General features: G+C 30.1%; 57 protein-coding genes (2 of these 57 running past the window's edge). 41 read left to right on the forward strand and 16 right to left on the reverse strand.

Annotated features, from left to right (window positions below; all coding sequences use genetic code 11):
* Positions 1-638, forward strand: the end of a protein-coding gene (locus C661_RS0103260) for a phytoene desaturase family protein (protein ID WP_017413864.1). Its footprint begins 865 nt before the window's first position; 638 of the gene's 1,503 nt are visible here — the last part of the coding sequence; its start codon lies off the left edge, out of view; the stop codon is at positions 636-638.
* Between the two features lie 77 nt (positions 639-715).
* Positions 716-2,062 carry an NADP-specific glutamate dehydrogenase gene (gdhA, locus tag C661_RS0103265; protein ID WP_041876971.1) on the forward strand — a complete coding sequence of 449 codons (1,347 nt, stop codon included), beginning with the start codon at positions 716-718 and terminating at the stop codon, positions 2,060-2,062.
* A 239-nt stretch (positions 2,063-2,301) separates the two neighbouring features.
* Here the strand turns inward: gdhA and C661_RS0103270 are convergent, their stop codons facing one another.
* From C661_RS0103270 to C661_RS0103280, 3 genes are all read right to left on the reverse strand, one after another.
* Positions 2,302-2,823 (reverse strand): hypothetical protein, encoded by a 522-nt coding sequence (locus C661_RS0103270; protein ID WP_017413866.1) that lies wholly within the window; start codon positions 2,821-2,823, stop codon positions 2,302-2,304.
* A 547-nt stretch (positions 2,824-3,370) separates the two neighbouring features.
* Positions 3,371-3,574: a cold-shock protein gene (locus C661_RS0103275; protein WP_017413867.1), complete on the reverse strand. Its 204-nt coding sequence runs from the start codon at positions 3,572-3,574 to the stop codon at positions 3,371-3,373.
* 198 nt (positions 3,575-3,772) lie between these two features.
* Positions 3,773-4,342, reverse strand: a complete 570-nt coding sequence (locus tag C661_RS0103280) for a nitroreductase family protein (RefSeq protein ID WP_017413868.1) — start codon at positions 4,340-4,342, stop codon at positions 3,773-3,775.
* Positions 4,343-4,736: 394 nt separating this feature from the next.
* Between C661_RS0103280 and C661_RS0103285 the strand changes: the two genes are divergently transcribed.
* From C661_RS0103285 to C661_RS0103300, 4 genes are all read left to right on the forward strand, one after another.
* Positions 4,737-5,279, forward strand: a complete 543-nt coding sequence (locus C661_RS0103285; RefSeq protein WP_017413869.1) for a nitroreductase family protein — start codon at positions 4,737-4,739, stop codon at positions 5,277-5,279.
* 260 nt (positions 5,280-5,539) lie between these two features.
* The gene (locus C661_RS0103290) at positions 5,540-7,033 is read left to right on the forward strand and encodes a flotillin family protein (protein ID WP_017413870.1); all 1,494 of its coding nucleotides are present in this window, start codon (positions 5,540-5,542) and stop codon (positions 7,031-7,033) included.
* Between the two features lie 378 nt (positions 7,034-7,411).
* Positions 7,412-7,777 carry a DUF2500 domain-containing protein gene (locus C661_RS0103295; RefSeq protein ID WP_017413871.1) on the forward strand — a complete coding sequence of 122 codons (366 nt, stop codon included), beginning with the start codon at positions 7,412-7,414 and terminating at the stop codon, positions 7,775-7,777.
* 29 nt (positions 7,778-7,806) lie between these two features.
* A complete protein-coding gene (locus C661_RS0103300; RefSeq protein ID WP_017413872.1) occupies positions 7,807-8,703 on the forward strand; it encodes a class I SAM-dependent methyltransferase in 897 nt (298 codons plus the stop codon).
* Between the two features lie 110 nt (positions 8,704-8,813).
* Here the strand turns inward: C661_RS0103300 and C661_RS0103305 are convergent, their stop codons facing one another.
* Positions 8,814-9,272: a putative ABC transporter permease gene (locus C661_RS0103305; protein ID WP_341349152.1), complete on the reverse strand. Its 459-nt coding sequence runs from the start codon at positions 9,270-9,272 to the stop codon at positions 8,814-8,816.
* A gap of 584 nt (positions 9,273-9,856) precedes the next feature.
* Here C661_RS0103305 and C661_RS21215 point away from each other — a divergent pair.
* From C661_RS21215 to C661_RS0103325, 4 genes are all read left to right on the forward strand, one after another.
* Positions 9,857-10,432, forward strand: coding sequence for an RNA polymerase sigma factor (locus tag C661_RS21215; RefSeq protein WP_439328868.1), 576 nt, complete (start codon positions 9,857-9,859; stop codon positions 10,430-10,432).
* Positions 10,422-11,240, forward strand: coding sequence for a zf-HC2 domain-containing protein (locus C661_RS0103315; RefSeq protein ID WP_017413875.1), 819 nt, complete (start codon positions 10,422-10,424; stop codon positions 11,238-11,240). Before C661_RS21215 ends, C661_RS0103315 begins: the two co-directional genes overlap by 11 nt.
* A gap of 266 nt (positions 11,241-11,506) precedes the next feature.
* Positions 11,507-12,736, forward strand: a complete 1,230-nt coding sequence (locus tag C661_RS23055; RefSeq protein WP_017413876.1) for a S8 family serine peptidase — start codon at positions 11,507-11,509, stop codon at positions 12,734-12,736.
* Between the two features lie 307 nt (positions 12,737-13,043).
* Positions 13,044-13,820, forward strand: a complete 777-nt coding sequence (locus tag C661_RS0103325) for a DUF1287 domain-containing protein (RefSeq protein WP_017413877.1) — start codon at positions 13,044-13,046, stop codon at positions 13,818-13,820.
* A 93-nt stretch (positions 13,821-13,913) separates the two neighbouring features.
* Here the strand turns inward: C661_RS0103325 and C661_RS0103330 are convergent, their stop codons facing one another.
* The 3 genes from C661_RS0103330 to C661_RS0103340 form a co-directional block, all read right to left on the reverse strand.
* A complete protein-coding gene (locus tag C661_RS0103330) occupies positions 13,914-14,153 on the reverse strand; it encodes a hypothetical protein (protein ID WP_017413878.1) in 240 nt (79 codons plus the stop codon).
* Positions 14,154-14,245: 92 nt separating this feature from the next.
* Positions 14,246-14,779, reverse strand: coding sequence for a hypothetical protein (locus C661_RS0103335; protein WP_017413879.1), 534 nt, complete (start codon positions 14,777-14,779; stop codon positions 14,246-14,248).
* A gap of 74 nt (positions 14,780-14,853) precedes the next feature.
* Positions 14,854-15,453, reverse strand: a complete 600-nt coding sequence (locus C661_RS0103340) for a DUF4879 domain-containing protein (protein WP_017413880.1) — start codon at positions 15,451-15,453, stop codon at positions 14,854-14,856.
* 331 nt (positions 15,454-15,784) lie between these two features.
* Between C661_RS0103340 and C661_RS23880 the strand changes: the two genes are divergently transcribed.
* From C661_RS23880 to C661_RS21220, 3 genes are all read left to right on the forward strand, one after another.
* Positions 15,785-15,955, forward strand: a complete 171-nt coding sequence (locus C661_RS23880; RefSeq protein WP_017413881.1) for a hypothetical protein — start codon at positions 15,785-15,787, stop codon at positions 15,953-15,955.
* Between the two features lie 426 nt (positions 15,956-16,381).
* A complete protein-coding gene (locus C661_RS0103350; RefSeq protein WP_017413882.1) occupies positions 16,382-16,912 on the forward strand; it encodes a YcxB family protein in 531 nt (176 codons plus the stop codon).
* 253 nt (positions 16,913-17,165) lie between these two features.
* Positions 17,166-17,549 carry a DUF2500 domain-containing protein gene (locus C661_RS21220; protein WP_017413883.1) on the forward strand — a complete coding sequence of 128 codons (384 nt, stop codon included), beginning with the start codon at positions 17,166-17,168 and terminating at the stop codon, positions 17,547-17,549.
* Positions 17,550-17,682: 133 nt separating this feature from the next.
* Here C661_RS21220 and mscL read toward each other — a convergent pair whose 3' ends face one another.
* The 3 genes from mscL to C661_RS0103370 form a co-directional block, all read right to left on the reverse strand.
* Complete coding sequence (mscL, locus tag C661_RS21225) at positions 17,683-18,159, reverse strand: large-conductance mechanosensitive channel protein MscL (RefSeq protein WP_017413884.1); 477 nt, start codon at positions 18,157-18,159, stop codon at positions 17,683-17,685.
* Between the two features lie 216 nt (positions 18,160-18,375).
* Positions 18,376-19,812, reverse strand: a complete 1,437-nt coding sequence (gene proS / locus C661_RS0103365; protein WP_017413885.1) for a proline--tRNA ligase — start codon at positions 19,810-19,812, stop codon at positions 18,376-18,378.
* Between the two features lie 113 nt (positions 19,813-19,925).
* Positions 19,926-20,849: a DMT family transporter gene (locus C661_RS0103370; protein WP_017413886.1), complete on the reverse strand. Its 924-nt coding sequence runs from the start codon at positions 20,847-20,849 to the stop codon at positions 19,926-19,928.
* 705 nt (positions 20,850-21,554) lie between these two features.
* Here C661_RS0103370 and C661_RS21230 point away from each other — a divergent pair.
* The 3 genes from C661_RS21230 to C661_RS0103385 all read left to right on the forward strand — a co-directional run bounded on the left by C661_RS21230 (position 21,555) and on the right by C661_RS0103385 (position 24,854).
* Entirely contained in the window at positions 21,555-22,130 is a 576-nt protein-coding gene (locus C661_RS21230) for an RNA polymerase sigma factor (RefSeq protein ID WP_017413887.1), read from the forward strand.
* The gene (locus tag C661_RS0103380; RefSeq protein ID WP_017413888.1) at positions 22,114-23,307 is read left to right on the forward strand and encodes a zf-HC2 domain-containing protein; all 1,194 of its coding nucleotides are present in this window, start codon (positions 22,114-22,116) and stop codon (positions 23,305-23,307) included. Before C661_RS21230 ends, C661_RS0103380 begins: the two co-directional genes overlap by 17 nt.
* 557 nt (positions 23,308-23,864) lie before the next feature.
* Positions 23,865-24,854, forward strand: coding sequence for a M28 family metallopeptidase (locus C661_RS0103385; protein WP_017413889.1), 990 nt, complete (start codon positions 23,865-23,867; stop codon positions 24,852-24,854).
* A gap of 117 nt (positions 24,855-24,971) precedes the next feature.
* Here C661_RS0103385 and C661_RS0103390 read toward each other — a convergent pair whose 3' ends face one another.
* Together C661_RS0103390 and C661_RS0103395 are read right to left on the reverse strand one after the other, a co-directional pair.
* The gene (locus C661_RS0103390; RefSeq protein WP_017413890.1) at positions 24,972-26,684 is read right to left on the reverse strand and encodes an MFS transporter; all 1,713 of its coding nucleotides are present in this window, start codon (positions 26,682-26,684) and stop codon (positions 24,972-24,974) included.
* 193 nt (positions 26,685-26,877) lie between these two features.
* Positions 26,878-27,411, reverse strand: coding sequence for a TetR/AcrR family transcriptional regulator (locus C661_RS0103395; protein WP_017413891.1), 534 nt, complete (start codon positions 27,409-27,411; stop codon positions 26,878-26,880).
* Positions 27,412-27,698: 287 nt separating this feature from the next.
* On the opposite strand from C661_RS0103395, the gene C661_RS0103400 reads away from it, so the two are divergent.
* The 8 genes from C661_RS0103400 (at position 27,699) to C661_RS0103440 (ending at position 36,133) form a co-directional block, all read left to right on the forward strand.
* A complete protein-coding gene (locus C661_RS0103400) occupies positions 27,699-29,024 on the forward strand; it encodes a TraB/GumN family protein (protein ID WP_017413892.1) in 1,326 nt (441 codons plus the stop codon).
* Between the two features lie 278 nt (positions 29,025-29,302).
* Complete coding sequence (locus C661_RS0103410) at positions 29,303-30,085, forward strand: MBL fold metallo-hydrolase (RefSeq protein ID WP_017413894.1); 783 nt, start codon at positions 29,303-29,305, stop codon at positions 30,083-30,085.
* A gap of 450 nt (positions 30,086-30,535) precedes the next feature.
* Positions 30,536-31,426, forward strand: coding sequence for an AraC family transcriptional regulator (locus tag C661_RS0103415; RefSeq protein WP_017413895.1), 891 nt, complete (start codon positions 30,536-30,538; stop codon positions 31,424-31,426).
* 149 nt (positions 31,427-31,575) lie between these two features.
* Entirely contained in the window at positions 31,576-32,331 is a 756-nt protein-coding gene (locus tag C661_RS0103420; RefSeq protein ID WP_017413896.1) for an AIM24 family protein, read from the forward strand.
* Positions 32,332-32,537: 206 nt separating this feature from the next.
* Positions 32,538-33,113 (forward strand): GNAT family N-acetyltransferase, encoded by a 576-nt coding sequence (locus C661_RS0103425; RefSeq protein ID WP_017413897.1) that lies wholly within the window; start codon positions 32,538-32,540, stop codon positions 33,111-33,113.
* A gap of 167 nt (positions 33,114-33,280) precedes the next feature.
* Positions 33,281-34,750, forward strand: coding sequence for a cysteine--tRNA ligase (gene cysS, locus C661_RS0103430; RefSeq protein WP_017413898.1), 1,470 nt, complete (start codon positions 33,281-33,283; stop codon positions 34,748-34,750).
* Between the two features lie 72 nt (positions 34,751-34,822).
* A complete protein-coding gene (locus C661_RS0103435) occupies positions 34,823-35,374 on the forward strand; it encodes a flavodoxin family protein (RefSeq protein ID WP_017413899.1) in 552 nt (183 codons plus the stop codon).
* Positions 35,375-35,761: 387 nt separating this feature from the next.
* Positions 35,762-36,133, forward strand: coding sequence for a hypothetical protein (locus tag C661_RS0103440; RefSeq protein ID WP_017413900.1), 372 nt, complete (start codon positions 35,762-35,764; stop codon positions 36,131-36,133).
* Positions 36,134-36,235: 102 nt separating this feature from the next.
* Here C661_RS0103440 and C661_RS0103445 read toward each other — a convergent pair whose 3' ends face one another.
* Positions 36,236-36,976 carry an HAD-IA family hydrolase gene (locus C661_RS0103445; RefSeq protein WP_017413901.1) on the reverse strand — a complete coding sequence of 247 codons (741 nt, stop codon included), beginning with the start codon at positions 36,974-36,976 and terminating at the stop codon, positions 36,236-36,238.
* Positions 36,977-37,398: 422 nt separating this feature from the next.
* Here C661_RS0103445 and C661_RS0103450 point away from each other — a divergent pair, with 422 nt between their 5' ends.
* The 5 genes from C661_RS0103450 to C661_RS0103470 all read left to right on the forward strand — a co-directional run bounded on the left by C661_RS0103450 (position 37,399) and on the right by C661_RS0103470 (position 43,124).
* Positions 37,399-38,259 (forward strand): helix-turn-helix domain-containing protein, encoded by an 861-nt coding sequence (locus tag C661_RS0103450; protein ID WP_026050919.1) that lies wholly within the window; start codon positions 37,399-37,401, stop codon positions 38,257-38,259.
* Between the two features lie 362 nt (positions 38,260-38,621).
* The gene (locus C661_RS0103455; RefSeq protein ID WP_341349153.1) at positions 38,622-38,942 is read left to right on the forward strand and encodes a CD3324 family protein; all 321 of its coding nucleotides are present in this window, start codon (positions 38,622-38,624) and stop codon (positions 38,940-38,942) included.
* A gap of 496 nt (positions 38,943-39,438) precedes the next feature.
* On the forward strand, positions 39,439-40,983 hold the full coding sequence (abc-f, locus tag C661_RS0103460; RefSeq protein ID WP_017413904.1) for a ribosomal protection-like ABC-F family protein: 1,545 nt from the start codon (positions 39,439-39,441) through the stop codon (positions 40,981-40,983).
* A 140-nt stretch (positions 40,984-41,123) separates the two neighbouring features.
* Complete coding sequence (locus C661_RS0103465; protein ID WP_017413905.1) at positions 41,124-42,047, forward strand: AEC family transporter; 924 nt, start codon at positions 41,124-41,126, stop codon at positions 42,045-42,047.
* Positions 42,048-42,425: 378 nt separating this feature from the next.
* Complete coding sequence (locus C661_RS0103470) at positions 42,426-43,124, forward strand: GNAT family N-acetyltransferase (RefSeq protein ID WP_017413906.1); 699 nt, start codon at positions 42,426-42,428, stop codon at positions 43,122-43,124.
* A 317-nt stretch (positions 43,125-43,441) separates the two neighbouring features.
* Here C661_RS0103470 and C661_RS23335 read toward each other — a convergent pair whose 3' ends face one another.
* From C661_RS23335 to C661_RS0103490, 3 genes are read right to left on the reverse strand one after another with little or no spacing between them, the layout of a single operon-like run.
* Positions 43,442-44,215 (reverse strand): ABC transporter ATP-binding protein, encoded by a 774-nt coding sequence (locus tag C661_RS23335; RefSeq protein WP_017413907.1) that lies wholly within the window; start codon positions 44,213-44,215, stop codon positions 43,442-43,444.
* Positions 44,216-45,280, reverse strand: a complete 1,065-nt coding sequence (locus tag C661_RS23340) for a FecCD family ABC transporter permease (protein WP_017413908.1) — start codon at positions 45,278-45,280, stop codon at positions 44,216-44,218.
* Positions 45,280-46,302: a FecCD family ABC transporter permease gene (locus C661_RS0103490; RefSeq protein ID WP_017413909.1), complete on the reverse strand. Its 1,023-nt coding sequence runs from the start codon at positions 46,300-46,302 to the stop codon at positions 45,280-45,282. The genes C661_RS23340 and C661_RS0103490 overlap by 1 nt, the downstream gene beginning before the upstream one ends.
* A gap of 197 nt (positions 46,303-46,499) precedes the next feature.
* Between C661_RS0103490 and C661_RS0103495 the strand changes: the two genes are divergently transcribed.
* From C661_RS0103495 to C661_RS0103550, 12 genes are all read left to right on the forward strand, one after another.
* A complete protein-coding gene (locus C661_RS0103495) occupies positions 46,500-47,492 on the forward strand; it encodes an ABC transporter substrate-binding protein (RefSeq protein ID WP_017413910.1) in 993 nt (330 codons plus the stop codon).
* 354 nt (positions 47,493-47,846) lie between these two features.
* On the forward strand, positions 47,847-48,317 hold the full coding sequence (locus C661_RS0103500; protein ID WP_017413911.1) for a DUF4085 family protein: 471 nt from the start codon (positions 47,847-47,849) through the stop codon (positions 48,315-48,317).
* 180 nt (positions 48,318-48,497) lie between these two features.
* The gene (locus C661_RS0103505; protein WP_017413912.1) at positions 48,498-49,553 is read left to right on the forward strand and encodes a tetratricopeptide repeat protein; all 1,056 of its coding nucleotides are present in this window, start codon (positions 48,498-48,500) and stop codon (positions 49,551-49,553) included.
* Positions 49,554-49,744: 191 nt separating this feature from the next.
* Positions 49,745-50,188 carry a WapI family immunity protein gene (locus tag C661_RS0103510; protein WP_017413913.1) on the forward strand — a complete coding sequence of 148 codons (444 nt, stop codon included), beginning with the start codon at positions 49,745-49,747 and terminating at the stop codon, positions 50,186-50,188.
* Between the two features lie 205 nt (positions 50,189-50,393).
* The gene (locus tag C661_RS21235) at positions 50,394-50,732 is read left to right on the forward strand and encodes a CPCC family cysteine-rich protein (protein WP_242825969.1); all 339 of its coding nucleotides are present in this window, start codon (positions 50,394-50,396) and stop codon (positions 50,730-50,732) included.
* Positions 50,732-50,869, forward strand: a complete 138-nt coding sequence (locus C661_RS23545) for a hypothetical protein (protein ID WP_017413915.1) — start codon at positions 50,732-50,734, stop codon at positions 50,867-50,869. The genes C661_RS21235 and C661_RS23545 overlap by 1 nt, the downstream gene beginning before the upstream one ends.
* Before the next feature lie 43 nt (positions 50,870-50,912).
* Positions 50,913-51,650: a tetratricopeptide repeat protein gene (locus C661_RS0103525; protein ID WP_192812643.1), complete on the forward strand. Its 738-nt coding sequence runs from the start codon at positions 50,913-50,915 to the stop codon at positions 51,648-51,650.
* Between the two features lie 237 nt (positions 51,651-51,887).
* Complete coding sequence (locus C661_RS0103530; protein WP_017413917.1) at positions 51,888-52,385, forward strand: YcxB family protein; 498 nt, start codon at positions 51,888-51,890, stop codon at positions 52,383-52,385.
* A 331-nt stretch (positions 52,386-52,716) separates the two neighbouring features.
* A complete protein-coding gene (locus tag C661_RS0103535; protein WP_017413918.1) occupies positions 52,717-52,989 on the forward strand; it encodes an ABC transporter substrate-binding protein in 273 nt (90 codons plus the stop codon).
* Between the two features lie 279 nt (positions 52,990-53,268).
* Positions 53,269-54,546, forward strand: a complete 1,278-nt coding sequence (locus C661_RS0103540) for a ComEC/Rec2 family competence protein (protein ID WP_017413919.1) — start codon at positions 53,269-53,271, stop codon at positions 54,544-54,546.
* Between the two features lie 95 nt (positions 54,547-54,641).
* Positions 54,642-56,375, forward strand: a complete 1,734-nt coding sequence (locus C661_RS0103545) for an ATP-dependent nuclease (RefSeq protein WP_017413920.1) — start codon at positions 54,642-54,644, stop codon at positions 56,373-56,375.
* Position 56,376: 1 nt separating this feature from the next.
* On the forward strand, positions 56,377-57,671 hold the 5' portion of the coding sequence (locus tag C661_RS0103550; protein ID WP_017413921.1) for an ATP-dependent helicase. The gene runs 193 nt beyond the window's last position; 1,295 of the gene's 1,488 nt are visible here — the first part of the coding sequence; its start codon is at positions 56,377-56,379; its stop codon lies beyond the right edge, outside the window.

Here is a 57,671-nt window from a genome sequence, read left to right on the forward strand (position 1 = left end):
ATAAAGCAAAGGCAAAATATAAGAATAGAAGAATTGAAAATATGAAGTATTCTTGTGGTACTTTTATGATTTATCTAGGGCTTAAAAAGAAATATCCTACTCTAAATTTACATAATCTATATCTTGGAGAAGCTTTTGAAAAGAATATTCAAGCTGCATTTCAGGGGGAACTCCCTGATAAACCATCACTGTATATATATTGTCCAAGTACTATTGATGATAGTTTATGTTCTGGGGGAAAAGAAGTGGTTAATATAATGGTTAGAGTACCTAACCTATTATTCGAGAGGGTTAACTGGGATTCTCATGGAATTAGTGAACTTAGAAATATTGTAATAAATACAGTGAAAAAGATAAAAGGACTAGAAGATATAGAAGACAATATAGAAGTTGAAAAGTATTTCACCCCTTTGGATATGAGAAATTCTTATAATTCCTACGGTGGTGCATCCTTTGGCCTTAGTCATACACTTACTCAAACGAATTATTTTAGGCCAAGTATAAAATCACAAAAAATAAGGAATCTTTACTTTGTAGGGGATTCTGTTCACCCTGGTACAGGGGTTTCAATAGTTTTAAATTCTAGCAAAATCGTTACAGAAGAAATATTGAAAAATTCTCCAAGGAATAAGTTATAAATAATACTTAGTTACATATAATAGTAGTGCGGTAATTTTAGTCTAAAGGAGATATAAGTATGAATACAATAATGGCTATGAGTGCAAGGGAATATGTGAGCAAGGTACTAAGCAACCTGGAACGTGACAATCCCCTTGAAAAGGAATTTCATCAAGCAGCTAAGGAGATATTGGAATCCTTGGTGTGTATATTAGATAAGCATCCTGAGTACATGAAATTAGGTATTCTTGAAAGAATAGTTGAACCAGAAAGAGTATTTATGTTTAGAGTTCCATGGGTTGATGATAATGGTATTGTAAGAGTAAATAGAGGTTATAGAGTTCAATTTAATAGTGCCATAGGACCTTATAAGGGTGGCTTAAGATTCCATCCATCAGTAAATTTGAGCATAATTAAATTTTTAGGTTTTGAGCAAATATTTAAGAACTCCTTAACAGGGCTTCCTATTGGTGGTGGAAAAGGTGGAGCAAACTTTGATCCTAAAGGAAAATCAGATTGGGAGATAATGAGATTTTGTCAAGCCTTCATGGCAGAGCTTTATAAATATATTGGTGTAGATATGGACGTTCCAGCAGGAGATATTGGGGTTGGAGCAAGAGAAATTGGTTATCTCTATGGACAGTATAAAAAGCTAACAAGACAATATGAACCAGGAGTTTTAACTGGCAAGGGGCTAACCTTTGGTGGAAGCCTTGCAAGAAAGCAAGCTACAGGTTATGGATTAGTTTATTTTACAAAAGAGATGTTAAAGAGCAATAATATGTCCTTTGATGGACAAAGAGTTATTGTATCTGGCTCTGGAAATGTAGCTATTTATGCTATGGAAAAGGCCACAGAACTAGGTGGTAAGGTTATAGCATGTAGTGATTCTAATGGATATATCTATGACAAAAATGGAGTAAACCTTGAAACAGTAAAAAGGATTAAAGAAGTTGAAAGAAAGAGAATAAGTGAATATGTGAAGGAACATCCAGAAGCAGAATATCATGAAAACATGAGGGATATATGGAATATTCCTTGTGATATAGCTCTTCCATGTGCAACTCAAAATGAATTAGATATAAACTCAGCAAAAGCACTTATAAAAAATGGCGTAAAAGCTGTAGGGGAAGGAGCAAATATGCCTTCTACCTTAGAAGCTATTGATGCCTTCTTAGATAATAAAATTTTATTTGCTCCTGCAAAAGCAAGTAATGCTGGTGGAGTTGGAGTGTCTGCTCTTGAAATGTCTCAAAATAGCATGAGGATGGCATGGACCTTTGAGGAAGTAGACGATAAATTAAAGAATATAATGAAAAACATTTATGAAAAGAGCATGGTTTCTGCTGAAGAATGTGGATGTCCAGGAAATCTAGTAGTTGGAGCAAACATTGCAGGCTTTATAAAAGTTGCTGATGCAATGATAGGTCAAGGAGTAGTATAGAGAAAATAAATAAAGCTTTAGAAAGATTAAAATCATTAACAGAAAACCCTACAAGCAGAACGTGAAAACATTTGCCTGTAGGGTTTTTTAATTGTATAGAAAAGTTAAAGAAAGTAAAACAATTTATATTTATGGGATAACTTAATTAGATAACCAGCAAAGCTTCAAGCAGTATTTATTGGGTGCAAAAAGAAAGGTTATAGACACATAAAAAAACTAAATACTGATTATAAAGGAAGTTAATTATTAAAGGAAATACGATTAAGCTTAGTAGCAGCACACTTATCTATTTCAACAATAGTGTCTTTATAACTTTGAGATACATCTGGGCAGTTTGATAAAATCGTATCTATAACGTAATCTATATTATCATCATTAATTTGCTTTCCTTCAATTCCTTCAAAAACTATGGAATTTTCATCACTTAAATTGTTGTAAATTGTGTCAGCAATAGGAGCTTTAGTTACAGTTGGTCCTTGTAAGTAATTATTAGAGTAATATAAAGCATCCTCCACTGTAAAAAATTCCCCATAGGAATACTCTTTAGTGTTAGAATCTGAATTATCTTCACAAGAACATGGGTATTGAAGATGTTCAACATGTTTAATATCTAAAACATTTTTATAATCTCTTCTTGTAAGTACTGAACGAACCTCTAAATCAGACAGTCTATTTTTTATAGCGTCAGAAAAGGTTTCACCAGATTCTACAATGAATTTTTTTATTGATATTGTTTTTTTCATGTTATAATTTCTTTGCATTAGCGTAAGCCCCTTTATTATTTATTTTCTTAGTTATACCTTCATTAATAGGTGATAAAAACACATAAGCTTCAGTAGGCCTTTTACATTAATAATTATTTCAACACAACTTATGTTATAGGGAACTAAATTCAAGGCATAACTTATACATTGAACCTACCTTGGTTCCCTTAAGACTTTTTGAAGACGAATAAAATAAAATTCGACTTGGAAGCCTATAAAAAGTGCAAAATTTAAAAATGTGGTTAAGAAACTTCCTTATTGTATTTCCTATATAAGTTCTAATATGAACGGTGAAGTCTTTTAAGTAAAAAAGTTGATTATTAGAGGTTATATAAATGAAGATATTACAAAGAATAACTAGTTTTATATGACAGAAAACCACCCTTTTACGGGTGGTAAAACATTTGAAACAAGCAATATATAAGTTGTTATATTGTTTCCATATTAAATTTTCACATTAAAGCAACTTATATAAATGAAAATATAAACAGAATTAAAAATTCTGTAAGTATTACATACTATATATAAATGTTATTAATTACTATTATAGTTTAACTACGTTAGTAGCTTGCATTCCTCTAGGTCCTTTTTCAACTTCGAATTGAACTTGTTGACCTTCTTCTAAGTTCTTTCTAGCATCATTTCCTTGGATTGCTGTGAAGTGAACGAAAACATCGTCTTCTCCTTGAACTTCAATAAATCCAAATCCTTTTTCTGAGTTAAACCATTTTACTGTACCAATTTTCATTAAAAATCCTCCTAAGTGAAACATAACAATTATCTTTTAATTATGTTCCCTGTTAATCTGTTAAGTATAGCACAATAAGAAAAAAAAAGCAAATTTATTTTTAAAAATTTAATTAAATTATTGATAAAATTAAAAGCTACAAAAAAAGACAATTTAAAAAGGCTATGCACTTCATTCTAAGCATAGCCTTTTTAAATATTATTTTATGAAGTTTACTACATTTTCTCTTCTTGGAAATGGCTTAATTTCTTTTGTTATTGCAGAATATCCAAAGGTTACAGCAAACTGTGGTTTGTAGCCCTCAGGAATATTAAGTTTTTTAACTTCCTCTTGGTTTTCGAATAAAAAGGTAGTAAGGCCTACCCAACAAGAAGCAATTCCAAGACTTTGAGCCATAAGAAGCATGTTTTGAGCTGCTGCACTACAATCAGCCATAGGGCAATATGGAAGTTCTTTGTTATTAGTTTCTAAACCAGATACTATAATTGTAGTAGGTGCATTATGTAAAATATGGTACTTTTCATTCTCAGCCATTTTTACGATCCAATCAGTAGAAGCTTTCTTCATTAGTTCTTTTGATTTAACATTAATTTCATCTAACACTTCTTTATTTTGAATAACAGTAAAATGCCAAGGTTGATCGTTATGACCACTTGGTGCAAAGATACCAGCTTCAAGAATTAGATTTAATTCCTCATCTTTTATCTGTTCAGGTAGATACCTTCTTACACTTCTTCTGTCTTTAATTAATTCTAAAATATTATTCATTTGTTATTCCTCCTATGGTTCTCTAGTTTTAAAGTCTGGTGACCAAATTATAAAATTAGTTTTAAAATCACACCACAATATTTACTTTGAACTGATACATGCTTACTATAGGGAAGAGTGCCCAAAAATTCAACTTATATAAAATCTACAGTAGTGCCTTTAAGGCTCCTGGAGATGAATGAAATAAATTTTATTCTAGGAACTATAGTAATTTGTTTAAAGCTATTATTTAAGGAATTTATTAGGTGACTCTAAAAACATAAATATAGTTTATACTATTTTTATAAAAATTTAAACAGTAGATAAAGTTTCAAAATGAAAATTACCAAGGAAACTTTTGGTATAATATAAGTAAGTATATATTTTTTAATAAATTCTATATTGGAGGAATATTATGAGTTTTAAAGAGTTGGTGGATTTAAGAGAAAGTACTAGAGCATACATGGATAAAAAGGTTGAAAGAGAACAACTAGAAATTTGTATTGAAGCTGCAAGAATGGCACCCTCAGCTTGTAACTCTCAGCCTTGGAAGTTTGTCCTAGTAGATGATGAAAAAGCAGTTGAAGATGTTGCAAAAATGGTTTATGACCCAGTTATTCGTATGAATAAATTTGCTTTAGAAGCACCAGCTTTTATAGTGGCAGTACTTGAAAAGCCTAATATTACTTCGAAAATAGGGGGCATTATTAAGGGAAAGGATTACAGTATTACAGATATAGGTATTGCTACAGAACACATTTGCCTTGCAGCTGCAGAACAAGGGCTCGGAACTTGTATTATTGGTTGGTTCAAGGAAAAAGAAATTAAAGAGTATTTAAAGATACCAAAAGGAAAGGAAGTACCCCTAGTAATTACTATTGGCTATCCTAAAAATAAAGAAGTTAGAAAGAAAGTAAGAAAAGAGCTAAAAGATATAATGAGCTACAATCATTACTAGAAAGAGAAAACTTATGTACATTATATAAGTTGCAATAATATTTCTACATTATTTAATAAAATAAAAGCAACTTAATGAAAGAGAATGCAAAAGTAGGTTTATCATTTGTGTAGTGTCTTTGTTACATTCTATATATTTTACTTATGTAATAAGTTAAATGTTACTATTTAGAAAATTATCTAAATATTCATTGAAACAAAATTCAGAACAATATACAATTATAGTAGGGGAATAATTTAATATTAAAGGGGGCAATATATTTGGAAATTCTAACTAAAGTATTACCTTATGCAATTCCAGTGGTGGCGGTATTAATTATAATACTATTATTCTGGAAGCGTATGCCAGCAGATAAAGCTATGGTAATCACAGGTTTAAAAAAGAGAGTTCTTTCAGGAAGAGGGGGTATATTAATACCTATTTTAGAAACCTCTTGCACAATTTCCTTAGAAAACATTTCAATTAAAACAGATATTAATGAAGCACCTTCAAAGCAAGGAATCTTTGTTAATATAATAGGTACAGCAGTAGTTAAAATTAAAAATGATACAGAGTGCATTTTAAAGGCTGTAGAGCAGTTTTGCAGCGGTGGAGCACAAGATACTACAAAGGTTATAAGCAACATAGTAGAGCAAATTTTAGAAGGTAAGCTTAGAGGAATAGTTTCTACTTTAACAGTAGAGCAAATTAATGAAGATAGAGCTGCTTTTGAAGCAAGAATTGAAAATGATATAAATAAAGAGTTAGAATCTATGGGACTTTCACTTGTTTCTTATTCAATTCTTAAAATATCAACTCAAGGTGGATACCTTGAAAATAGAGCAAAACCTCAAATAGCACAATCTAAAGCTGATGCCGACATTGCTGAAGCTGAAAGAAAAAGAGATACAGAAATTAAAACAGCTAATGCTATAAGAGAAGGACAAAAGGCAAAATTAAGCGCTGAAACAGAAATTGCTGAAAGCGAAAGAGATAAATCATTAAAGGTTGAAAGCTACCGTGCTGAAAGAGATAAGGCAAAGGCGAATGCTGACGTAGCTTATAAACTTCAAGAAATTGAAAACCAATCCCTTTTAGCTCTTCAACAAGCAGAACTTGCTAAGAAAAATGCCTTAGTTATTGAAGAAAGACTTGTTGCAGAAGTTAAAAAACCTGCAGATGCTAAGAAGTATGAAACTGAGGTTAATGCAGAGGCGAGCAAAATTAGAGCTATAAAAGAAGCAGAAGCAGAGGCAGAAGCTATTAGAATTAAAGCTATAGCAGAGGCAGATGCTAGGAAAATTGAAGCTCAAGCAGAAGCTGAGGCAATTAAAGCCAAAGGACTTGCAGAGGCAGAATCAATTAAAGCTAAAGGTCTTGCAGAAGCTATGGCTAAGGATAAACTTGCAGAAGCTATGGCGAAATACGGCGAGGCAGCAGTAGTTGAACTTATAGTAAGTAGACTTCCAGAAATTATGGCTTCAGTTGCTAAACCTATGGAGCAAGTAGATAAGATTACAATCATTGATAATGGGGGTAGCCAAGGTGGCTCGAAGCTTTCAAAGATTGTAACTGATGTGGCAGCAAATGGCTTTGAAGTCCTAAAGGATTTAACTGGAGTAGATGTTAGCGATATACTAAATAATTTTGCAACTAAAAAATCTATTGAAAATAAAACTTCAGTTAAAGAAGTTATAGAAAATATTTCTCAAGATAAAAACTTAATTAGTGAAGTTGTAGAAAATATAGCTAAAGAAGAAAAGCTTGAGGATTAACCTATAAGGAATCTGAGTTAAAGATAATTTGCAAATGAATCAGTTGAAGATTCATAAGTGATTTTAAGCTTAATAAACAAAAATATGTTTGTGAACACCAATAATAATTTAGAGTAAGGATTGAAGTTTCCTTACTCTTTTTTTATAGACTTTCAACATGAAGTTATATTCCATTCATCTCCCAAAAGTTTTAAGAAACCAACTTAAACTAAATAGCAATTAATTCTTAATTTAGTTTCTAGCACAGGGGAGTTAGACTTCTTTTATGGTAATTAATATAAACTCTGTGTGAATTATAATAACAGGATTTTACTAATATTGGGGTACTAAGTACAAGTATACTGCGTATAATATAATAAAACTTTTTAGGAGGTTACAATGGATTTCATGTTTAATCTTTTCCCAATCTTTTTCATTATAGTATTTGTAGTTGTCATAGGATCTTTTATAGTAGCTGCAATCACTGGTGTAAAAGAGTGGAGTCATAATAATGGCCAACCAAAGCTTACTGTAAACGCAAAGATAGTTGGAAAAAGGGAAAATGTTACTCACCATAACCACAATAATGGGGACCAAGTACACCATACTACATCTACCACATATTATGTGACCTTTGAAGTAGAAAGTGGTGATAGAATGGAGCTTACTGTTAGTGGAAGTGAATATGGAATGCTAATTGAAGGAGACAAGGGTAAGCTTCATTTTCAAGGAACTCGTTACCTAGGATTTGAAAGAATTTTCTAAAGGTACTTAGAAAATAGGGAGGTACTAAAGTGAACAGTTTATGGTCAAATTGTGTGCAAGGACCTTTGACCTTAGATTTAAGTAGAGAGATAAGGTTTAAGGATTGCTATAAAGATAAACTTATGGAGGCACTAGGGTTAAAATCAGGAATCACAGTGATTGATATAGGCTGTGGACCTGGTACCCTTACAAGAAAGTTTTCAAAATGGCTTGGAGAACAGAGCAGAATAATTGGAATTGATATAGATACAAAGTTTATAGACTATGCAAAAAACAAAGCAAAGAATCTAGGAATAAATAATATTTTCTATATTGAAGGAGATGCTCTAAAGATACCCTTAAAAGATGATTCGGTGGATGCCTGCACTTCTCATACAGTAATAGAGCACGTACCTAACAAGGCATTTTTGTTAGAACAAAAAAGAATCTGCAAACTAGGGGGAACAGTATCTGTAATTAGTGTAATGCATAAACAAATTATAAAGGCACTATCTAAACATGGGCCACAAATTAGCCAAAGAGAAAGAGAACTATGGAGTGTTATAGATGAATATTGGGAAGAAGAAGATAAAAATAGAGAGGTAGATAAATATCAGATGAAACCAATTGAACTTCCTTTACTATTTGAGGAGCTAGGTTTTCACCATATTAAAATTAATGCCTTAGCTATTCCAACTTGTGTAGATGACTGTAGAAATAATCAGCAGGACAGAATTGCAATTATAGAGTCAGAACGAGCTATGGAATTAGAGGCTTTAGAAATAGGCATAAGGCAGGTTCCTTATAAACTTCCAAAGGAAGATATTGAAGAATTAAGAAGTTTAATTGAAAATAGATTTACAAAAAGAATTGATATGATAGAGAATGGAAAGGCTATTTGGGACTTTACTGTTGTAACTTTAATTATTGTTAGTGGCAGGAAATAAATAAATAAGTTAATTAACCCTAGATTTCTTTAAGGTTTCTATAAAATTAGAAAACCTAATAGAAATCTAGGGCTTTTTAGGAGGCAATAAGCTTTAGTTAAAGCTTGTTTTTATGCCTTTGATTCAGTGATGCTGCGCTGAACCATAAGAAGCATATCGTGAAATTTTTCAAATAACAAACCTGCAACGAACCACGCAGGGCCATAAGCTAGGGTGATTACGCCGTAAATTTGCAAAGGCTTAGTAGTATAATCCCAAGGACAGACACCTATTGTAAACTTAAGTAGCATACCAGTAACAAATTCTGCTGCAAGAATTAATAGCATATATAACCCTCCTCTAATAACAAGTGGAAGGTGCCTTATCCTGTTATGGACGGGTTCAAGAAAAACAGCAAGACCGTATATGGGGAACATCCATATGTAAGTATGTCCAGTGAGTTTCACATCACCACTTAACATAGAAAATAACCCAGTCCATAAAACCTCTACACAAAAACCAGCAAGTCCGTAGATAATAAATCTTTTTCCCATATCTATAGTTTTTTCATATATACTAAAACTATGCAATTAATGTTAAATAGTACAAGTATCTGAGAAAATTACATAAACTTTACAAATCCACGTTACTTTTTTTATATTTATTGCGTCTAAGAAGTGTAAAGAGCATTTGGAGAAAAAAATTACTGTAATCATTACAGAAAACTCACAGTAGTTGTTTTAATAAGATGCTATGGGCTTTAAATAGATCTACTTAATGAGTATCTAATAGCCAAAAAGGAAGCTAAGAATGCAGTTTATAGGATTTTAAGGTGAAAATGAATAAAATTCATCACCCAAAAGCTTTAAGAACACCAAGGTAGAACTAATGTACAAGTTGAATTTTAACTCTGGTTCCCTATAACATAAGTGAAGGTATAAATTGCCTCCTATATGTCCCAACAAAACAAATAGCAAAGGCTTTAAGATAAGAAAATGAAAATAGCCTTACACTTGGATAAACTAAACAACTTAGCTTCCTATCTATTTAACTTTTGAAGGATGTAATTTCCCTTAGAATTGAGATTATCTATTTTTAAGGACAAACAATTTTAAAAATAAATTTATATTTTTATTAAGTTATTTCATTTAGAATAACTAGATTATTTAGGACGGTGAGGAATTTGTTTACTGATGACATATTAATAGATAAGGTATTGGCAGGAGATTGCCAGGCTTTTGAAGTACTTATTAAAAAGCATCAAGGAGTAATTTATAATTATTTATATAAAATTACCTTAAATAAGGAAGATGCAGAGGATATGACTCAAGAGGTATTTATAAAAGCTTACAATAAATTATATACCTTTGAGAAAAAATCTAATTTCTCTACTTGGATATTTAAAATAGCTATAAATACTTTAAATGATAACTTTAAAAGGAAAAAACACTACGATTTAGATAAAGAAGAAGCAATGATGAATATAAAGTGTAGCGAAAGAGATATTCCTGAAGAGGCATTAAGCTTAAAAGAGAAAAAGTTAGAGGTTTTAAAACTTCTAGACGAGCTAACCTTAGAACAAAAAAATGCAATAATACTAAAATACGTTAGAGGTTTTTCTTATAAGGAGATAGGTAAGATTCTGGGAGTTAATGAAGAATCTGCGAAAATGAAGGTTTACAGAGCAAGGAAAAAGCTTTGCAGTACAAAAAGCAATCATATTGAAGGGAGTGTTTTAAGTGAAGTGTAATACAGATATATTGTTTAAATTTATAGATAACACCCTATCCGATGAGGAAGAATTAATATTTGAAGAACATATAAACCATTGTGAAACCTGCAGGGAAACTTACAACACTTTTAAGCTTTTAGAAGTCTTAGAGGAAGAAGATGATATAAGCATAGATGTTTCAAGTAAGGTAATGGAAAATATCGATAAAAACAAATATTCAAAGAAAAATTATTGGTATTTAAATAAATTTTTAATAAATAAGAAAAACATATACAAATTTGCAGCAGTAGCAATGATAGCTATTATGTTTACTGCTGGAATATTAAATAATAAATATATAGGGTTATTTATGAAGGGGATTAACACTGCAAATACAACCAAACAGGGGAACCTTTCTCCAGCAGCAAATAGTAATAGTAAAGAGGCAGAATTAGGCGAACGTTTTATATTAAGTAAAGATATGGTTAAAGCAGCAAACATAAATCTAATATTATACGATTATAAGTTTACTGAAAGTCATAGGATAAATTCACAAGAGATAAATAGAGAAATTGATAAAATAGAGGAAAGAACTATGTGGATAACGCTAAAGCCATATACACCTAACCTTGATTTAGATAGTCCTATATTCAAAATCAATATAGAATATGAAAAAGCAAAATACGAGTACTATGGTTATGAAACAAAGGGCTTCAAGGAAAAAACTATTATATTACAAAAGTACACTGGAAATATAAATAAAGATAAGGAATTTTACTTATTAGAAGAAGAACATAACATTGTACAAGACTTAATGAACAAATTTGCTGCTAATGAGAAGAAGTAACTTAAAATATGATTTTTCATAGTAGTAATTTGTGTGCAAAAGTATTTCTCGAGAAGTAAATTTTAGAAAACTATCTTAAACATTAAGAGGATGGGAAACACAACTAGATTTTACAACAAGAAATATTTCTATGCTCCAATGTAGCTAATTAATTCCTTTAATTATTGTTTTACGCTGATTGATCAGAATGAGCTTAGTTTATTTTTTATGGTTAACCATTACATTCTTTATTAGAAATATCAAGTGCTGTAAGGGGATAGAGGTTTATGAAAAAGTATGTATTGTTATCGATGGCTATAATTATTATATTGTTGGGTGGATATTTTTCAAGTAATAAGATTTCAAAGGATAAGGAAGTTTCAACCTACTTGAGCAAGACTTACGAGTTACCTGCTTTTGATGAGAACCTTCCAGATGAGATACATGTTAGGTTGAACCAAGTTGACTTAAAAGGGAAAGATCTATCAGAGTTAGATATAAATGATAGAAGCAAAGATCTATTTTATGCGTACTTTGATACTACAACTAAATGGCCCACTAAAGATAAAATGCCAAAGGATTATAATCCAAAAGAAATATTAAACTTGGGGAAAGACCCAGGACTTGATATTAAAAAGCTTCATAAGCAAGGGATTACTGGGAAAAATATAGGTATAGCAATATTAGATTCACCTTTAAAAAATAAGCATGAGGATTACCAGGATAGAATAAAACATTACGAAGAGTTATATAATCCAAGGACCGATAATCTCATGCATGGACCAGCTGTAACATCAATCGCTGCAGGTAAGACTGTAGGGGTAGCACCTAAAGCTGATATATATTATTTTGCAATTAATAATACTTATCTAGATAAAGCGGGTGATTCACACATGGATTTTGAAAAAGTGGCAAATGCAATAGATAAAGTGATAAGTTTAAATAGTGGATTGGCAAGTAATAAAAAAATAAAAGTTATTTCTATGTCTATGGGATGCTCTCAAGAAGATAAAGGATATAAGGAGTTTATAGAAGCTGTAGACAGAGCTAGTAAAGAAGGCATATTTGTTATTTCTACATCATTATCTAGAACACATGGATTCAAGTTTTCGGGATTAGGAAGATTCCCAGCAGATAACCCTAATGAAACCTCATCATATGTAGCAGGTAAGTTTTGGGAAGGATCAGTTTTTTCAAAAAATACTCCAGAGCAATTTTTAGAATGGGATACAGGATACGTACATTTCCCAATGGATTCTAGAACTGTTGCAGGACCAAACTACAATGATGAGTATGTTTTTCATAGATATGGTGCATTTAGTTGGGTAGTTCCATATATCTCTGGATTATATGTACTAGCTTATGATGCAAATGATAAGATTACACCTGAGGTTTTTTGGAAAACTGTAATAGAAACAAGCAAGCCAATTGAAGTTGAGTACAAGTCACAAAAATATGAATTTAAACATGTTATAAGTCCAGTAGATTTGATAGAAAAAATAAAAACACTTAGCTGACAAAAAATCATACTGTCTATATTAGTACTTTTTTATCAATAATAGTATTTAAAATATAGCAGGAAATCAAAGCTTATTCTATAGGCAAATCTATAAAAGGTTTGCTTGTAGAATATTTTATTATATTAAGAACTTAACCTTTAACTCATAAAAGCTCTATAATCCTTAATGTATTAACTTTAGGTTTTATTTAAAAGCTTTAGATTGCTACACTAGCTTAAAAAGCATGGGAATATACGAATTTGTTCCATGAACTTATCATAATATATAGACAAGCATATAAACTATAAATATAAGGGGGAGTACTATGAGAAGATATAATGGTAAATATTATGTTAAAAGAGGTAGCAGAGATAGTGCTATAAAGAGAGTACTTAAAAGAATTGGAATTCTATTTTTCATTGCAATATTTATTTTCACTTCTGTTTTTATATTAGTTAGGCCTTTTAGAAATTTTATCATTGGCAGGACAGGAAATACCATTTGGTGGCTTGAAAATCAACTTCATATTGGTAAAAAAGTTGAAGTTACTGAGGAGTATTCAAAGGAAGATAAAAATAAAAATGGAGTGCCAGATCCCTTGGATATTGTCCAGGCTGCAAGAAAGGAAGCCCAAAATAAAACTAAGTACAAAGACGCCTATTATGTAGGAGGATACCCACCAGAAGGAGAAGGGGTATGTACTGATGTCATATGGAGAGGTTTTGAAGGCATTAATGTGAACCTAAAGAAACTAATAGATGAAGATATCAAGAAGAATAAGGATAAGTACTGGCGAATAGAAGGTAAGGAAGATCCTAATATAGATTTCAGAAGAGTACCAAATCAATTGGTATTTTTTCAGGAACATGCCCTTTCTTTAACTACAGAAATGAAACCTAATGATCCAGAAAACCTTAAACAGTGGCAACCAGGGGATATTATTGTTATGTTAAAACCCTATGAGCATGTTGCTATTGTTTCAGACAGGAGAAATAGCAAGGGAGTACCCTATATAATTCATAACACAACACCTAATGCTGCAGAGTGTCCCTATATTTATCAAGGGGTAGAGATTGTTGGCCATTTTAGATGGAAATACTAAGATATGAAATACATTAAGCTTTGATTATTTTGCATAAAAGATGGCATAACTCAATACATGAAGTATGCCATCTTAATTTATAAAGCTATATTTTTATTCGTATACAACTTGCTCAACTTTTAAATGCAGAGTTGATGAGTCAGCAGGTGCAAATTCACTTCTTTTATACATATCCTCATCTGCCATTTGAACTATTTTAAAATAAGATACATTAGGAGCAGGTCCTTCATAAATAGCACCTATCGGTTTTGAGTATACTTGTCTTTTTGGTACACATAGAAATATACCTAATACTAATGTGAAAATACTTAAGACGGTAACTAAATTTTTCATTGTTCAAAAGTTACATTTTTGCTCTATAAATACTTAAAACATACTAAATAAATAGAAGATAGAGTCACTTAAATAACTCTATCTTTTTATTACTATATATTTTTTTTTAATTCTAATTCAAAGCTATCAGCTACATCTTTCATTCCTTCATATATTTTCTTGTCTACAGCAGAAATATTATATTTTTCTATGTATCTTTTCATATCTTGCATAAAACTCAAATATCCATTTAAATCATTAGGTATACTTTTGTTATAGCATTCATTTCTACTTAAACCATATTTATCACCATTCGTAAATATATCATAAGCCATACTAAAGCTTAATATATTATCTTTTTGTTCTGGTGTTGCTTTTTCTAACTTTTCTCTCCACGCTTTACGCACTATTCCAGGTGCTGTTGGTGGAGGAAAGCATTGTAAATTTTCTTTAAACCATTGAAAATCATGATTATTGATAGGAGCAAGACTATTTTTATATAGTTCATATAATTTCTTATCTTCTTCCTCACTTATCTTTTTATCATCAATATCTAGAGTGAAATTTTCTTTATACCCACTTTTATTACGCGAGGTTATTTGCTGTTGAAAGTTGATTTGCTGAACTTGATTAATAGTAAAATCCACTATATCCCCTCCTTTATCCACATATAATAAAATTCGTTATTTTCAAACCAAGATTTAGAACTATATGAAATATTTTATTTAGAATTTTTTGAGGCAATAACTATATCAAATATATCAATTATTCCATCTTTATTTAAATCGCATCTTTCATCATAATTAGGTTCGCCTTTCTTAGCATTATAATGTTTTGAAATTTCATCAACAGTTGGCATTGTGTTAGTATTATTTTTTTTATGTACAATGAGGGTATCTCTTATAACATTACCCATACCCATTGGTATACATCCAACCTCAATTTTTTGAGTGTCTTTGATTAAATTATCAATTTTATAAATACGCTCCCAACCAACTATAACACCACCATTTATTATTGCCTGACTCTTAACTTCTATTTTACGTTCATCAAGATTTACACCATCAACATTTATAAATCTATTTCCATATCCCATTTGCACGACTTTTAGGTATAGTGTTGGTGAGTCTATTGTAATTTCTGAAGTTCCAACATTTTGGAATTGACTATTTTTAAACATTTCTTCATTAGCAACTCCTACTATTTTAAAATAGGATACATTAGGAGCAGCTGGTGCTGCATTTGCATTTGTTGTAGGCATGGATAAAAGTATGCCTAATGTAAGTATTAACAAACTAAGTAATTTTACTAAATGTTTCATAATTATAACATCCTTTCTACAATTAGTAAGTTGCTAAAATTATACAAATGATTTAAAAAATGGACAAGTACCAGAATATCCTATTATTATACATTGTATAGCAATAAATCGTTATTAATTATAAATACTCCTATTATCTCTAAAATTTAAGAAACAAATAAAATTCCTAATTATGTTGGAATATTAGAAGACTTTTTCTAAATTTGTTAAAAGAATTTGTTATTTTCTATCTTCATATAATCTTAAAATCCTTTGGTTTTAAAGGGTTATAATAATTTAACTAAAAATAAAGTTTTCAACTTATTAACAGGGTTAATAAGTTGAAAACAATATGTTAATTGTTATTAATATAATTGTAACAAAAGAATTAAATAATTTTATATATCAGTGTAGAACTATTAAATTATCTTTAGATACAGAAGGAGTTGCAATTAAATTGAACATATGTGAAACTAGAGTTTCAAAATTGTTTACTAAATTTTTAGAAATTGCGGAACTCTAGGAAGTTATTATAGTCGGTTCAAAGTGAAAGAGTTAATTCGTTATAACTGGTGATGACTTAGCTATTGACTTTGTTAAAAGTAGCTCTTATGAAAAAGCTAAGCCTAATCTCAGTTATCTCATGGTTATAAATAAAGATATGTTGATATATTGTTATATTTAAATATTTATAACAATATATAGTGTCTATGCTGGTTTTAGGGCTTTGTACCTTTTTTACTAGTTAAAAATACTCTAAAAAACAGTGATAATTTTTTAAATAGCATCTAATTATATAATTTTAGAGGCAATCTTTTAGAGTAGTTAATTGATAATTAGGATTCAAACCTATAAAATAGTGATATAAGACATCTTCAAAATATAAGTAAGTCAATAATATTTTCCTTAAACATTAATAATTTTACTGAGATTAAGGGGGCAATTTGGAATGAAAATTAGCTATGATCTAACAAAAGAAGATTATATGGAGTTTAATATGCACCATATTTTTAAAACAAAATCTATAAGAACAACTTTATTTATTGAAAGGTTTGTGATTTCAATAATGTTTTTATTGGTTCCATTTTTAATGAAGCCTAAAGGGAACATACCTTTTGCTATTTTCTTTATGCCTTTTGCAATAATATATGTGGGTTGGCTTGTGTTTTTCCCAAAATATTTTAAAGGTAGCATCAAGAGAAGATTAGAAAGAATGTTAAATAAAGAAGAAAATAAAAGCTTATTTGGTCCACAGCAACTATCCATTACTGATGTGGGGATTTTTGAATTTGATAATCTAGAAAAAAGTAAGGTAACTATGAAGGATGTAGAAAGAGTAGAGGTAACGGAAAATTATACTTATATTTATATTAGTGATATGAATGCCTATATTATTCCTCATAGAGCCTTTGAAACTCTTAGTGAAAAAAATGAACTTATAGATTTATTAAAGAAGCATTGCAAAGTTTGTGTAGAATGAGCCATGTACTAAAGTACTTTGGTAAGGTATGTTAATTAATAAAGTAATCCTATTAAAAGAATAATAAGAAAAATAATGAAGGACTTCTATTAAAAATTAGAGAAGTTTTTTAATATATTAGTAAAAAGTCATATAGGTGAAAAAGTGAAGAATTAGTGAGAAAGATAATAATTTGAGAATAAACATGTTATATAGAAACATTAATGAGGGTAAATCGTATAATGTAGTATAAATAAGTATTGTGGAGGGTATTATGTTAAGTCATAATTTAGCTCTTTATATATTTACCCTTATGCTATTTTTCCTTTTTCTAATAGCTTCAATAGGATTTCTTACCATGATGTTCAATAACGGCACTGTGTTGACCTATAATAGCTCTAAGCCTGTGCTAACAGTGGAAGGGAGAATAATTAGTAAACGATTTAAAACTTTCCAAGATACTCAAAATTTTGGAGATATGATTCCAAGTTACAATTATTTAACTATGTATTATTTAACTTTTGAATTAGGAGATAAGGAACAATTGGAATTCTGTGTTACAGCAATGGAGTATGAGGAATTCAATGAAGGGGATACAGGAAAACTTAGTTATCAAGGTAATAAATATTTAGGTTTTGAAAGATCTATGGAAGAGTAACAAAATTAATTTCTTTAAAGAATCAAAATTATAAAATAAAAAATGGTGCTACGTCAAAATAGAATTTTGACACAGTACCATTTTTATTTTAGCTTATTGATTTTTTGAACTAATCTAAATCCTTGATTTTCAACTAGGCTTGGGTTTGATTTACAGCTCCATTTTCATTTTGACCTGAGGCAGTATTTTCATTATTTTCTACTGAAGAGTTATTTTGAGCTTTTAGCAAATCACGGATTTCAGTAAGAAGTAACTCTTCCTTGGATGGTTTTGATTCTTCCTTAACAGGTTGTGCACATGACTCTTTCCTTTTAAACTTATTAATAAATTTAATAAACAAAAAGATAGAAAATGCTACAATTACAAAATCGATGATGTTTTGTAAGAAGATTCCATACTTAAGGACGATAGGATCTCCACCTCCAAAAGTAGGTATAGGCTGAGCTAAACCTGCCACATTAACTTTACCTAGCAATAATCCAAGTAGAGGAGTTATAATGTCGTTAACAAGAGAACTAACAATTTTACCAAAAGCTCCCCCGATAATTACCCCTACAGCTAAGTCAATAACATTGCCTTTCATAGCAAACTCTTTAAATTCTTTTAACATATAATACACCCTTTACAAATTTATTTGTAGGAAATCAGTTTAACGTTCAATTTAAACATGAGTACATCTTAAGGTCATTAAGCCTTATAAAAAATATACTTATATTTATCTAAAGTTTGTGATTTTGCTTAAAATTAAACTAGCTAGAGACTAGTGATTTCCTAAAAAATTTTTTTATAATTAAATGGAAGTTTGCTTTTTACGTCTAAAGTAATTTTAGTAAGCTTTTCCCCAATAAACTAATTTACTTGCTTCTTTTCCGCAGCAAATACATTTATCACTTATATTTTCCTGTGCAAAAGGCATACATCTTGAAGTAACTCCAGCAACTTCTTTAAGTTTATCTTCGCAAGCCTTATCTCCGCACCACATAGCTTTAATAAATCCTGGCTTAGTATTTGCAATTTCAATAAAACTATCCAAGTCAGTTGCAGAGTAGGTTTTCTCCTCTGCACTGTTTCTTGCTTTTTCGAGAAGTTCTATCTGCATTAAGTCTAAGATTTCTATGATTTTATTTTCTATTTCCTCAAGAGAAACTATAAGCTTTTCTCTTGTATCTCTTCTAACTAAAACAGCTTGATTATTTTCTATATCCTTAGGGCCCATTTCAACTCTAATAGGAACACCTTTCATCTCGTACTCATTAAACTTCCAGCCAGGCATTTTATCAGAAGCATCTAGCTTAACTCTAGCTACTTTAGAGATTCTGTCTTTAAGCTCTGAAGCTTTATCTAAAACCCCTTCTTTATGCTGAGCAATTGGCACAATTATTACTTGGGTTGGAGCAATTCTTGGTGGAAGTACAAGACCACTATTATCACCATGAACCATGATTATAGCTCCGATTAAACGAGTAGTTACACCCCAAGAGGTTTCATGAACATATTGTAATTTTCCAGTTTTATCTGAGTATTGAATTCCAAAAGCCTTAGCAAAGTTATCTCCAAAGTTGTGAGAAGTTCCATTTTGAAGAGCCTTACCATCATGCATTAAGCTTTCTATAGTATAAGTTGCAACAGCACCAGCGAACTTTTCTTTATCAGTTTTTCTTCCTTTAACCACTGGAATTGCAAGAACTTTTTCACATAAATCTGCATAAAGATTTAAAATATCAACAGTTTCTTTTTCAGCTTCCTCTGGAGTAGCATGGATAGTGTGACCTTCTTGCCATAAAAATTCTGTAGTTCTTAAGAAAGGCCTTGTAGTTTTTTCCCATCTAACTACAGAACACCACTGATTGTATAGTTTAGGAAGATCATTGTAAGATTGAACAATTTTTGCATAATGCTCACAAAATAAAGTTTCAGAAGTTGGTCTAACGCATAATCTTTCTGCAAGAGGTTCAGAACCACCATGGGTTACCCAAGCAACCTCAGGGGCAAAACCTTCAACATGATCCTTTTCCTTTTGAAGTAAGCTTTCAGGTATAAACATTGGCATATAAACATTTTCATGACCAGTAGCCTTTAGCTTTTCATCTAAGTTTTTTTGAATGTTTTCCCAGATTGCATAACCATAAGGTCTTATAATCATACAACCCTTAACACTTGAATAATCAACAAGTTCAGCTTTCTTTACGATATCTGTATACCATTGAGCAAAATCTTCATCCATAGAAGTTATTGCTTCAACAAACTTTTTTCCTTTTGACATAATTTTTTACCTCTTTTTTCAATATTTTGATTTTTATATATAATTTAAGTTAATAAACACATTTTGTCAATATGCCAAGATGTAGTGAGAAGTCCAAACAAGAAAGTTTATAATTATTGACCTAAAACTTCTTCTTTACCTTCCTTTAGTATTTCAACTTGTAATTCCTCTTCTGGTTTTTCCTTTGCAAGAAGCACCACAGAAACCAAGATTAAAACAGTGCCTAGGAAAACACTAAAAGTGAAGGCTTCTTTAAATAATATTATACCCATAATTATGCTTACTATGGGTTCAAAAGTGCCTAGTATGGCAGAAGGAGAAGGACCAATAATTTTTATAGCCATCATAAGCAGTAATATGGATGCTATATTTGATATCAATGAAATTCCAATAAGAGAAGTAACTGTATAAGTATTTATTGGAAGAGCAATATTTCCTGTTAAGGCTGTTGCAGTGAAGATAGTTATTCCAGCAAAGATACTTATATAGAATACAGACACTAAATTATCTACGGTTTTTAGTGCTGAGTTATTCATACCAAAGATAGATATAGAATGAGTAAATCCTGAAGCTAAAGCAAGGACAACTCCAATTATATTTATATTTTCAAATTTGAAGCCTACTAAAAGATAAATACTAAGCATTGATAAAAATAAGGATATTAATTTATTTTTAGTAAGAGGGTCTTTGAAAAATATTCGGTTTGCAGCCACCACCACAGCAGGATAAATGAAATGCAAGGTTGTTGCAAGTCCTGTAGGAATATAGTTATAAGAAAAAAATAACAAAGATGCTGTGGGGACAAAGCCACAAAGAGCTACTACAGATAGAGCTTTAAGCTGATTTTTATCTATCTTATAATTCACCTTTTTAAAAAGAAAATATACAAAAAGAATAAGTGCAGAAAGCAAAAATCTAGTGCTTAAGATGGATAAAGTATTAGAACCGTTATTAGCTGCATATTTTGCGAAAATAGGCATAATCCCAAAGGCAGCAGAAGATAACAAGGCATATATTATGCCATTAATTTTTTTCATGTCATCACCTCAATAATATATTTATGTATTTTGTTTTCAACGATAAATCTTTCCAAGGATAATTCTATCATTTTATGAAGAATATAAACAGGTTTAATATACAAAAATTAGGTTCCATAGAGAACCCAAGTGAATAATTAACGTCTACATTGAGCATACCTTGGTATTTCAAGGCTTTTTCAAGATGAATTTCATTCATCAGAAATAGATTAAACTTTTACTAAGGGAACCTACAACTGGGGTGTATGAAAAGGTTACTACTAATTTCTATTCATATTAAGCTTAAGGTTTAGGAATATTATTACAGGAGTTTCATGGTAAAATAAAGTCATAACAATATGTTAGGAAGCTTATGGACAAACTAGCAAATTTAAATCATTTACATAGTTAGATATATTTATTAAGTATATTTATTGAATAAATATATCTTTAAAAGTTATGAATAAAACTTGTGGATAATTATAATGGACAAGGCTTGACTAATGCCAGTATTGTGATTTGTAGATAGACAAGCTCAAAATCTATATAGCTTTTCGGAATGAAAACTTGGTCAACTCAAGAATAACTTACATATTTACAATGAATTCAGCTTGAAAAGAGCTGAATAAAAAAAGTTTTTGCTAAAAATAAAATATGGGAACTTTTTAAGCATTAACATAGTCTTAGTTACAAAAGGGTATTGAGATAAAAAACGGAGGTGAAGTTTTGATTACTGATGAGTTATTAGTAGCAAAGGTACTAAAGGGTGAACGTGATGCTTTTGATATTCTTATTAGAAAGTATCAAGGAATTATTTATAATTACATTTTTAAGAATACCTTGAACAAGGAAGATTCAGAAGATATTACTCAGGAGGTTTTTATAAAAGCTTATAAAAATTTGTATAGACTTGAAAATAAAGAAAGGTTCTATAGTTGGTTATTTAAGATAGCTATAAACACTATGAATACTTCTTTCAAAGCAAAAAAGCAACACAATTTTATAGAGGAAAGTGAAATGCTTCATATTAAGTGTAATGTAAATGACACTCCAGAAGAGCGGCTTCAAATAAAGGAAGAAAACCTAGAATTATTAAAAAGATTAAGTGTTCTTAATGAAGAAGAAAAAAATGCAATGATTTTAAAATATGTACAGGGATTTTCTTATAAAGAAGTTGGAGAAATTCTAGGCATCAAAGAAGAAACAATTAAAACTAAGCTTCATAGAGCAAAAAAGAAACTACATGACCTTAATAGAAAGAGTATAAATAAGGAGAGGGTTTTAAATGAAGTGCAATACTAATAAGTTGTTCGCTTATATTGATGAGACTTTAAAGGATGAAGATATAATAAAGATAGAAGAGCATTTAGAAAACTGTGAAGTTTGCAGAGAAGCTGTAGATACTTTTAAATTAATGGAAACCGTTGGAGAGCAAAATTATCATGTAGACATAGATGTGGTGGACAGGGTAAGAAGTTTAACTGATGATGAGTTTTATAGCAACAAAAAACTATTTTTTATGAATAAGTTTTTACCAAAGAAGAAAAGTTTTATAAAGTATGCCTCTGTAGCAACAATTGCTATTGTTATGGCAACTGGGGCATTAAATGCCAGTAAATTTATCTTTGGTGAACATATAAAGGGAAGTAATGTGGCTCCTGCTAGTCCCACTCCACAGGTTGTGGAGGAGAACAAAAATTATAATAAGAACTATGAATTAAGAGAAAAAAATATTGAGGAATTAGAATTGTCAGATATGGAGAAAGAGCAGCTAGAGAGGCATCCACTAGGTGAAAAGGTAAAGAATAATTTTAAGTATCCAGATAAAGAAGAACTTCACTTTAAGCTATATAATGCTGTGGAAAATTTTAAAACTGCCAAAGGGGAGTTTATTGAGGAATGGCCAAATTTAACGGCTTCTATGAAAGGTAGTTTTATAGTTGATGTAGAAAATAAAGCTTCAGTATCTGTGGATGAAACAGAAGGGAAAAAGCCTATAACCTTAATTTATCATAATGATAAAAGAAAAACCTACGATGACAATAATAAAATTTATAGAGAATTTGATGAAGTTCAGCATAAGGGAAAAAATATGATAGTAAGACCAATTAGAATCTTTTTACACCCAGCCCTTACAAGATCAGACACAGGTTATTTAGGGGTAAGTAAATTTATTATTTCCAATGAGGCAATTCCAACCTATTTAGCTGCTTATGAGGATTGGGAGTACACAGAGTCAACCTTTTTAGGAAGAGCTACCTATAAGTTAGAAGGAGTAATTGATAGATCAATGACTGAGCGTTCTTATGGTAAATTCTCTTTAATTATGGATAAAGAAACTGGGATAATGCTTAAATTTTTATCCTTTGATGATAAAGGAAATGTAAAACACAAAGTAGAGTGTACTAAGTTAGAATTAAATACGCCTATAGATGAGGGTGTGTACAACAAAGATACTTCTGGATATGTAAAAAAATAAGAAAATAAAAAGTTAGCCTATAGGTTAAATTACTAAGCAAAGTAATTTAATCTATAGGCTTTTTTATTATATAGAGAACCAATATGTAACACTTATTAGAATAAACTCAGATGATACCTTAGCTAAGGTGACGATAGATATGAAGTCATCATTGAAGAAAAATACAATGAAAGAGTTAAAACAATGGCAAATTTTCAATAAGTATTAATATCAAAGTTAATACAAAAGTATGAGAAAGGGGGGGACATGAGATTGGTAATAGGAAATACTCAAGGAGGGCATAGCCAATAAGATAATTACACAATATAAATGTAGTTATTAATAAAGGGATAGCACATACTTTTACTCCTTTTTCATCAGATACCATATAAGATTACAAGGGTAATGTATTTAATGAGGTGAATGCTATAGGATTTTATAGACAAATGTGTATATTCTAAAATAAAAAAATATTAACTTCCTGTAAATACATTAATTACTGTATTCACATTATATTACATATAATGCAATATAATGTTATACACCATGTTAATATTATATCAAAGGGAGGTGAGCAATTGGTTTTTAAAAAAAAATTATTACTTCTAGCTGTATTAAGTGTTACTTTACTACTAGTATTAGGCTTATTTTATAGTAAGAATAATTCTAGTATTTCTATGAAAAATGAACCTATTGAAAATATGAAGTTAATAGTAAACAAACTATGTTCGGAAGAGTTTGAAGGAAGATTAATTGGAAGCAAGGGGAACATTCTAACTGAGAAATATATAAATAACATATATTCTGCTATTGAATTAGAACCTGTATTGGAAAAGGGTTTTTATCATACTTATTCATACGACCCTAGTTTAGTGACCAGAGAAGAAGGTAAAGATTCTGTAGAGACAACCGCCAACAATATAATTGGGAAAATAAGTGGGACAAACTCTAATAAAGCAATTATTTTATCTGCACACTTTGATCATTTAGGCAAAAGAAAAGGTGATATTTACAAAGGAGCAGTTGATAATGCTTCGGGAATTGCTACAATGATACAATTAGCACTTCTTTTGAAAAATGATTCATCAAGTAATGCGTTTAAATATGATATAGTGTTTGCTGCATTTAATGGTGAAGAGTTTGGACTAACTGGCAGTGAAAACTTTGCTAATAAAATTTCTGACTTGTATGATGATGTTATTAATATAAATATTGATTCAATAGGCTATAAAGACGGGGGAGATGTAGCACTTTTCAATACATTTAAAAAGCCCAATGAATACAAAAAAATAAATGCAAATGAAGAGTATATTAAATTAACTAATAATATTAAGTCATCGTTTAATAAGAATGGTGTAAGTGCAACTAAAAAAGATTTGGGTGTAGGAAGTGATGATTTTTATTTTCAGAAAAAAGATTACACAAGCATTTCTATTTCAGAAGATAATATTAGAAGAATTATTCATACACCAAATGATACTACAGAAGTTATCGATTATAACAGATTAGAAAGGGTTGTAAATTCGGTACGAGATTTTATAAATAACCATATAGACAGTTTTAATTAAAAATAATATTTAAAGTAAAGTGAGGTAGTAGATTAATTTCTACTACCTATTTTACTTTAAAGGAATATGAATTCCTATATATTTGTAACATCTAATATAGCTTTGTTAACTTTACACCTAAGCCTCTTTTGTTTTCCCTTTAAGCAGTATGGATAAAACTAAGCCTATAAAAGCAATTACAGCTGCACCTAGGAATAGTTTGCTAAAGCCACTATTTAAAGTTGTTTGGAAGGTATTTTCTAGTACAGTTCTAGAGCTTTCTATTTGTGACAAGTAGTCAGTTTTCATGGTAGCTAGAGCAGCATCAGGAGAAACTCCTTGAGGAAGGCTCTTACTTAAACCTTGTTTTATCATTGGAGCAACCTTGTCTATCATAGAAGAAGCAAAGTTTTTAAGAACATCAACTACAGTAGTTACATCTGCACTTTGAAGGCTTGCTAGAGCTTCAGGTGATATGCTACCAGAACCAAAGCTTTGAGCTGGAGCATTTGCTCCCATACTTATCTTTGGCATTAAAGCCATTAAATTTCCTTGAAGATTTTTAGCTGCATCTGTTATGAAGTTTATAAGTAGATTTGGAGAAATTGCAACCCCGATAGAACGTATCAAGGACAGTGTTGCTTGAGCTGAAGCAGTTTCACTTTCAGATACATTAGTTTGAATTAAATAATTTAGTGGTGTACCCATAGTAAAGCCCATACCTAAGCCCATGAAAGCAAGTCCTAAAATTAAAGTTATCATAGAAGGATAGCTGATTACTAAAGTTGCCATAATTAAAGCACCTATTAGGGTACAAGAGTAACCTAGAATTAAGATGAACTTAGCAGAAAACTTATCTATAAGTCTTCCACCTAAAGGTGCGCAGAACCCTGCAAACACTGCCATTAAAGTTACCAAATAACCACCTGAACCAGTTTTAAGTTTAAGAACGTTTTCTCCGAATTGAGGTATAAACACTATTCCCATCATACCAGCACCAGTGATAAAACCTATAGAAAGGGTAAGAGCTATTTGACGGTTTGTGAAGTATTTTAAATTAATTACTGGGTCTTCCACTTTTCTCTCAATAGCAAAGAAAATTGGTAGAAGTATTATAAAGGCTATTAAGTAAGGATACACATTAGTTGATTTTATGCTGTTAGCAAAATCATGAAACTTAAGATTTGTTAAAGCATACATAAGAGAAAGTATTAGAGCGGTTACTACTATGCTTCCCTTTACGTCCATTTTTGTAGGTGCCTTAGTAACTTTTTCCTCTTTAATTGTCATAGAGGCTATAACTACTATGATACAAATAGGAACATTAATTAAGAATAGAACCCCCCAGTTAGAGTTTCCTGATAAACTTAAAAGGGCAGAACCTACTGTTGGTCCAAGGATATTAGCAATACCAAATATTGCCCCAACTAAACCAAGGGCAGTACCTCTTTTTTCTGGAGGAAAGCTTTCCCCAATGTAAGCTGTAGCAATTGGAATAATTCCACCACCACCAATAGCTTGAATTACTCTAGAAACTAATAAAAAGGAAAAACCTCCAAAGTAGTTTGATAGGCCGCATAATAAAGATCCAATTCCGAACACAACAATACTAAAAGTAAATAATTTCTTCTTGCCATATCTATCCGATATCTTGCCAATTATAGGCATGGATACCGCATAAGCTAAGGTATAAATGGTAATCATCCAAATACTATCATTTGGAGATACTGATAAAGAGTTTGCAATAACTGTTCTAGCAGGGGAAACTATCCCAGAGTCAAGTGCCCCTATAAAGATACCTAATAAAAACATGATAAGTACTAAAGTTTTGTTATTCTTCATTTTTTTCATTTTTTTCTCCTTTCTGAACTGAGTTCATAATAATATAAAAAATATATGCTACTTGTGCTAATTTGCATTTTTACAATAAATAATTAGCACAAGATAGTATTAGTAAGAAAATCCAGGACAAGTTTATGTAAAATGAATTAAAAAGTGAAGCGAGTTTGCATAAACGTCAAAGATAAATATAGCTTTGAAATATCTAGTTCAAATTCAAAATACTGTAAAATTCCTCAAAAGTTAAATCCTTATCCTTCGGCAAATAGAACATAGTTGGTACAAGGATTTTTGAAATTTTATACGAACTTAAGGAAGGATTTATCTCTCCCTTATCGATAGAGGTATCAATAATATTTTCTACTACACTATATAAGTGAGAGAATATTTTTTCTCTTGGGCATTGATTTTCATTGCTTACCATCATTGCCTCAAATACACCAGAGTAGATTTTAAAAAAGCCATCTAAATATCGAGCTAAGGTAAATAATTTATTTTCTAGTGGTTCATCACTAGAAGGCAACGTATCAATATGGATTAGAATTTTCCTCCAGCTATTAAGAATTATTTCTCTAACTAGTTCATCCTTATTAGAGAAGTAGTTGTAAAAAGTGCCTACAGCAATGCCAGAGTTTTTGGCAACATCTCTAATATTAAGATTTACATAGCCATTTTCCAAAAGTAACTCACTACCTTCAGTAAGAAGGGTTTCTTTTACATTCTCCAAAATCTTAGGCATTATGTCTCCTTTCTCCTTACAAATATTATAATATGAACCTGGTTCATATTATGTTACAAGTATACTACAATTATTTATTAAAAACAACATTGAAAATTAATGATTTGGTAACAATTTATACGTGAATATTGTTTGAATAACTGGAAAAAATGTGATATTTTAGAATGAAATAAAATAAATTTGTATAATATACCTGATTTAATTTGAAGTTTTGGGGAGGTGCAATTTGAAGGATACTAATTATTAAATATTTAATGTTTCTATTATTGGGGTAGGGGGAACGTATTATGAGGAAAAAGTACATTATATTTGTGGTTATTATTGTAGCTGTTTTAGTAGCAGCAGGGGTTATTTATTCAAAACCACAAAGTGAGACAGCTTACTTAAAGAAAAATGCCAAGGAATTAAAACTAGACAAGCCAGAAGATTACTCAGATTTAAAGGTAATCAGCAACTCTATTAAAGACAAAGAAATTATTATTACTGGAGAATATCATGGAATAAAGCAAAATACGGATATACAGTTTAAATTTTTGAATTACCTTATTGATAATTGGGATTTAAGATATTATGTTACTGAAATGGGACATTCTGAAGCTATGATGATCAATGAATACCTAGCAACAGGGAATGAAGAGATTTTAAAAGAAACTTTTCAGGATTGGAGAAGTGCCGGAGCCATAGTTGAGGAGTTTGATGCGTATAAAAAACTTTATGAAAAGAATAAAAACTTACCAGAAGATAGGAAGATAATAATTTTAGGAATAGATTCAGCATCAATGTCTGAAAGGCATATTAAGAAATACATGAACATAATCATTAGTAAGGTTGGGACACTTCCTGAGGAGCTTAAAGTTTTTGAAAACAACCTAAATAAATTGGACTTAATAGGGGTTAATACTACAAAATTTTATCTGAAAAAGGAAGAATTAGAAGAAAAGAAAAAAGCAATTTTAGAAATAGTAAATGATATGGAGAACCATATTAAAGATAATAGAGAACTATATGAGAAGACTTTTAAGAAGGATTTGTTTAATATAGAGTTCATTTTAGAAAATATAAAGGACCTTCAGACTTTACCAAAAACCTTTGGAAGTAGTCCAAATATAAAAACAGACCCTGAACTTTTAAGTATGAGGGAGAACTATACTTATAAGAATTTTAAAAAGCTCCGTGACCATTATCCAAAAGGAAAATATTACTTCCATTTTGGTGCACAACATACAGTGTTAAAGGAAATTTGGGGTTTGGAGAATATAGCTATAAAACTTCAAAAGGATGAGGTGTTTAAAGACAAGGTATATGCTTTTAGAACTTACTATGGAGCTGGAAGTTATATGCTGTTAGGCATAAACAATTCATTTTACTCGAATATTCCTACAGAATTAGAAAAACAGCTACAGACGGTTAAAGGAGAATTTGGAGATTTAATAATTGATTTAAATAATAAAAGAAGTCCTATAAAAAATACTTTAAACTTAAATTACTTTGAAGTTACTGAAAGAGAAGTTTTAAAACCTGATTCTGATACTAAAACTACAGATTATTTTCAAGGAATAATCATAATAAAAAATCCAAAGGGAGGAACAGCTTATAGTGTTTTTCCTGACTAATTGATATAAGATAGTAATGAGAATACATTTAGGATCTTAACAATACAAATTGCCGTGAAGAAAAATATGATTAGTGCTAAATTAAGTGCTGAGATATTTTTTCTTGGTGGCTTATTTTTATATAAAGCTGAAGGCACTGTTAAAGTAAATCTATAATATTTTCATCTTCTGAAGATATGCAGATTTTTGGTGTAGATACTCTGTTAAGTTTTAATCTTTAATATTGTAATATTTAATTAAAGAAACAATATTATTAAGGTTAAAAAAGGAGTGTTAAGATGAAAAGTAAGTTATTTGTTCTAGTTCTCTCATTATGTATATCTTTAATGTTTATTTCAACTTCAAAAGTAAATGCTAGCACCTTAGAAAGTAGCAATTTTCTTCAAAAGAAAGGCATTACAATTAAGTATTTCGGACAGGCATCCTTTGGAATTGGGGATAGTGAAGGTATGAAGATAGTTACAGATCCCTATGATCCAATACTAGGATATAATTTTCCTAAGATTTCCACAAAAATACTTACAGTAAGTCATGACCACTTTGATCATAACAATATTTCTGCATTAAAATCCTATGAAAAACTAATATTTGGTGAAACAGGCAGTTTCACAAATGGAAATATTAAGATAAAAGGAGTGGCTTCTTGGCATGATAATGAAATGGGAAATTTAAGGGGTCCAAATACCATATACACTTATGAAATAAACAAAATAAAAATATGTCATCTTGGAGACTTAGGACATGTGCTTTCACCAGAACAAGTAAATGCTATTGGACAGGTTGATGTGCTAATGATACCTGTTGGCGGTTTCTTTACAATGGATTCAGAAGAAGTAATGAAGGTAATTAAGGATATAAATCCAAAGGTAGTTATACCAATACACTATGGAACTGAAGAGTCAACACCAGTGTTTGAAGATACTTTAGCTCCAGTGGAGGATTTTACTACAAGGATTCAACAACAGGGATGGAAAGTAGAAAAGGTGGATTTTCTTACACTTACTAAGCAAAAGCTTAACACCTTAAAGTGCAAAAAAGTATTTGTGCTAAATTACAAATAGTAGAGCATAGGATTAATATTCAATTATAAAAATCCTTTCATATTGGACTATATATAATAATTAAACCTAAGAGCGGGAAGTAAAATTCCATGCTCTTTTTTTATTATATAAGTTGTAGCAGTATCCTCCATTACTTATTAAGTTAAAAGCAATTTATTTGAAAGACAATGTAAAAGTAGGTTTATTATTAGTGTAGTTTCTTTATTGCAATATATAGGATACTTAACTTTTCTTCATTGGACAAAATCCTAGGAAGGTATGGATATTAAGTAGTTTCAGCTTCCTAAAAAAACTGTGAATACATGTTTTTGTCTTTAAAATATAAGGAGAAAAGTGTAAGCAGAGTTAAATTTATAAAAGCAGTCAGGAATAAGTAAAGGTAAAAATTGTAACTTAATTAATTATATGGTAAAATATTTACATAATATGAAGAAATACGGGAGGATAACTATGGAGTTTTTCACCATGGATGAGAAAAGAAAAATTGGACTTCCATTGTATTTAGAAAAAGATGAGAAATTTAATTTCTCTACTCATTCCATGTTTCGGCTTATATTTGTATATGAAGGAACAGGTATATTAGAACTTAATGACAGAAGGATTTTATTTATGGCTCCAACTGTTATATGTGTTAATGATAGGGATAGTATTCTCGCAGAGGAATTTCATAATGTAAAGGCAAAAACAATTTACTTTAATCCTGTAGTTGTGAATAACATTTTTACCATAGAGAAATTAAGTGAAGATCCAAGTGAGTTATCTCAAACAGAATTTGCGGATTATTGCTTATTAAGTCCATTTTTGACTGGCGTTAATAAGGTAGGGGAAGTAATTCAAATGGGACTCACCGCGGAAAAGAGAATTATGGGCTTTTTAGAGCGTCTAGGTAATGAACTAGATACTTTGGATAATAACTTTTGGAGATGCAGAAGTAGATCAATTATATATGAAATATTATCTTTCCTTCAATATCTGTATACAGAGTTTAACATAGATAATAACTACAAGGTACTGGAAAATCATAGTGAAATTGATAAAGTAATTCTTTATATACATGCAAATTATGATGAGAAGATTACCTTAAGCAGCCTTACTGAACTTTTTCACATTAATAGAACAACACTTTCAGAGGAGTTTACAAAGGTTACTGGCCAATCGGTTATAGACTATGTTATAAAGCTTAGAATCAAAATAGCTTCCATACTTTTAAGTCAAACTGCCGTACCAATTGGTGAAGTTGTATATAGAACTGGCTTCAATGATAGCACTCATTTTGGAAAAATGTTTCGTAAGCACACTGGTTTTTCTCCTTCTCAATACAGAATTAATAAATCCTCCTAGGTAAATTTATAAGTTAGAACTAGTTTCCTAATTATAATGTGAATTTCCGAAAATAAACTAGAGGATATATATTGGATAGAATTTCTTGAATAAGCTTAAAAAAACAGGTAGTATTAAATAAAAATATAATAAAAGGGTGGGGAGTTTTTATGATAACTTACAAGAATTTATATGATAATAAAAACATAGAAATAATAGCTTCAAAAGGGGATGTAAAAGTTCTTGAGTATAAGAGAGATTTAAGCGTTGACTATTCAAATGCAGTGTCTGCATATTTCGCTTCAGAAATGAAGGTTAGAAAAAGACAGGTTCTAATTGAGCTAAAAGGAAATGCTTACACAATAAGTGCTGGGGCAATGCAATGGACTTCAGGCTCTGTTACCATGGTTGCTGATGTTAAAGGGATTGGAGACTTTTTAGGCAAAGCTCTATCTTCTAAAGTAACTAAGGAATCTGCAATTAAACCAAGATATCAAGGTAATGGCTTGCTAATGCTAGAACCAACTTACAAGCATATCTTACTCGAAGAAGTTTCAAATTGGGGTGGATTGGTCCTTGATGATGGACTTTTCCTAGCTTGTGAATCTAAGGTTCAACAAAAGGTAGTAGCTAGAACTAACCTTTCTTCAGCAATGCTTGGAAATGAAGGGTTATTTAACCTATGCCTTAGAGGTGAAGGTGTTGCAATATTAGAAAGCCCAGTTCCAATGGAAGAGCTTATTGAATTTGAACTTCAAAATGACGAAGTTAGAATTGATGGAAACTATGCTATTGCATGGTCTGATACCTTAGAATTTAGGGTTGAAAAGTCTGGTAAGAGTTTAGTTGGCTCAGCAGTTTCAGGAGAAGGCTTAGTTAATGTGTACCGAGGAACAGGAAGAATACTAATGGCTCCTATAAAATAATTTATAGACATAGGACTTTATAAAGAAGTTTTAATACCATAGAATAAAGCAGAAATAGATTTTTCAGATGAGAATTAAGGGGAGGTTTCAAAAGAAATTTTTATATAAATTGCTTTGAAACTCCCCTTGTTTTATATGTTGATAATAGTTAAATATTCTTTAAAACTAAAATGTATATATGTAAGTAACTAAAGGGGATGAGTAATATGAGTAGCAATGAAAATATGATACCTGATGTTTTTCCACAAATTGAGACAGAAAGACTAATGTTAAAAGAGGTATCTCTTGCAAATTCTATGGATATGTTCGAAATTTTTTCAGATGAAGAAACTCTTAAGTATTATGATGTTGAACCTGTACATAAAGTAGCGGAAGTGAATAAGCTAATAGAGGTGTTACAGAATAGATTTAAAAACAAAAGGGGGATTAGATGGGGATTATATCTAAAAGACAGTGGAAAATTAATTGGAACCTGTGGATATCATGACGTTAACAGAGAAGCTTTACGTGCAGAAATTGGTTATGAACTGTCAAGAGATTTCTGGCGGAAAGGTTATATGAAGGAAGCTTTAGAAGTAATATTAGATTATGGATTTAATAATATGGGTTTAAACAGAATACAAGCCTTGGTTGAACCAGAAAATGAAAAATCTATTGGAATTCTAAAAAGAGTTGGATTTACAAAAGAGGGAGTACTCCGTGATTATGAATACTTTAGAAGGTGCTTCAAGCACTGTACAATGCTGTCCATATTAAAAAGGGAGTATAAGAAAGATAATTAATATATAACCAAACCTCCTTACTTATAAGGTTGAGATTCACCTTAGAGATATAATATATAAAGAAAAACTATACATAGTATGAGTGATAAAAAGTAGTTTTTAATATCTTAATTGTTGTTATAGAAAAGAAAATGTAGAATTTGTGCAGAATAAGAGGAGAGAAGAAGATGAATATTTTTTTTCATAATGTATTAACTAAGAAAAGAGAATTATTTGTTCCCATAGAAGAAGGAAAAGTGAAGATGTATGCTTGTGGAATTACAGTGTCAGGAGATGCTCATATTGGCCATGCATACCAAGCGGTAATATTTGATGTTATTAAAAAGTACTTTGAGTATAAAGGGTATCATGTTACTTATGTAAGAAATTACACTGATGTAGATGATAAAATTATTGCAAAGGGCATAGAGTTAGGCATTGACCCACAGGAATATGCTAAAAAGCAAATTATTAAAACAGATTTAGAATTAAATAAACTTGGAGTTGATAAACCAACAGTTCAAGCAAAGGCAACAGAAAATATTGAGGATATGATTAGTTTCATTAGTAAGTTAATTGAAAAAGGTTATGCATACGGGACAGAGGCTGGAGATGTATTTTTCTCTGTAGAAAAATATTCTCAGTATGGAAAACTATCTAACAGAGTTATTGAAGATAGTATTAATGGAGTAAGAAAAGATATTGAGCCAGGAAAACTGGACAGTAAGGACTTTGCCTTATGGAAAAGTGCCAAGGAAGGTGAAATTTACTGGGAATCTCCATGGGGTAAGGGTCGCCCAGGGTGGCATATTGAGTGCTCAACCATGAGTATGAAGTACTTAGGAGAAACAATGGATATTCACGGTGGTGGAAAGGATCTGATTTTCCCACATCATGAAAACGAAATTGCACAATCTGAAGCATTAACAGGAAAACAGTTTTCAAATTATTGGATACATAATGGACTTGTTAAGATAAATGGTCAAAAGATGAGTAAATCTCTAGGCAACGGAATTTCATTAAAAGAGCTTTTAGATAACTATCATTCAGATGTTATAAGATTTACTTTATTACAAAATAGCTATAAGTCAGATATAAACATAATTGATGGTGTATTTGAGGAAAATGAAAAACATATATATAATTTTTATAAACTCTTCAACACTATTGATAATTTGAAAACTAATGAGGAGTTAATTGAGAAAAAAAAATCAACAGATATGGAAGTCGAGCCAGAGTTGTCAGTTAAAATCAAAACTGCTTTTGACGAAGCTATGAGCAATGACTTTAATACTGCAGTTGCACTTTCTCACTTGTTCCAGCACTTTGATAAAATGAAAGCAACGATTAATAAAACTAAAGAAATAGAGAATTTAAAATTAATAAAAGAAACACTAATAAACACATACTATGTATTGGGAATCCTGCAGCAGGAGCCTAAAAAGGTCATTGAGGAAATAAAGAACAAATACCTAGGAAAATTCGGCATAACAGAGGAAGAAGTAAAAACATTAATCGAAAAAAGAAGTGAATATAAGGCAAATAAGGATTATGCAAATGCTGATAAAATCAAAGAAGTACTCATAGAAAAAGGAATTCTTATCCTAGATGGACCTAAAGGTACAGAATGGGATGTTAATATAGGAAAGAAAAATTAAGAGTGAGTAAAAATAAACCTAAAAAGATAAAATACAGAAGCAATAAATTATTGTATAAAGGGAGAAAGATTGATGAAAACATTAATTTTTACTGGAACACCTAGAAAGAATGGAGATACTATGACTTTAGTAAATGAACTTGTAAGTCATCTTCAAGGAGAATATAAGATTGTAAATGCATATGATTGCAATATAAAACCTTGTATTGATTGCAGATACTGCTGGAAAAATGAAGGGTGTTCTATTGATGATGAAATGCAGGAGATTTATGACTACATTCAGGAATGTGATAATGTGTTAATTGCATCCCCACTGTACTTTTCAGAGCTTACAGGACCTTTACTTAGTGTTACAAGCAGGCTTCAAACCTATTATTGCGCAAAATTTATTCGTAAGGTTAAGCCCATTGAAAAAGAGAAAAAAGCTGGAGTTATACTTGTAGGAGGGGGAGATGGCAGTATTGATAAGGCCTATAGCACAGCTCGAATCCTGTTAAAAGACATGAACTGTACAGAAATTGCACCAGCAGTTTATAGCCATAATACAGACAAAGTTCCCTCTAAAAATGATATTGAAGCATTAGAAGCTGCAAGAGAATTAGCTAAGTTTTTTAATGAGAAATAAATTAATAAAAGAAACCTATAGAAGAAATTATAGGGTTATTACTATTATTTAGAGATAAACTGCATGAAAAGTCACAAAGTAGCTTAAAGAATATACATTTTCTTTAAGCTATTTTCATATATAAGAAAAATATTTTTTTCGCTAAAATGTAATGATAAAAGCTTAATGAAGGATGAAATAGGCATTTACTAATGATAAAAAACATATATTATAATGTAGGTAAATATATAGTTATACAATATATATTTATGTAAGTATGTTTGAAGGAGGCTTTTTTATTATTGTACTTCTCAAGACCTTTGAGAAAAATCATAAAGAACAAATAATTATGCATTTAAGACAGATATTTGTTACTAGAGAAAGTATCAATAATATGGGGAGTTTGTAATGAAAAAAATAATACAAACAATAATACAAAGAATAATTGAGACCATAATGGAACAAATGAAAAGCCTTTTAATATATGCAATTTCAGGAGTGGTTATTTCATTAATAATAATAGCTGTATGTTACTTTGGAGGATATGATCAAAGGAGTATACTGAAGTATGCAGCCATTGTAGTAATAGTAATAGGGGCTGCGGGTGCCATGGGTGGTTCTAAGATGAGCAAGGATTATGAATATATAAGAAATAGAGGAATGTATCAAAATGAAGTAGATGGGGTTATTGAAGATCGGGAAAGAGCAACAAAGAATATTTATAGAGCTATTAAGATGTTTTTAACATCGGCTATAATTTATGGTATATCTTTGATTTAAACAAAATTAAGGGTAGATTCTTCAGAAAATATTATAAATTAAGTGAATCTAGGGTAAGAGAAAAAAAGTTTGCTGAATTTATCAGCAAACTTTTTTTATTTACTACACTAAGAGTTTTTTAATATCTAATAAGCTTCTGATTGTGGTGTAATTTCTTTTAAATAACTTATGATAAGCATAGGATTTAAAATCCCTACATAATACAAAAGAAATAATACCTAGCTTCATTGCCCCATGACAATTTTCTATATTATCATCTATAAATATGGCTTCCTCAGGCAAAACCTTTAATTCTTCAAGAGCAGCCTTATACATTAACTCATGAGGCTTTGTAATACCTCTTTGTGAGGAGATAATAAAAGATGAAAAATAATCTCTTAGCCCCACTTCTCTAAAAACATTTTCAAGAGATGGCCATGCATCAGATACCACAGCTAATTTATAAGATTTACTTAGTTCAGGGATAAGCTCTATGGAATCATTAAAAAAGCTATATTTATTATAGTTATACACATAATCCTTGGTGATAGCTTGTACATCTTCTATTCTTAAGTTTAATTCGGGTAGAAAACTTGCAAAAATACTATAGTAATTAAAAAAGTGTAAATATTCCTCGTTTTCATCCCTAATTAATTTTTGATTATTAATATATTCTGCTGCTTTATGAAAAGCTAACTTTTTCTGAGGAACAGGTATAGAATCAAATTTTTTCTTATCTATATATGAGAAAAAATTATTAGTTATAAACCAATGACCTGTAGCTGGCTCATTTAGTACTCTACCAGAGTCAAATAAAATAGCTTTAATTTTTGTTTTATCAAAATCTTTATTAAATTTCTTCATAAAGTTTCCTCCAACTTTTAAATAGTGCAATTGTTTTGCAAAAGATTTATACTTAATTTATATAGAGAAACCACTTTAACATTTTAAATATTACTTCCAAAAGTAGTTTCCACAAGGAGAGAGGCAAGCTCACTGTAATACAAATATCTAAGCTATTCTTGGTATGAACAAATTTTCATACTAAAAAGATATAAAGTTTTAAGCTTATCTATCTATATACATATAAAATCTATAAATGAAAATATTCATAGTGCCTATAATATATGAGTTTCAAACTTCATTATTATGGTAATATATTAGCTGTCTTGTTACAATTACTATATAGAAGTATCAAAAATACTTGAAAAGTTTATAATACATACTTGAATAATATTCAAGTAACTTGATTATTATTATAGGAATTACAATAGGTGGTGAAAATGGTGAAAAAGAATTTATTGGAGCTTAAAGGAATAGATGAAAATATTAAGAATAAATTAAACTATATAAAGAATAACTCAGAAGTCGGGGAAAGTAACATTAACGAGATTAAAGCTTTAAAAAATCATATTTTTGAAAGAGCATCAAAAACTTTTATTTATAATTTAAAAAAACTAATTCAACTGGAACTAACCCAAAAAAATCTTGCTAAAAAGATTGGGGTTTCAGAGGATTTACTTTCTAAATATAAGGCTGGAGAGGCTTTTCCCTCCATTGAAACCTTAATATTTATATGTGAGATTTATAACTTAACATTAGAACAACTTATAACTACTCCATTAGTTTCAGGAGAACTTGAAAATGTAGAAAATAGGGAAAAAGTTCAATTCAACATATTTGAAGAGCAGTATTATATTTATTTCTTAGTAACAAACATAGCAAAAGAAGGAGCCATTCATGAAGGTGTTGTTGAATTTTTAAATGATGAGGTAGTATTTAAAATACTTTCAAAGGGAGAAGAGGTTAAAACCTTTAAAGGGGATTATGATATTTCGGACAAACTTATATTTTTTAACCTTAAAAGTCCAAAGGATGGCACTACTTATATAAATATGATTAAACCTAATGTGAATAAAAATAAGTATGTTGGTGGCTTAGCAATGCTAATGCTTCCCTCTGATGCAAATAGCAAGCCTTGCGCTCAAAAGAGTTTACTTAGTAAAGTTAGAATAGATAGAGAAAAGTATTATAAGGAGCTTAAAGAATTATTAAGCTACTCTGTTGGAGAGGAAACCTTTGAACACATTAAAATTTCTCAATGGGAAGATGAGATTGTTTATAACTTTATAGGAAAACTGCTTTAAAGCCCTATAATCATAATTAGGCCATGGGTTTTTGTGATATTAATAAAATTAAATAAATATGAATTTGTAAGTAGTATACTAACTTTTCAGTTCAGTATATAAGGAACAAAATTGACAAAGAATAGTAAAATAGTTTATTATAGGATAAAAAAGGAAGTGGATTAGATATGTGTCAAACAATAGTAATAGGCTCCATGCAAAGCTTGTAGAATGTGAAAAACTTTTGCTTGGAGCCAATAAATAGATATCTGCAGAGAAAACTAAAGTTATACAAAAGTGTTAAAACCACTTAATTTAATTTTAAATTATCATGTGGTATATCTTGTAAGTAAATATTAAGTTTTTCATGTTTTATTGAGTCTTTGCATCTTCATTTAGAAACTAAATGTAGATTGGAGCGAAGAATTATGAAATATGAGAAAGCAGAAAATATATTACCAAACAATATTATAGAACTAATTCAAGACTATATTGATGGGGGATATATTTATATACCTAGAAAAAATGAAAATAAAAAGTCCTGGGGAGAAAATACTGAAACCAAAAGACAACTTGAAGGTAGAGATAAAGAAATTTTTAGCAAGTATTCCTCTGGGGTGTCAGTTAAAGTCCTATGCGAAGAGTATTTCTTAACGGAAAGCAGCATCAGGAGAATAATCAGAAATCAAAAAAAATATGGGTGATAGGGGCTTTAGGCATCTTCGAAAAATAAGTAAGCCAGTATGCTCGGCTATTTTGTGTTATACTACGTCAACAGAGCCCTTAGATAGCGCTACTATCTGCGGAACCTGTTTCCTTGTCTGCACAAGCTTGATTGTGAACTCAAAATATCCTTTACATCTTTGACTTATTATTTATTTTCAGATACCTTATATGATGAATATTAATTTGTTCATGTAAAAAAAGATCTAAAGGAACCAAGGGAGATTCAATGTACAAACAATTATTGATTTTGCTTCCCTATATATAAGGCATATTTTCCTAGTTTTTACTATGAAGATATGCCTTTAGTTTTGAGTTATATTTTAAGGGATAACTCAAAATATCCTTTACATTTTTGTCTTGTTATTTATTTTCAGATACCTAAATGGTCATGTTTATTACAGAAACATTTATAAACTTGGGTCCTTGTACTACTAGATGGTATCATATTTATGAGGGTACAGGGAGGTGCAATTTATGAGCATTTTAACAATTGAAAACATGAACCATTCTTTCGGGGATAGAATACTTTTTAGCAATGTATCCTTTAATCTATATAAGGGAGAACATGTGGGGCTTATTGGGGCTAATGGAGAAGGTAAATCCACCTTTATGAAGATTATTACTAATCAGCTTCTGCCAGATGGTGGCGCTATTCAATGGAATAAAAAATATACCATTGGATATATGGATCAGCTGGTTGATTTAAAAGAAGGGGTTAGCACAATAGATTTCTTGAGAGAAGCATTTATTGATTTATATAATATGGAAGATAAGATTAATGGTTTATATAATAGCCTTGGTAATATGAATACAGAAGAAATGGATAAAGCCTTAAATAAAATAGCTAAAATCCAAGAAATATTAGATAAAAGTGATTTTTACACCATTGATTCAAAAATACAGGCAACGGCAAATGGTCTTGGCTTTAAGGAGCTTTTAGAAAAGGAAGTTTCCACCTTAAGTGGGGGACAGAGAATTAAAATTTTACTTGCTAAGCTTCTTTTAGAAAAGCCTGATATTTTGCTATTAGATGAGCCGACTAATCATTTAGATGAAGAGCATATAGAGTGGCTGAAGGGTTATTTGATAGACTATGAAAATGCATTCATACTAATATCCCATGACAATAGCTTTATAAATAGTGTAGTAAATGTAATTTATCATCTTGAACACAAGGAGCTGACAAGATATGAAGGTAACTATGATTACTTTGTTAGGCTTTATGAAATTAGAAAACAGCAGAGGCTCATTGAATATAAAGAGCAGCAAACGGAAATTAAAAAGCTTGAAGATTATATAAGAAAAAATAAAGTAAGAGCTTCAACAGCAAAACAAGCTAAAGCTAGGGAGAAAAAGCTTGATAAAATTGAAAGAATAGAAATTAAAAAAGAAATAATTAAGCCTTACTTTAATTTTATAAGTGTAGCAATGCCAGAAAATATGATTTTTCAGACCCAAAACTTAGTTATTGGATATGATAAGCCCCTAAGCATACCTCTTAATTTAAAGATGAAAAGAGGACAAAAAATTGCAATAACTGGAGCTAATGGTTTAGGAAAAACTACTCTTTTAAAAAGCTTACTTGGACTTTTAGAGCCTATAAGTGGAGACATAATCTTAAGCGAATATACAAAGATAGGTTATTTTCAGCAGGAAATGGCAGAGGATAATACCACAGAGGTTTTATATGATATGTGGGATGGCTTTCCACAAATGACAGTGACAGAAGTAAGAAAAAGTCTTGCGCAGTGTGGATTAACCAGGCAGCATATAGACAGCACTGTGGATATATTAAGTGGAGGAGAACAAGCTAAACTAAGACTATGCAAACTAATTAACAAACCCTCAAATATATTAGTCTTAGATGAGCCTATAAACCATTTAGATATTCATGCTAAAGATGAACTGAGACGTGCCTTAAAAGAATATGAGGGTAGCATAATTTTAGTATGCCACGAACCAGAGTTTTACAATGATATTGTAACAGAGGTATGGAATTGCGAAGAGTGGGTAGTTTGAGGAAGTAGTTTCATAGCTTATAGATAAGTTCCTGAGGAAATTAAATTAACTAAAAAGCTGAATAGTTGAAAATATAAAAAAAGCACAAAACCCTAAGTAAAGGAATAAAATGAATAATACTTTCCTTGGGAGGTGTTGAGATGGAAATGCCAACTATTATAAAGAGTGTTATTTCTTTATTTTTAATAATGCTAGTAGGGGTTTATGGAAGTAAGAAGGGGATTATAGAAGAGCATGTGAATAGGGGATTAACTAAGATATTGCTGGATATAACACTGCCTTGCATGATTATTACTTCTTTCAGCTTTTCTTATGATGGAGGAGTTAAAAGTAATGTGTTAAAGACTTTTTACTATAGTCTTGCAGTGTATATAATACTTATTATTATATCTAAGGTCTTAACAATACCAGTTAAAAATGAGAAGAGGACTATACTGCACTTTGCAAATGTTTTTACTAATACAGGGTACATTGGATTTCCTATTTTAAATGCTATATATGGTGCTGAAGCTGTAATGTATGGATCTATATTTAATATTTTCTTTAACATTTTCCTTTGGACCTACGGAATTATTATATTTAAAGGTAGGATGGAAAAACAGGAACTTGTAAAGGAACTATTGAAAGCACTAAGAAATCCATCACTTATAGCTGTATATATTGGCATTATAATGATGCTTCTTGATTTAAAGTTACCAGGAGTAGTCTTAGCCAGTGCAAACTCTATTGGGAATATCACTGGCCCACTATCAATGATAATAATTGGAGTACTAGCAACTAAGGTAAATATAAAAGAGCACTTAATAGATTGGACGCTATACTATGGCATAGCTATGAAGTTAATCTTAATACCAGCGATATTATACTTCATTTCACTACTCATAAGAGATAGATCTATAGTTTCAAACACAGTAATAATTTTAGGGTCCATGCCAGCAGCTGCAATGACCTCCATATTTTCAGATAGCTTTAACGTTAAGAGGGAATATGGTGCTGTGGTGGTAGTTGCTACAACATTATTATCAATATTTACAATACCTATACTTTTAAGAATAATAATATAAAGGCTAATAAAGATATAAAAAAAGGTTTGCTTAAGCGTTGAGCAAACCTTTTTTAGTTGTACTGATAATAATAGATAAAACATTACTGGAGTGGGTGTAGTTAGGATTCAATGTTATGGGGTTAGAGGGAGAAAAAATCAGATAATTATTGAGAGGCGAAAGATTATAGTGCAGGTGGATAACCTTGGTTATATTTATATAAAGACAAAGACTAGAGAATTTATTCCAATATATATGTAAGTAAAATACATAAATGGTATAATTAATTCATGTTGTTTTATAGAACAAAGATGGTGTTTCAAATATTAAAGACTGAAATCCACTAGTTAGATGAACCTGCAAATATAGAAAAGAGTTTAAGAGGAGCAAGGAATAAATATGTCTAGATTTGAAGAGTATTATAATAAGTTTCTAGGTGTAAACAAAAATGAAGTAACTGAGCATATGGTTTTTGAATCTATATACAGAGATATGCCCTTAAATAATAAATATTTTTATCCTATTATCATATCTAAATTTAATGATAGCATCATATGCTCTTGTTCTAGTAAGTTTGCTAGCATATGCAAAAGCAACTTTGATGGTAGCATGGAATCTATTTCAAACATACTAAAAGCTATGAATATAAATGACAATAAATATAGGTTTAGAAAAATGAGACGATATTCGATAGAAAATCCAAATATGGTATTTGATACAAAGGCAGAGGTGTTAACAGAAGACATAATTAGAAAAGTTAATTTTCAAGAAATAGAAGACAAAGAAAACTACATTAGAAGAAAGGAAAATATATTACAAGAGAAAAGACAATTTTTTATATTAAAAGATGGTAACATTGCAGCAACAGCATTTATTTCAGAAGTATATAGTAGTGGGTGCAATATTGTGGTTTATACTTTGCCTAATTATCGCAAGAAAGGTTATGGCAAAGAGGTAGTTAAGGCATGTATTAATTGGTGTCATCAGAATAATCTATTGCCAGTATACCTAGTTGAAGAAGAGAATAAAAATTCAATTAAATTAGTAGAGAGTTTAGGATTAGAACTAAAAAGTTATGAGTGGATTATATCAGAGTAACATTAATTATGTGATTATTAGGGGAATTGTTAATGAAAATTACAAGAAAGTGTTTTAAATACCTAGAAGGTCAAAATTTAGATGGTGATGATATAGCAGGTGTAAATTAGGATGACTTTACAATAAGATTGGAGGTTAAAGAAATGAGAAATATAGGAGTAAAATTTGAAATCCCCAAAGGATAGCCACCAAGCATTTAATAATGCAAGGCTACTTTCCTCTGGGGATGTTTCACATTTATGATAGATTTCTTAAAGAAAACTACTAGTAAATTATTAATAGCAAAACTTTATTAGAATTAAGTATTAAATATTATATTACTGAAAAGTAATACACATAGGAGTATTAAACACAGGGCAGGGAACTATTTTAGAGTTTATTTGAAAAACCTCTTTAATAAGACCTTCTGAGATAATTTCCTCTGGTTTTCCTTCCCCATAGACCTTGCCATCTTTAATTGCAATTATGTGATCTGCATATCTACAAGCCAGGTTAATATCATGTAAAACTATTACAATAGTTCTATTCTCCTTCTCATTTAGCTCTTTTAATAAATCAAGGACTTCTATTTTATATTTAATATCTAAGTGGTTAGTAGGCTCATCTAGTAGGATGATGTCTGTTTGTTGAGCAAGAGTCATAGCAATCCAAGCTCGTTGTTTTTGACCACCAGAAAGATCAGATAGCTTTTTATCTTTTATATCACTTATGCCTGTTTTCTCAAGAGCATATTCTACTATTTTTTCATCTTCTTTACTCCATTGATTAAACCAACTTTGGTATGGATATCTACCTTGTTTCACTAAGTTAAATACAGTTAAATCTGAAGGAGCAGTAGGGCTTTGAGTTAAGATTGAAAGCTTTTTAGCAACTTCCTTATTAGGTTTTGAAAAGATATCTTCATCTCCAAGAACTACCTTTCCCGCAAAGGGTTTTAAAAGTCTAGACATGGTTTTAAGTAAGGTAGATTTACCACAACCGTTACTTCCAACAAGAATGGTAATTTTATTTTTTGGTATAGTAACATTTATATCTTTAAGAACTATATAATCGCCATAGCCTAAAGTTAAGTTTTCTGCTGAAAAATTCATTTAAATCCCTCTCTTCATAGTTCTTTGATTTTTAATCAGTAAGTAAATAAAAAATGGAGCACCAACACCAGCGGTAAAGATTCCTACAGGTAAATCTAAAGGGAAAAATAGTGTTCTTGCAGCTAAATCAGATAACACCACTATGATTCCACCTATTAAAGCAGATAAAGGAATTATATTTTCAAAGCTAGAGTTGGTAAGTTTCCTGCATATATGTGGTGCAATAAGACCAACAAAACTAATGCCACCACCTACAGCAACGGCGCCACTAGCAAGGGCTGCACTGATAATCATAAGTAAAAATCTATATTTTTCAACTTTAGTTCCAAGACCCGTTGAAATGTTATCTTCAAGATTTTGAAGGTTTAATTCTCTTGTGAAAATTATTGTAAGAATAAATAATAATATAAACCAAGGAGTTAGAAGCTTAACGTGAGTCCAGCTGGTTCCGTATATTGTACCTGTTAACCAAATTTGAGCTTCTGCAATGAAAACTACAGGTCCGCTTATTATTAAAATGGAGGTAATTGCTTTTAGGGCTCCTGATATTGCAATACCAATAAGGATTAACCTAAAAGGAGTTACTCCTTTTTTTAGTGCAAGAAAATAAATTAATAAAACTGATAAAAAGGCACCAGCAAAAGTAAATACAGGCATATAAAATATACTGGTAGTTAGTGAGTTGTTCTTTGGATTTGTAAATAGAGTTAAAAACAAAAGAGCACCAACAGAACCACCATTTACTACTCCCATAACATTTGGATCAGCTAAAGGATTTTTAACAACTCCTTGCAAAATTGCACCAGAAAGACCTAAGGAGGCACCAACTAAAAAACCAACTAAGGCTCTTGGGAGTCTTAGAGAATTAATTATGTAAGCTTCTCCACCTTTTCCACCTAAAATTGTGTTAATGACTTTATCAAGTGGAATAAATGTTTGTCCAATACAAAGGCTAATAACCATTGATATAAGTCCTAATAATAAGATTGATATTAATACTTTAAAACTTCTTTTCTCATATATTAAAGAAAATTTATCTTTTCTAACTACTATAAACTTATCCATTACTTATTTTCCGCCTTTCTAGCTATATAAACAAAGAAAAAGGTACCTATTATAGCTGTAACTGCTCCAACTGGAACTTCTTTTGGGTATATTATAAATCTTGAAGCAATATCAGAAAGTAAAAGAAGTATGGAACCAAGCACTGCACTATAAGGAATTACCCATTTAAATTCTGACCCAACCATTGCCTTTGTAATATGTGGAATAACTAGACCCACAAGGCTAATTGGACCTGCAACGGCTACAGAAGCTCCAGCTAAAATCACTACAAGAATTATCATTTGAACCTTTAATAGCTCTGTTTTTACTCCAAGACCTTTTGCAATTTCTTCTCCTAGAGAAAATATATCTAAATTTCGTGCCATTAAAAAACTTAAAATAAGGGCTATTATAATGAAGGGCATCACCTTTAAAAGAGTATCTATATTTGTTCCTTCAACAGAACCTGTGAGCCAATATATAATTTCTTCCATTGTAGTTTGATCTTTATAAAGCACTGATTGAGTAAAGGACATAAATAAGGCTGAGATTGCAGCTCCAGATATGGTTAAATCGAAGGTTTGGATGTGTCCCTTTAAACCACCAGCAAGGGTGTACACTAAAACTACAGAAAGTGCGGCACCTATAAAAGAAAACAAAATTGAGTAATTAGTTCCAACACTAGGGAAAAAACTATATACAAATACCATGAAAAAAGCTGCTCCTGAATTAACTCCTAAAAGCCCAGGGGAGGCCATAGGGTTTTTGGTTAAAGTTTGCATTAAAACTCCAGAAACACTTAAAGCAGCTCCAACAAACAGAGCAGTTAGAGCTCTTGGCATTCTTGAACTTTGTATTACTATTTGTTCTGTAGTACCTTGGAAGTTTTTATAGGTACTATATAAATCCTTTAAATCTGTTTTTATGTAACCTAATACTATACTTCCGAGAAAAGCTAGTACTAAGATCAAAATTAAAATAATAAGAAGAAACACTTTTCTTTTGTTATTGTGTAGAACCTGTTTATTACTTATAGAAAACACTATGTAACATCCTCTCTAAAATAAATATATAAATTCATATATAGTATAAAGTCAGATTTCATAGGTGTCAATGATATTAAAAATTGTTATCAAATCTAAATGAAAATCAGTTGCAATTAATAAAAAGCTATGATATTATACATCTAGGCAAAATATAGCTTGAAAAGAAATTTAATATATATTTGGAGGGAATACATATGTTTAGCAACAGTTTAAAAAGTAAAATTAGCAAGAAAATATTAAAAGCAGTTACAGCACTTTCACTAACAATGATTATGGGTGTAACCTTCACAGCTTGCTCAAGTGGTGAGGCAAAAGATGCTCCAGCTGATGCAAGCAAAGCAACAAGAACAGTGGACCATGCTATGGGACAAACTGTAATAAATGGTGAGCCTAAGAAGGTAGTTATTCTTACAAATGAAGGAACAGAAGCTTTACTTGAACTAGGAGTTAAGCCAGTGGGAGCAGTTCAATCTTGGACTGGTAAACCATGGTATGCACATATAGAAAAGGAAATGGAAGGAGTTCAAAACTTAGGAACAGAAGGCCAAGTTAACATAGAGGCAATAGCTGCACTTAAACCAGATTTAATTATTGGTAATAAAATGAGACACGAAAAAATATACACTCAGCTTTCTGAAATAGCACCAACAGTATACTCAGATACTCTAAGAGGTGAATGGAAGACAAACTTTGAGTTTTATGGCAAGGTACTAAATAAAGAAAAAGAAGCAAAAGAAGTTTTAAGTAAATTTGATGCTAGAGTTGAAAAGATAGCTAAAACAGCTGGAGACAAGCTTCAAACTAAGGTTTCCTTAGTAAGATTTATGCCTGGTAAAACTAGAATATATCTTGGAGATACTTTTTCAGGAACTATCCTTAAGCAAATCGGCTTTGCTAGACCAGAAGCTCAACAAAGTACAGAATTTACATTAGAAATTGGCAAAGAAAGAATTAAAGAAGCTGATGGAGATGTAATGTTCTACTTTACCTATGAAAATGAAAAAGGTGAAGGAGCAGCTAGAGAAAAAGAATGGGTTGAAGATCCACTATTTAAAACTTTAGAAGTATCTAAAAACAATAAAGTTTTTAAGGTTGATGATGCTATATGGAATACAGCTGGTGGAGTTAAAGCTGCTAACTTAATGTTAGATGACGTTGAGAAGTTTATCAAAGATGGCACGTTTTAACATAGAATAACTAAAAAAAAATAATATTAGACAATTTATAGCTAAAGCTTTTAAGGAGCTCAAGTGTTAGCTATGGATTGTCTTTTTGTTTTTGGAATAGAACTTATCATAGGATAGAAATTAGATGTTATTACTTTAAAAGTGCAGATTTTAAAGCAGAATCGTTGTAAATAAAAATTAAGAGGAAAAGAAGAGAGAGTTAAGTTTGTTGAAAGTGTTCAGCAAACTTTTTTATTGGAAGAAGATACAAATAATGCTAATTTATTTAAATATTCAGATGTAGGTAAAAGGCATAAATGGTATAATTTACTTATGTGATTTCACGATTAATTATTATAAATAGGAGTAGTTATTTTGAGAGTATTTACAAGAAAACTATATGAAGAGATGCAAGTTGAGGGTAAAAATAATTTTAATATTTTTTTCGAAAAATTTAGAAAAACTTGTAATGACTACAACAGTCATTACAAAGCAATAGAAAGCAGTCTCCCTATGGGTATTATAAATTTAGAAAAAGAATATGATCTTCATGATTCAAAAGTAGTATCTATAGAAAATGTATCTGAATATGAATTAATACTTACAATTGACTGTAATGCATGTATGAAAAACAGAGGAATTCACAATTTGGTATTTACTGGTGTTAAGTTTGCAGTAATACCTAGTAATATATGTGGAAGTTATTGTATCTGGAATGAAGTGTATCTGTATGAAGAAGAAAGTTTTGAACTTAACATACTAATGGATGGTCCAGAAAAATTTCTAAATTTAAGTGAATTTAAAATAATTGCAAATAACTTATCAATATATTCAATTGAAGAATAAGTGAAACGCTTTCAATCAACTAACAGTGCACTCAAGTCGAATTTTACATATGATGGTCAAGCCTTTGCAGTAGCTAAAGTAAATTTATTAACCAAGCCAAGTATGGCTAGGTTAATAAGCGTCGGAAGTACGAAACGTTATAAGACATCATCTTTAAGGAAGTATAGTATGGAGGGGAACATGGATTTCGATAAAATTAGATATGAATTACAAAGCCAATTCAATAGCAATTCTTTAGATGAGGGTTTAATAGGTAAATTAGCAAGTGCATATATGGAGACGAGGGATTTTGAGAGAGCTTACGAAATTTTGAAGTATGGAGTTGAAATAATTCCATGCATTCAAACGTTGACTAATCTAGGGTATTTCTATCTTTATGAGGGTGAACCTAATGGTGAAGGGTGGAGATATCGAGAGGATAAGGCTATAACTGTGTTAGAAAAAGCTGTTAATTTAAATCCTCAATCTCATATTCCATACTCAGTATTAGGGGAAGCGTATTTAACCAAGAATGAAGATAGTAAGGCAGAATTTGTACTTAAAAAAGCTATTGAGATAGAACAAACTTCAGCGAATTTAAACAACTTAGGTGTAGCCCTTTACAGACAGAATAAATTCAAAGAGGCAAAGGTACACTTCTATAATTCTCACTTAAAAAGAAAATTAAAACATTATACATTTCGACCATATCTAAACTATGGAATGACTTTAGCAAAACTAGGAATTGAAAGAGAGGCTGAAACAGTTGCTAAATATTTATTAAATAATGGAGAAGATAAAACATTTGAAGTTGATACAGTAGATATTATAAATATTTACTATGAAATAAAGGATTTAAACAAAGTTACCGAGTTATATCCAATAGCATTTGAGGAGGTTGCTATTTCTCCTCAAGATTTTGAAATGTATATATTTGCACTTAAGCAATTAGGTTATGAAAATACTATAGATAAGCTTTTTATTGATACTCTCAAAGATAAAGATGAATTAATAAAAGACATTATAGAAGATGATGAAATAGATGAAGAAAGCAAAAAGTATCAAGTAACTAATGCGTTTAGAGAAATAACAGAGTTTCGAAATAGTTATGATAAAGTTAAACGTGGGAAGATAATACAGAGTTACTATCAACCATTTATTGAAAAGGATTGTTATCTATTCGGGTGTTTGAGGCACAAAAATCCAGTTTATTCTGAGATAATAAAAGTTAATGCTGCCAAAGGTGACTTCTTATAACAATGAACTCAAGTTCCCTTTGCTTAATATAGGGTTAAGACTCCGAAGAAGCAAAAGCATATTCCTTAACCTAGCCAAGTTTGGCTGGGTGAATAAGCATCTTAAGTATGAGACGTTAGTCCAAACCCTTTTACAGCCAGTAAAGGCATTACACGTATATTATATTCATTTTTGATTTGGAGGTTTTTTATATGGAAGAGATAGTAATAGGTGGATACAATTCATTTATAAAGTTTAATATAGAGGAAGTATATGGATTTCCTAATCAAACTAGCTATTTAGGCGGGTATGATGCTAAAGGATCTGTAGAGGTAAAGAGTGGAGACTTTTATGCAAAGATAGAAATATGGCTAACTACTAAAGATTTCGCTATGCTATATGAGCAACTTAATCGTTGTTATCAAGATATAAGTGGAGAAGTAAAATTTATATCTTGTGAATGTGAAGTGGAGTTTAGCCTTGTTTTTGATAACAAAGGTCATATTTCAATTAAAGGTATGGTTTCAGAAAGAATGTCTGAGAATGAGCTAAAGTTTGATTTTGGTAGCGATCAGAGCTTTATGTTTCAGTGCTTAGACCAGTTGAAGAGATTTATTAAAAAGTACGATGATTCAACTTTACAAGGGAATACATAAACATTTTTATATAATTATCTTTGAATAAAGTACAATTGTAAATGGGCATCATCTAACAAAATTTTGTAGTCTACCTTGGTGGAGATTTTTGTTGTAGGTAAATATCATTAATTTGAGTATAGGATTAAATGATAGAAAATTTTACAAGATAACAAGGCACATTCCTGAGCCAAGCTAAGTTTGGCTAGGTCAAGAAACATCTTGAGTGCGAAACGTTAGACAAAATGAGTCGAGAGGTGATTTAGTGGTAAGTAAGTATAAGGAAAGATTTAAATGTCCTTGTTGTGGATATCCTACATTAGATGATCAAGGGCTATATGATATTTGTTTAATTTGTAATTGGGAAGATGATGAACAAAACGATTCAAATGCAGATAGAGTCCTAGGGGGGCCCAATGGAAAGTATTCTCTAACTCAAGCTCGCAGCAATTTTAAGCAATTTTTTATAATGTATTCTCCTGAGGAGGATAAGAGAATTACTGGTGAGGATACGCTGGAGGAAATCAACACAAAGAAAGACTATGCAAGGTATATGGTAAGCTGATGATTACTAATAATGAAAGTGAAATAGAAAATGTTGATACTGAAATCCGTAATCTTGAAGAAAAACTTTATGAAATTACTAGAGAAAAGATTAAAGAATATGAGAAGAAAATAATAAATGCTAATTCACTATTATAGATTACAGTTTATAGGAATAAAAAGTGAAGGGATGATTAATTACTTGAAAGAGTTAAGCAAATATGAAATAACTTCTAATTTTAATAAGGAAGGTCTTGAATTATGTGATAATGGAGAATATCACAAAGGGATAGAAAAATACAACAAAATATTAGAATTAAATCCCAAATGCGCAGAGGCTTATTTCAATATTGGAAATGCATATCAGGATTTAGGAAGTTATGAAGAAGCAATATTAAATTTTAAAAAAGGGTTAGAATTAAGGGAACAAGATCCATACGGTTATTATAACATGGGTAATGCCTATGGTTTGTTAGATAAAAGCGAAGATGCTATTAAGTGCTATGACAAAAGTATTAGTATCAACTCAGAGGAACCTTCATTTTATTTTAATAAAGGAAATCAGTTATATATTATAGGTAAACTAGAGGAAGCAATTGAAATGTATGATAAAGCTATTAGATTAGACCAATACAAGTCAAATGCATACTTTGAGAAAGGCTTTGTGTTACAGAAATTAGGAGAATTTAATGAGGCAATTAAATGTTATGATAAAGTTATAGAATTAGAACCAGACGATGACATAGCTTATTATAATAAAGGCAACAATTTATATGAAGTAGGAAGAAGAGAAGAAGCACTTTTGTGTTTTGATGAGGCAATAAAACTTAATCCAAATGATGCAGATTTTTTCTATAATAAGGGATTAATACTGACTAAGTTAGGTAGAATGCAAGAAGCTAAAAGGTGTTTTGATGAATATAGACGACTATTATCATAGGATATTGAGCGTTCATCATATAATAAACACTCAAGTCCGCTTCGTTGATGATGGTCAAGCTTTACAAAAAGCCAAAGCATGTTAATTAACCTAGCTAAATCTGGATATTTAAGTAATGGCTAGAGTGTGATAAGTTACAAAATAGTTATTACTCTGTTAAACCATGATACAATTTCAAAAAAAAGGTAAATTAATTTATTAAGAAATATATAGATAGTTTAAAGGTGGGAAAATAAATTGAAAGTAGTAACAAATATAACCCCAGATGATTGTTGGAATTTTACTAAATATAATATTAGATATGATTCAAAAGCTAAATTTAAATTTTATACGAATGTTATTGCAATAATATTTTTAGTTGCATTTATTTCATTTCTTGATTTTGAATCAATGGAGCAAGTTATTCAACAAATAATTTTATCAATACCTATGTCATATTGCTTGATGTTATTTTTTATGAAGCTGGGAATTAAAAAGTTTTCAAAAAGAAATGAAGGAATTATTGGGGAACATTCAATAGAAATCAGTGAAGAAGGAGTAAGAGAGATAACAAAAGTAAATGATAGTTTGAGTTTATGGAATGGAATTACTAAAATAAAACAAGATGATTCTTATATTTACATTTATATAAAAGAATTTGAGGCACACATAATTCCTAAAAAATCTTTTAAGTCAGAAGAAGAAGCAAATTCGTATTTTAATGATGCATTAAAGTATTGGAAAAAAGAAATGTAAAAATTTTAGTAGTATAAAAAATGTTTAGCTATATTTATTAATGATATGCCTAAGTATTTACAAGATAAGTTTGAAGATAAAGTTAAAACTAAAGAAGAATTAATTAATTTAATAAATACAGTAAAGTAAACCAAAGTTAGGAGCTTTGGTTTTATTACTTAGTAAAATCTTCATGAGAAATAAGTTTTAATAATAATTCTTATGCAACTATTATTTAATAACACTTTTACTTCTTAAATCATATTATGGATTATGCTTAAAAACTAGTTCATAAAAATTCCAAGGGTTCAAAGAGCGGAGAACTAAAAGGAAGAGTTTAAGGAGGTAAAACATGAGGAAAAAGTATTTCAAATTAACAGCCATTGTCACAATCTTATTTATCTTTGCTACAGCTTTTGTAGGATGCACACCAAAGAAAGACACTACAGTTACTAAGATTAGACTAAATGAAGTTACTAGATCAATTTTCTATGCACCAATGTATGCAGCAATAAATCAAGGTTTCTTTAAGGAAGAAGGCATAGAAATAGAACTTACCACAGGACAGGGAGCAGATGCACCTACTTCAGAAACACAGGTTTTAAGGTGGAACCATTGTACATAAAAGTTGAGAGAAAGAAGAGGAGTTAAGTTTATTTGCTCGTTCAATAGAATTTTTACTTAAAGTAATATATGGATAAAGACATAGCAAAGAACTTTTATAAAAGTTATCTATTTACAGGTAACTTTTATTTTTTTATACAAATAATAACATAATATTACATACTCTGGTATAATAAGATCGAGAAATATTCATTTATTAATTATTTTGCTAAATAAAAGTAGGAAGTGTTTGATTATGTAAGTGGATAAATGAAATATGAAAGAAAAAGGAGAGATGATTATGAATATTAAATGTGACACTACTTTTCACAATGTAGGACAAGGTATGTTCTATTCAGGATGTATTTATAATAAAGAAAGTGAATTTTCTTTTGTATACGACTGTGGTACGCATAGTAGTCAAAAGTTTATATCTTGGGAAATTGAAGATTTTCATTGGTCAATGAAGAGATGCAATAATATTCTGAATTTATTAGTTTTATCGCACTTTGATGGTGATCATGTAAATCAATTAGATAAATTATTAAGTGAATTACAAGTAGAAACGATAGTAATTCCATACGTTGATCCGATTGAAAGATTAATAATTTCACTTAAATATCCATATGAATTAGATAGTTATTACGAGTTTTTATCTGACCCTATTAACTATTTATTAGATAAAGGAGTTAAACAAATAATAGTAATGGGAGGGGATAAAACCTCTAATGAAGTAATATTGGAAGATAAACTATACGACCTAGTAGATAATGAGTTAAATATTACATTGAGAGATGATAATGAATTTAAAAACAATGTGCTAAACAAAGAATTAATTGAAAGGACTGAAAAGTTACTTTTTAAGACACATGATGGATTCATAATTTTTAAGAATTTATGGCTATTTAGATTTTTCAACTATAGTTGTGATCAAGTAGAGATAGATGAATTTTATAAACTGCTGAAAGCGGAAGGATATGATGTAAGTTCTACAGAAAAAATAATTGAAATTGTTGTTGATAAAGTAAAAAGGAGAAAACTTAAAAAAATATATAAGAAGGTATGGGAAATAAACAACACTTCTATAATCATGTTTCATGGACCTTTACCGAGAAATGTAATTAGTGATAATTATGTTTTTAATGAAAGACAACACATATGTGCTAACGAAAAAAAATATAGGAATATAACTAAGAGGCATTGCTACAACCTCTATAGTCACTATAAATTTGATAGAGTTAGTATTGTTCATCAACAAAACTTAAGTGGAACAATACTTTTTGGTGATATAACCTTAAGAAGTTGCTATAAAGAAATCATAAAGCATTTTAAACATTTTCTTAATAGCATTTTAATTGTTCAGGTTCCACACCATGGATCCAGTAATTCTTGGAGTAAAGAAATATTAGATGACATAAATGATTTTTCGTTTTGGATTGTACCTTTTGGTATTTATAATAGATACAATCATCCAGATAATAATATTATAAGTAAAATAAATGAATTAAGTCCTAGTAAAATTGTTATACCGAATACAGAATGCCATAAAATCTATATTAAAAGTAGTGTTCAATTGTAGAAGCTTTTAATTCTTATACAGCTAATATACTATGATATAGTTTTTTATTAATTTAATATATAAAATCAAATTATTTAATTAATGGGGGAACTAAGATGAAGTTTGAAAATTTACAGATAAGTAATTTTAGAAATTTTAAGAACATAAATATAAAACTCGATAATAAGAATGTAATATTTGGGATGAATGATGTTGGTAAAACGAACTTTCTATGTAGTTTGAGATTTTTATTAGATAAAGAAGTGAGAAAAAATGGGTTCTTGCCTACAGACTATCATAAAAATAATATTAAGGAAAAGATTGAAATAACTTTAACATTAGATTTATCAGATTTTGATCAAAGTGAAGATACTAAGAAGTTTGTTTCAGAAACTAGAGATGGATGGGTTCGGAATTCTCAACGAGGGGATATTTTTTATATAAGAGTAGAAGGAGAATTTGACGAAAAAGAAGTTTTTGGAGAACCTATAATGAAATGGGGAGATGACTTGCAGAATCTTAAGGATATTCCATTCAAAGGAACTTCATATGCAATAGACAATATATTTAAATTAGTATATATAGATCCCTTAATTGATTTAGAAAGACTATTTGAGAAAAATAAAAGGTACATATTTAATGAGAATTCTAATACAGAAGGAGATAAACAAATAATTAGAGATATTAATGCTTTAACAGATGAAGTAAATAAGCAAATAGGCAAAATGACTACTATAAGTAGTTTTCAAGCAGAAATAACTGAAGAGTATAAAAAACTAAAAAAAGAGAGTATTAAGATTGAAATGAAATCAGAAATGGCTGTGAAAGGCTTTTTTTCGGATATAATACCATATATAAAAAGAGATGGAGATGAAAATCATTATCCAACCTCTGGGGATGGAAGAAGAAAAATGTTATCATATTCACTATTTAATTATTTAAACAAAAAAAAATATGAGGATAAAGTAGTTGTCTATTTATTAGAAGAACCTGAGAATAACTTTCACAGATCTATGCAAATAGCGTTGTCTAAACAATTTTTTGAAGAAGATATTTATAAGTACATCTTCATTTCAACACATTCTTCAGAAATTTTATATGAGATGGATAAAGCAATGTTAATTAGAATACATTCACAGGATAAAATAGAATGTGATTCATATCTATATAGAATAGACTCAAGTTATAAAATTACTAAAAAGAAACTAAATAAGGAATTATCAAATGCATTATTTGCAGAGAAGGTGCTTCTAATAGAAGGACCATCAGAAAAAATTTTATTTGAAAAAGTTTTAGATGAGGTTAATCCAGAATATGAGTTAAATGGGGGATATATTTTACAAGTAACAGGCACACATTTTAAACCATACTTTGAAGTACTTAATGGGTTAGATATTGAAACTAGTGTCAAAACTGATAATGATTTAAAAAATAAAAAAGGTACATCAAATGAGTATGAATTGCTTGGATTAAATAGATGTTTAGAATTATTAAATAAATCTAAACTCGACAATATACAAATGCCATTTGATTCTACAACAACAAAAAAAGATAAACATATCGAATTAAAAAATAAGAAGCAACAGTTATATACAAGTCATGAAAGTTTAATAACTGAACTTAAAAAAAGATGTATATATTTATCTGAAGTAGATTTGGAAAATGACTTATTCAGTGTTATTGGGGAACGAATGGCAGAAATTTTAGAAAAACCAATTGATAAAGTGGTTGATTACATGCAAGATAAAAAGTTATTAAATATGGTTGAGTTAGTTGAAGGCTTAACAAAAGATGATTGTATAAAAATCTATGAAAGTGATAAGTTTAATTGTCTGAGGGAGTTGAGTTAATTTGATAGATGAAAAAGATAGAGAAAGTATTTTGCATGATAATGGAAATATATTAGTTACAGCTGGGGCAGGATCAGGGAAAACTACAACACTTACTAAGAAAATAATAAATGACCTAGAGAGCAATAAAAAGCACTATAAAATTGCAGCAATAACATTTACCAGAAAGGCAGCAAAAGAAATTAAGGATAGATTATCTGGAAAAACTAGGGGGCACTTTATAGGTACTAACGATGGTTTTGTTGAGCAAGAAATTATAAAACCATTTATAAAAGATGCTTTTGGAAATGAATATTCAGATCAATTCGAAGTTGTTTATAATGTAGATAAATTTGATACTTTTAAAGAAGGATTGGATTTAATTAAATATAAGAATAAATTAGGTACTTATAAAGATAACAAAAAGAATTTTAAGTTTGAATTAGCTCTTCAGATACTATTAAAATCGAGAGTAGCTAAGCAATATATTCAAGCAAGATATTTTAAGTTATTTATAGATGAATATCAAGATTGTGACCAGGATATGCACAAATTATTTATGTATATAAAAGATGCACTTGGCATTAAGTTATTTATTGTTGGTGATCCAAAACAATCAATTTACCAGTGGAGGGGAGCTAAACCTGAACTTTTTAATGACTTAATAAATGATAATAATAATGGTTTTAGTAAGTATGAGTTAAAGGAAAATTTCAGATGTTGTTGCGATATACAAAATTATGCAAATATATTAGAAAGGCATGATACTAGGGATTATAAGATAGTAGATGAAGTGCAGAATGTTATTGGAATAGAAAGTGATATTAATCCATTAGATATTTTAGATTTAGAAAAGGAAATTGTTATACTTTTAAGGGTAGCAAAAACAATTGCAAAGGATTTGGAAAATGAAATAAATAAAAATGGATATAACTTTGTATATGTTCCTAGGACACCATTAGATGATCTAGGAACGGAAAATGCAACTATACTTATTGAACTTGCAAAATATGTAAAAAATAGCAATTACACTGTTTATGATTTAATAAACTGCTTACCAGTTGAATTAAGTAAAAATGAGATTAAAACAATAGATCAAGTAATTTATAGACTAAGAAAAAGTGATGTAACTGAAGCTGAAATTGAAGGGAGTATAATAGAATTATTCAATATTTTGCAAATACCATTTAGAAGTGATGATGAAATTTCAAAGTTTATTGAATCTATACTTGACAATCAATATGATAATGCCTTTAATGGGAAAGAATATAAGCATAAAATAATGACTATACACTCAGCTAAGGGATTAGAGTTTGA

The organism is Clostridium tunisiense TJ (assembly GCF_000300195.1).
Taxonomy (GTDB): domain Bacteria; phylum Bacillota; class Clostridia; order Clostridiales; family Clostridiaceae; genus Clostridium_J; species Clostridium_J tunisiense.

Coding starts and splice junctions, on each gene's coding strand:
- C661_RS0103445 (WP_017413901.1), bottom strand. CDS start 36,976: ATGAAGAAATTTAATAAAGATTTTGATAAAACAAAAATTAAAGCTATT.
- C661_RS23880 (WP_017413881.1), top strand. CDS start 15,785: ATGTTAATTGTTATTAATATAATTGTAACAAAAGAATTAAATAATTTT.
- C661_RS0103400 (WP_017413892.1), top strand. CDS start 27,699: ATGAGGAAAAAGTACATTATATTTGTGGTTATTATTGTAGCTGTTTTA.
- C661_RS0103545 (WP_017413920.1), top strand. CDS start 54,642: ATGAAGTTTGAAAATTTACAGATAAGTAATTTTAGAAATTTTAAGAAC.
- C661_RS23340 (WP_017413908.1), bottom strand. CDS start 45,280: ATGGATAAGTTTATAGTAGTTAGAAAAGATAAATTTTCTTTAATATAT.
- C661_RS23545 (WP_017413915.1), top strand. CDS start 50,732: ATGATTACTAATAATGAAAGTGAAATAGAAAATGTTGATACTGAAATC.
- C661_RS0103415 (WP_017413895.1), top strand. CDS start 30,536: ATGGAGTTTTTCACCATGGATGAGAAAAGAAAAATTGGACTTCCATTG.
- C661_RS23335 (WP_017413907.1), bottom strand. CDS start 44,215: ATGAATTTTTCAGCAGAAAACTTAACTTTAGGCTATGGCGATTATATA.
- C661_RS0103275 (WP_017413867.1), bottom strand. CDS start 3,574: ATGAAAATTGGTACAGTAAAATGGTTTAACTCAGAAAAAGGATTTGGA.
- C661_RS0103420 (WP_017413896.1), top strand. CDS start 31,576: ATGATAACTTACAAGAATTTATATGATAATAAAAACATAGAAATAATA.
- C661_RS0103435 (WP_017413899.1), top strand. CDS start 34,823: ATGAAAACATTAATTTTTACTGGAACACCTAGAAAGAATGGAGATACT.
- mscL (WP_017413884.1), bottom strand. CDS start 18,159: ATGTTAAAAGAATTTAAAGAGTTTGCTATGAAAGGCAATGTTATTGAC.
- C661_RS0103390 (WP_017413890.1), bottom strand. CDS start 26,684: ATGAAAAAAATGAAGAATAACAAAACTTTAGTACTTATCATGTTTTTA.
- C661_RS0103370 (WP_017413886.1), bottom strand. CDS start 20,849: ATGAAAAAAATTAATGGCATAATATATGCCTTGTTATCTTCTGCTGCC.
- gdhA (WP_041876971.1), top strand. CDS start 716: ATGAGTGCAAGGGAATATGTGAGCAAGGTACTAAGCAACCTGGAACGT.
- C661_RS0103535 (WP_017413918.1), top strand. CDS start 52,717: ATGAGGAAAAAGTATTTCAAATTAACAGCCATTGTCACAATCTTATTT.
- C661_RS23055 (WP_017413876.1), top strand. CDS start 11,507: ATGAAAAAGTATGTATTGTTATCGATGGCTATAATTATTATATTGTTG.
- C661_RS0103380 (WP_017413888.1), top strand. CDS start 22,114: ATGAAGTGCAATACTAATAAGTTGTTCGCTTATATTGATGAGACTTTA.
- C661_RS0103395 (WP_017413891.1), bottom strand. CDS start 27,411: ATGCCTAAGATTTTGGAGAATGTAAAAGAAACCCTTCTTACTGAAGGT.
- abc-f (WP_017413904.1), top strand. CDS start 39,439: ATGAGCATTTTAACAATTGAAAACATGAACCATTCTTTCGGGGATAGA.
- C661_RS0103440 (WP_017413900.1), top strand. CDS start 35,762: ATGAAAAAAATAATACAAACAATAATACAAAGAATAATTGAGACCATA.
- C661_RS0103470 (WP_017413906.1), top strand. CDS start 42,426: ATGTCTAGATTTGAAGAGTATTATAATAAGTTTCTAGGTGTAAACAAA.
- C661_RS0103285 (WP_017413869.1), top strand. CDS start 4,737: ATGAGTTTTAAAGAGTTGGTGGATTTAAGAGAAAGTACTAGAGCATAC.
- C661_RS0103325 (WP_017413877.1), top strand. CDS start 13,044: ATGAGAAGATATAATGGTAAATATTATGTTAAAAGAGGTAGCAGAGAT.
- C661_RS0103280 (WP_017413868.1), bottom strand. CDS start 4,342: ATGAATAATATTTTAGAATTAATTAAAGACAGAAGAAGTGTAAGAAGG.
- C661_RS0103350 (WP_017413882.1), top strand. CDS start 16,382: ATGAAAATTAGCTATGATCTAACAAAAGAAGATTATATGGAGTTTAAT.
- C661_RS0103270 (WP_017413866.1), bottom strand. CDS start 2,823: ATGCAAAGAAATTATAACATGAAAAAAACAATATCAATAAAAAAATTC.
- C661_RS0103465 (WP_017413905.1), top strand. CDS start 41,124: ATGGAAATGCCAACTATTATAAAGAGTGTTATTTCTTTATTTTTAATA.
- C661_RS21220 (WP_017413883.1), top strand. CDS start 17,166: ATGTTAAGTCATAATTTAGCTCTTTATATATTTACCCTTATGCTATTT.
- C661_RS0103340 (WP_017413880.1), bottom strand. CDS start 15,453: ATGAAACATTTAGTAAAATTACTTAGTTTGTTAATACTTACATTAGGC.
- C661_RS0103410 (WP_017413894.1), top strand. CDS start 29,303: ATGAAAAGTAAGTTATTTGTTCTAGTTCTCTCATTATGTATATCTTTA.
- C661_RS0103505 (WP_017413912.1), top strand. CDS start 48,498: ATGGATTTCGATAAAATTAGATATGAATTACAAAGCCAATTCAATAGC.
- C661_RS0103495 (WP_017413910.1), top strand. CDS start 46,500: ATGTTTAGCAACAGTTTAAAAAGTAAAATTAGCAAGAAAATATTAAAA.
- proS (WP_017413885.1), bottom strand. CDS start 19,812: ATGTCAAAAGGAAAAAAGTTTGTTGAAGCAATAACTTCTATGGATGAA.
- C661_RS0103330 (WP_017413878.1), bottom strand. CDS start 14,153: ATGAAAAATTTAGTTACCGTCTTAAGTATTTTCACATTAGTATTAGGT.
- cysS (WP_017413898.1), top strand. CDS start 33,281: ATGAATATTTTTTTTCATAATGTATTAACTAAGAAAAGAGAATTATTT.
- C661_RS0103425 (WP_017413897.1), top strand. CDS start 32,538: ATGAGTAGCAATGAAAATATGATACCTGATGTTTTTCCACAAATTGAG.
- C661_RS0103540 (WP_017413919.1), top strand. CDS start 53,269: ATGAATATTAAATGTGACACTACTTTTCACAATGTAGGACAAGGTATG.
- C661_RS0103510 (WP_017413913.1), top strand. CDS start 49,745: ATGGAAGAGATAGTAATAGGTGGATACAATTCATTTATAAAGTTTAAT.
- C661_RS0103295 (WP_017413871.1), top strand. CDS start 7,412: ATGGATTTCATGTTTAATCTTTTCCCAATCTTTTTCATTATAGTATTT.